Source organism: Erythrobacter sp. JB1-15 (genome assembly GCF_057365035.1).
The window spans coordinates 1,939,000-1,996,670 of sequence record NZ_CP200295.1 but is presented as its reverse complement, the minus strand read 5'-3'; the positions used below and the strand labels follow the sequence as shown (position 1 = coordinate 1,996,670).

The 57,671-nt window shown below is 55.6% G+C and carries 39 protein-coding genes and 1 pseudogene (2 of these 40 only partly in view); 16 read left to right on the top strand and 24 right to left on the bottom strand.

Going from position 1 to position 57,671, the window contains the following annotated elements:
* Window positions 1-539: the 3' end of a DEAD/DEAH box helicase gene (locus AC0V6L_RS09590; RefSeq protein WP_486154047.1), read on the top strand. The gene continues 1,462 nt to the left of window position 1, outside the view; 539 of the gene's 2,001 nt are visible here — the last part of the coding sequence; its start codon lies beyond the left edge, outside the window; the stop codon is at window positions 537-539.
* 8 nt (window positions 540-547) lie between these two features.
* Here AC0V6L_RS09590 and AC0V6L_RS09585 read toward each other — a convergent pair whose 3' ends face one another.
* Genes AC0V6L_RS09585 through AC0V6L_RS09570 form a run of 4 tightly spaced genes read right to left on the bottom strand, consistent with a single transcriptional unit; the run spans window position 548 to window position 6,735 of the window.
* Window positions 548-1,531 carry a DUF2891 domain-containing protein gene (locus tag AC0V6L_RS09585; protein WP_486155097.1) on the bottom strand — a complete coding sequence of 328 codons (984 nt, stop codon included), beginning with the start codon at window positions 1,529-1,531 and terminating at the stop codon, window positions 548-550.
* The gene (locus AC0V6L_RS09580; RefSeq protein WP_486154046.1) at window positions 1,528-2,478 is read right to left on the bottom strand and encodes a DUF979 domain-containing protein; all 951 of its coding nucleotides are present in this window, start codon (window positions 2,476-2,478) and stop codon (window positions 1,528-1,530) included. Before AC0V6L_RS09580 ends, AC0V6L_RS09585 begins: the two co-directional genes overlap by 4 nt.
* The gene (locus tag AC0V6L_RS09575; protein ID WP_486155096.1) at window positions 2,475-3,155 is read right to left on the bottom strand and encodes a DUF969 domain-containing protein; all 681 of its coding nucleotides are present in this window, start codon (window positions 3,153-3,155) and stop codon (window positions 2,475-2,477) included. The genes AC0V6L_RS09580 and AC0V6L_RS09575 overlap by 4 nt, the downstream gene beginning before the upstream one ends.
* Window position 3,156: 1 nt before the next feature.
* Window positions 3,157-6,735, bottom strand: coding sequence for a hydantoinase B/oxoprolinase family protein (locus AC0V6L_RS09570; protein ID WP_486154045.1), 3,579 nt, complete (start codon window positions 6,733-6,735; stop codon window positions 3,157-3,159).
* A 583-nt stretch (window positions 6,736-7,318) separates the two neighbouring features.
* On the opposite strand from AC0V6L_RS09570, the gene AC0V6L_RS09565 reads away from it, so the two are divergent.
* The gene (locus AC0V6L_RS09565) at window positions 7,319-9,019 is read left to right on the top strand and encodes a solute:sodium symporter family transporter (RefSeq protein WP_486154044.1); all 1,701 of its coding nucleotides are present in this window, start codon (window positions 7,319-7,321) and stop codon (window positions 9,017-9,019) included.
* Here AC0V6L_RS09565 and AC0V6L_RS09560 read toward each other — a convergent pair.
* The 3 genes from AC0V6L_RS09560 to AC0V6L_RS09550 are packed head-to-tail and all read right to left on the bottom strand — an operon-like array spanning window position 9,012 to window position 11,990.
* On the bottom strand, window positions 9,012-9,920 hold the full coding sequence (locus tag AC0V6L_RS09560; RefSeq protein ID WP_486154043.1) for a TauD/TfdA family dioxygenase: 909 nt from the start codon (window positions 9,918-9,920) through the stop codon (window positions 9,012-9,014). The genes AC0V6L_RS09565 and AC0V6L_RS09560 overlap by 8 nt on opposite strands.
* A complete protein-coding gene (locus AC0V6L_RS09555) occupies window positions 9,913-10,869 on the bottom strand; it encodes an aldo/keto reductase (protein WP_486154041.1) in 957 nt (318 codons plus the stop codon). Before AC0V6L_RS09555 ends, AC0V6L_RS09560 begins: the two co-directional genes overlap by 8 nt.
* A gap of 5 nt (window positions 10,870-10,874) precedes the next feature.
* Entirely contained in the window at window positions 10,875-11,990 is a 1,116-nt protein-coding gene (locus AC0V6L_RS09550) for a Gfo/Idh/MocA family protein (RefSeq protein ID WP_486154040.1), read from the bottom strand.
* Between the two features lie 119 nt (window positions 11,991-12,109).
* Between AC0V6L_RS09550 and AC0V6L_RS09545 the strand changes: the two genes are divergently transcribed.
* A complete protein-coding gene (locus AC0V6L_RS09545) occupies window positions 12,110-12,739 on the top strand; it encodes an isochorismatase family protein (protein ID WP_486154039.1) in 630 nt (209 codons plus the stop codon).
* Here AC0V6L_RS09545 and AC0V6L_RS09540 read toward each other — a convergent pair.
* Window positions 12,726-14,432, bottom strand: a complete 1,707-nt coding sequence (locus AC0V6L_RS09540) for a glycoside hydrolase family 97 protein (protein WP_486154038.1) — start codon at window positions 14,430-14,432, stop codon at window positions 12,726-12,728. The genes AC0V6L_RS09545 and AC0V6L_RS09540 overlap by 14 nt on opposite strands.
* Window positions 14,429-14,827 carry a glycoside hydrolase family 97 N-terminal domain-containing protein gene (locus AC0V6L_RS09535; protein WP_486154037.1) on the bottom strand — a complete coding sequence of 133 codons (399 nt, stop codon included), beginning with the start codon at window positions 14,825-14,827 and terminating at the stop codon, window positions 14,429-14,431. The genes AC0V6L_RS09540 and AC0V6L_RS09535 overlap by 4 nt, the downstream gene beginning before the upstream one ends.
* A 119-nt stretch (window positions 14,828-14,946) precedes the next feature.
* Between AC0V6L_RS09535 and AC0V6L_RS09530 the strand changes: the two genes are divergently transcribed.
* Window positions 14,947-16,650 (top strand): CRTAC1 family protein, encoded by a 1,704-nt coding sequence (locus AC0V6L_RS09530; protein WP_486154036.1) that lies wholly within the window; start codon window positions 14,947-14,949, stop codon window positions 16,648-16,650.
* Here AC0V6L_RS09530 and AC0V6L_RS09525 read toward each other — a convergent pair.
* Together AC0V6L_RS09525 and AC0V6L_RS09520 are read right to left on the bottom strand one after the other, a co-directional pair.
* On the bottom strand, window positions 16,637-17,866 hold the full coding sequence (locus tag AC0V6L_RS09525) for an alpha-amylase family glycosyl hydrolase (RefSeq protein WP_486154035.1): 1,230 nt from the start codon (window positions 17,864-17,866) through the stop codon (window positions 16,637-16,639). The genes AC0V6L_RS09530 and AC0V6L_RS09525 overlap by 14 nt on opposite strands.
* 140 nt (window positions 17,867-18,006) lie before the next feature.
* On the bottom strand, window positions 18,007-19,632 hold the full coding sequence (locus tag AC0V6L_RS09520) for an MFS transporter (RefSeq protein WP_486154034.1): 1,626 nt from the start codon (window positions 19,630-19,632) through the stop codon (window positions 18,007-18,009).
* Between the two features lie 312 nt (window positions 19,633-19,944).
* Here AC0V6L_RS09520 and AC0V6L_RS09515 point away from each other — a divergent pair, with 312 nt between their 5' ends.
* The 4 genes from AC0V6L_RS09515 to AC0V6L_RS09500 are packed head-to-tail and all read left to right on the top strand — an operon-like array spanning window position 19,945 to window position 26,022.
* On the top strand, window positions 19,945-21,798 hold the full coding sequence (locus tag AC0V6L_RS09515; RefSeq protein WP_486154033.1) for an alpha-amylase family glycosyl hydrolase: 1,854 nt from the start codon (window positions 19,945-19,947) through the stop codon (window positions 21,796-21,798).
* Window positions 21,795-23,468, top strand: a complete 1,674-nt coding sequence (locus tag AC0V6L_RS09510; protein WP_486154031.1) for an alpha-glucosidase — start codon at window positions 21,795-21,797, stop codon at window positions 23,466-23,468. Before AC0V6L_RS09515 ends, AC0V6L_RS09510 begins: the two co-directional genes overlap by 4 nt.
* Window positions 23,469-23,471: 3 nt before the next feature.
* A complete protein-coding gene (locus tag AC0V6L_RS09505) occupies window positions 23,472-24,500 on the top strand; it encodes a LacI family DNA-binding transcriptional regulator (RefSeq protein ID WP_486154030.1) in 1,029 nt (342 codons plus the stop codon).
* Window position 24,501: 1 nt separating this feature from the next.
* On the top strand, window positions 24,502-26,022 hold the full coding sequence (locus AC0V6L_RS09500) for a tryptophan halogenase family protein (RefSeq protein WP_486154029.1): 1,521 nt from the start codon (window positions 24,502-24,504) through the stop codon (window positions 26,020-26,022).
* Window positions 26,023-26,110: 88 nt separating this feature from the next.
* Here AC0V6L_RS09500 and AC0V6L_RS09495 read toward each other — a convergent pair whose 3' ends face one another.
* Window positions 26,111-28,897, bottom strand: a complete 2,787-nt coding sequence (locus AC0V6L_RS09495) for a TonB-dependent receptor (protein WP_486154028.1) — start codon at window positions 28,895-28,897, stop codon at window positions 26,111-26,113.
* Between the two features lie 391 nt (window positions 28,898-29,288).
* Here AC0V6L_RS09495 and AC0V6L_RS09490 point away from each other — a divergent pair, with 391 nt between their 5' ends.
* The 8 genes from AC0V6L_RS09490 to AC0V6L_RS09455 all read left to right on the top strand — a co-directional run bounded on the left by AC0V6L_RS09490 (window position 29,289) and on the right by AC0V6L_RS09455 (window position 41,977).
* Window positions 29,289-30,005: a DUF6445 family protein gene (locus tag AC0V6L_RS09490; protein WP_486154027.1), complete on the top strand. Its 717-nt coding sequence runs from the start codon at window positions 29,289-29,291 to the stop codon at window positions 30,003-30,005.
* On the top strand, window positions 30,002-31,507 hold the full coding sequence (locus AC0V6L_RS09485) for a tryptophan halogenase family protein (protein WP_486154026.1): 1,506 nt from the start codon (window positions 30,002-30,004) through the stop codon (window positions 31,505-31,507). The genes AC0V6L_RS09490 and AC0V6L_RS09485 overlap by 4 nt, the downstream gene beginning before the upstream one ends.
* Window positions 31,508-31,846: 339 nt before the next feature.
* Window positions 31,847-34,045, top strand: coding sequence for an autotransporter assembly complex protein TamA (locus tag AC0V6L_RS09480; RefSeq protein WP_486154025.1), 2,199 nt, complete (start codon window positions 31,847-31,849; stop codon window positions 34,043-34,045).
* Window positions 34,045-38,256 carry a translocation/assembly module TamB domain-containing protein gene (locus AC0V6L_RS09475; protein ID WP_486154024.1) on the top strand — a complete coding sequence of 1,404 codons (4,212 nt, stop codon included), beginning with the start codon at window positions 34,045-34,047 and terminating at the stop codon, window positions 38,254-38,256. The genes AC0V6L_RS09480 and AC0V6L_RS09475 overlap by 1 nt, the downstream gene beginning before the upstream one ends.
* The gene (locus tag AC0V6L_RS09470; RefSeq protein ID WP_486150202.1) at window positions 38,256-38,441 is read left to right on the top strand and encodes a hypothetical protein; all 186 of its coding nucleotides are present in this window, start codon (window positions 38,256-38,258) and stop codon (window positions 38,439-38,441) included. Before AC0V6L_RS09475 ends, AC0V6L_RS09470 begins: the two co-directional genes overlap by 1 nt.
* Window positions 38,442-38,762: 321 nt before the next feature.
* Complete coding sequence (locus AC0V6L_RS09465) at window positions 38,763-39,860, top strand: TonB-dependent receptor plug domain-containing protein (RefSeq protein WP_486154023.1); 1,098 nt, start codon at window positions 38,763-38,765, stop codon at window positions 39,858-39,860.
* Entirely contained in the window at window positions 39,809-40,933 is a 1,125-nt protein-coding gene (locus AC0V6L_RS09460) for a TonB-dependent receptor domain-containing protein (protein ID WP_486154022.1), read from the top strand. Before AC0V6L_RS09465 ends, AC0V6L_RS09460 begins: the two co-directional genes overlap by 52 nt.
* A gap of 21 nt (window positions 40,934-40,954) precedes the next feature.
* Window positions 40,955-41,977: a DUF6607 family protein gene (locus AC0V6L_RS09455; protein WP_486154021.1), complete on the top strand. Its 1,023-nt coding sequence runs from the start codon at window positions 40,955-40,957 to the stop codon at window positions 41,975-41,977.
* Window positions 41,978-42,434: 457 nt separating this feature from the next.
* On the opposite strand, the gene AC0V6L_RS09450 is transcribed toward AC0V6L_RS09455, so the two are convergent.
* The 12 genes and pseudogenes from AC0V6L_RS09450 to AC0V6L_RS09395 form a co-directional block, all read right to left on the bottom strand.
* Entirely contained in the window at window positions 42,435-43,466 is a 1,032-nt protein-coding gene (locus AC0V6L_RS09450) for a PfkB family carbohydrate kinase (RefSeq protein WP_486154020.1), read from the bottom strand.
* A gap of 46 nt (window positions 43,467-43,512) precedes the next feature.
* Window positions 43,513-44,265 carry an SDR family NAD(P)-dependent oxidoreductase gene (locus AC0V6L_RS09445; RefSeq protein ID WP_486154019.1) on the bottom strand — a complete coding sequence of 251 codons (753 nt, stop codon included), beginning with the start codon at window positions 44,263-44,265 and terminating at the stop codon, window positions 43,513-43,515.
* A gap of 39 nt (window positions 44,266-44,304) precedes the next feature.
* Window positions 44,305-45,048: an MFS transporter gene (locus tag AC0V6L_RS09440; RefSeq protein WP_486155095.1), complete on the bottom strand. Its 744-nt coding sequence runs from the start codon at window positions 45,046-45,048 to the stop codon at window positions 44,305-44,307.
* Window positions 45,045-45,602, bottom strand: a pseudogene (locus AC0V6L_RS09435) (MFS transporter); the annotation flags it as partial. The gene AC0V6L_RS09440 and the pseudogene AC0V6L_RS09435, both read right to left, overlap by 4 nt.
* 9 nt (window positions 45,603-45,611) lie before the next feature.
* Window positions 45,612-45,974 carry a cupin domain-containing protein gene (locus tag AC0V6L_RS09430; protein ID WP_486154018.1) on the bottom strand — a complete coding sequence of 121 codons (363 nt, stop codon included), beginning with the start codon at window positions 45,972-45,974 and terminating at the stop codon, window positions 45,612-45,614.
* 2 nt (window positions 45,975-45,976) lie between these two features.
* Entirely contained in the window at window positions 45,977-48,184 is a 2,208-nt protein-coding gene (locus AC0V6L_RS09425) for an alginate lyase family protein (RefSeq protein WP_486154017.1), read from the bottom strand.
* The gene (locus AC0V6L_RS09420) at window positions 48,181-50,442 is read right to left on the bottom strand and encodes a polysaccharide lyase 6 family protein (RefSeq protein WP_486154016.1); all 2,262 of its coding nucleotides are present in this window, start codon (window positions 50,440-50,442) and stop codon (window positions 48,181-48,183) included. The genes AC0V6L_RS09425 and AC0V6L_RS09420 overlap by 4 nt, the downstream gene beginning before the upstream one ends.
* Window positions 50,443-50,548: 106 nt before the next feature.
* On the bottom strand, window positions 50,549-51,262 hold the full coding sequence (locus AC0V6L_RS09415; protein WP_486150192.1) for a FadR/GntR family transcriptional regulator: 714 nt from the start codon (window positions 51,260-51,262) through the stop codon (window positions 50,549-50,551).
* A 174-nt stretch (window positions 51,263-51,436) separates the two neighbouring features.
* Window positions 51,437-53,113 (bottom strand): TonB-dependent receptor domain-containing protein, encoded by a 1,677-nt coding sequence (locus AC0V6L_RS09410; RefSeq protein ID WP_486154015.1) that lies wholly within the window; start codon window positions 53,111-53,113, stop codon window positions 51,437-51,439.
* Window positions 53,064-54,482 (bottom strand): TonB-dependent receptor plug domain-containing protein, encoded by a 1,419-nt coding sequence (locus AC0V6L_RS09405; protein WP_486154014.1) that lies wholly within the window; start codon window positions 54,480-54,482, stop codon window positions 53,064-53,066. Before AC0V6L_RS09405 ends, AC0V6L_RS09410 begins: the two co-directional genes overlap by 50 nt.
* 657 nt (window positions 54,483-55,139) lie before the next feature.
* Window positions 55,140-56,969 (bottom strand): alkyl/aryl-sulfatase, encoded by a 1,830-nt coding sequence (locus AC0V6L_RS09400; RefSeq protein WP_486154013.1) that lies wholly within the window; start codon window positions 56,967-56,969, stop codon window positions 55,140-55,142.
* A gap of 112 nt (window positions 56,970-57,081) precedes the next feature.
* Window positions 57,082-57,671, bottom strand: partial view of a GMC family oxidoreductase gene (locus AC0V6L_RS09395; RefSeq protein WP_486154012.1) — the 3' end only. It continues 1,009 nt past the right edge of the window; the window shows 590 of its 1,599 coding nt (coding positions 1,010-1,599); the start codon falls outside the window, past its right edge; the stop codon is at window positions 57,082-57,084.

Below are 57,671 nucleotides of genomic sequence, written 5' to 3'. Positions count from 1 at the left end.
AAATCGGCGCGATCCGTGTGGGGCCGCAAGAAACGTGGTTTCAGGTGCCGCGCGCCATTGCGGGCAAATTCAGCGAAACCTTGCAGCGCACCGCGTCAACCGATGACGAACAAGATGCGATCGCAATCGAAGAATCCCCCGATGGCCCCCGCATCGAAGCGCGCCACAACCGCAAACATGGCGGCGGTAGCGGTAGCGGGGGCCGAGAGCGCGCGCCAAACCATTCCGTAAAGGCGGCGGTGAACGGGGCGCCAATGAACGGGGCGGAAAGCCGTTTCGCAAAGATGATGACGCAAAACCGCGCGCAGGGGGAAAGCCGTTTAAGAAAAAGCCCTATGCCGGGAAAAGCCCTGAAACAGCTGGCGCAAAAACTGGCGCAAAAGATGGCGCAAAAACTGGCGCGAAAGCTGGCTCCAAATCAGATGGCAGCCGTCCCGTCACGCGCAAGCCCAAAAAGGGAACCAAGAACAAGGATAAGGGAAAGCCGAAACACAAAGGCAAACCGCCGCGCGCAGCAGATTAGGCGGTTAGGCGATTAGGCGCGGCCTTACCCTCGCCCCAGTAGCGCCAAAGTCGCAAAACTCGCCAGCCAATGTTCGCCCATATAATCGCCTGCAATATGCGGCATGGCAGCATCGAGATGGATCTGAGCGCGTTCATCTAACAGCGGCGTTGCAAAGTGATCGCCCAAAGCCGCGCTCATTTGCATCAAGCACCAAGCGCGCGAGAGGTTCAGCCCGTCAAGATGCGCAATTTTGCCATCTGTGCGGTCTGATACTGCGACAGGGGTGCATTCGCGCTCAATCCAGCCATTGCGGACAACCAGCGCGGAAAACCACGACGCAAATTGATCGCGCTCCATCACCCGGCTCATCAGCAAGGCGGCAGTGAGAACGGGAGAGAGAAATTCGTCCCCGCCCGGCTCCCATCCGGCATATCCGCTTCGCCCGGCAAATGCGCGCTGCGCCCAATCATCAATTGTGCCGGACAGCGCCGCATCACGCGCCTGCGCCCATTCGCGCGCCAGCACCAGAGCAAAACTGGTGTTGAAATGCGTGCCCACCGTGATCGGGTAAGTCAGGATGGAAAGGTAATCGCCAAATCGCGCGGCAAAGACGCGGGCGAGCGGTTCCAAGCGGTCGCCCCAATCTTTATCGCTGTGACGCGCCGCCTCGTGATGGAGATAAAGCAGCCAACCCCAGCCATAGGGCCGCTCAAACCCGCGCGATGATGGCCGGTTCAGATAGGCAAGCTCTGCCGCGATTTTTTTGGGCGTGAATGTACTGTCTGCCAATTCCTCAATCGCGCCCGCCTCTGGCAGATCAGGATAGAGGCGCCGAAGTGTGAGCAGCATCCACCAGGAATGGACGCAGGAATGCCAATCGAAACTGCCGAAAAAGCATGGATGTGCCGCCTGCGGCAGGCGCGCATCATTCTCACCATCAAAGACATGATCGTCCTTGTACGGAAACGGCTTTGCCACGTGACCCAGCGCGATTTGCGCGAATTTGGACGCGATTTCGGCGGTCATTTCCACAGCAGAAACGCCCCCACATAGATGATCGCAACATTGCACACCCACAGCGGGATCGCGGTCCACACCTGCTGTTTGATAACGCCGTTCTGGTCTTTGAGTTCAAGCAGCGCGGCAGGCACGATGTTGAAATTGGCGGCCATAGGCGTGAGCAAAGTGCCGCAGAACCCGGCGAGCATTCCAACCGCTCCGATTACGGCCGGATCACCGCCATATCCCTCAACCAGCAGGGGAATACCGATGGCCGCCGCCATCACCGGAAATGCGGCAAAGGCATTGCCCATAATCATCGTGAATATCGCCATGCCCAGCGCGAAGACGACGACGGTGAGGAAGATGCTTCCTTCGGGAATAACGCTCCCCGCTGCCCCGCCGATAATATCGCCCACGCCCGCAAGCGCAAACACCGCGCCAAGCGCCGCGAGCATTTGCGGAAGGATAGCGGCCCAGCCAATGGAATCGAGCAATCGCCGCCCTTCTTCCGCAGGCGCGAGTGCGGGCGGGCGCAGCCAGATGATCGCAGTGATAAGCGCGATGACAACGCCTATGCCGAACAGGTTGAGAGTTTCGCGGTTCGTCTCAAAAAGGCCAATCTCTTTCAGAGGGCTGAAGTTGTAGAGCAACGTGCCCGCTACAGCGGTGACAGGAACGATCAGCGCAGGCACAAACAGGTTGCTGCCAAGGCTGGCCGCACGCTTCTCGCGGCTAGCCTCGCCCGTCGTTTCAGGATTAGAGCGCTTCAAACCTCCTAGCCCCGCTATCGCCACCATAGCGAGCACAAGGCAACCGTTCACAAGATCGGACACGTGGCTTCCAAGAAAGAAACTGGCGGCAAGCAATCCCCAAAACGCGGCGTTGCCCCATAACCGGTCTTTAAGGCTCAGCAGAGCCCAGATCGCGAAAAAGCTGCCTGCGAGGACATAAAGCCACTCATAAGTTATCATCGCCGCGCACTCCTGCCCACGCCAATTCGCCGGTCGAGCGCATTGATCCGCCAACCATGAATAAAGAACGCGCAAAATGCTGTGGGGATAGCCCATAAGCCAAATTGCCATGCAGGGACTGTAATACCGTAGCTTTCAAACACCCCTTGGATCAGCAGGATTGATGCGATGGCGAAGAAGATATCCTCGCCAAAGAACAGCCCGACATTGTCGGTCGCGGCTGACATCGCTTTGACTTCCTCCCGATCGCTTTCGCGAAGGTTGCCATGCGCGGTTTCGGCTGCTGCCTCTGCCATGGGCGCCACCAAAGGCCGCACGGCTTGGGGATGGCCGCCAATATCCTTCATGCCGAGCGCCGCTGTGACCTGCCGGAAAAGCAGGTAAAGGATGAGCAATTTTGAAACCGTCGCCCCGCGTATCCCCTCGATCAGACCGCGCGCGCGTTGTTGCAGGCCGTATCGTTCTAAGAGGCCAATGACAGGCAGGATGATCCACGTGACCGAGATATAGCGGTTATCATTGAAAGCCTTTCCCAAAGCCTCGATCACTGCGACCACATCAAGCCCTGCGAGAACGCCGGTCGCCACCGCCGCGCTGACCACCACCAGCAGCGGATTAAACTTCAGCGCAAAGCCGGCAACGACAATCGCGATCCCTGCAAGCGGCCAGTAATTCATCTCATCCATCACCAAATCCTCCCCCGAAACCGCCGCCACCGGGCGTATGGATCACAAATGTATCCCCCGGTTGCATGTTTGCAGACGCGCTTGCGCTCAAGTCCTCGCGCGATCCATCCTTGCGCTCGACCCAGTTTTTGCCCGGTGCCGCGTCCCCGCCGCCCATAATACCGCGCGGGGGCACAGCCCGCCTGTTTGCGAGCATATTCGCGCGCATTGCCTCAAGGAAAGTCACGCGCCGCTCCACGCCATTGCCGCCCGAATGCGCCCCCTCGCCGCCCGATCCGCGCCGGATCGCAAAGCTATCGAGCCGCACAGGAAGGCGCGTCTCCAAAATCTCAGGATCGGTAAGACGGCTGTTGGTCATATGCGTTTGCACAGCATCTGTGCCATCATGATCCGGCCCTGCGCCCGACCCGCCGCAGATCGTCTCGTAGTATTGGTGGCGCGCATTGCCGAATGTGAAATTGTTCATCGTGCCTTGAGAAGGCGCAAGCTTACCGCAGGCCGCGAACAAAGCATCGGTGATGACCTGGCTCGTCTCGACATTGCCCGCGACCACGGCCGCTCCGGGCCGGGGGTTGAGCATGGACCCTTCGGGCACCACCAGCTTAACCGGGCGCAGGCACCCGTCATTCATCGGGATCGCATCGTCGATTAAAGAGCGAAGGACATAAAGCGAGGCTGCCCGCGTGATCGACCTCGGCGCGTTGAAATTGTCGGGCCGCTCATCAGATGTGCCGGTAAAATCGAACACGGCGCTGCGGCCTGCGCGGTCTATGCGGATCGCGACCTTCACACACGCGCCGCTGTCCATTGTGTAAGCAAATTCGCCCTCGTTGAGCCCGTCAATTAGACGCCGGACGCTTTCCTCTGCATTGGCGAGGACGTGGCCCATATAGGCCTCCACCACCGCCGCTCCTTGATCGGCCACCACGCCGTTGAGCAAATCCGCACCCCGCGTGCAGGCGGCCAATTGCGCGCGCAGGTCCGACAGATTGCGGTCCGGATTGCGCGCAGGGTTTTCGGTGGAGCCAAGCACTGCGCGCACTTCGCCTTCGCAAAAGCGCCCCTCATCCACCATCAGCACATTGTCGATCAGCACCCCTTCATCGTCGATGGTGCGGCTATCAGGCGGCATGGAGCCGGGTGCGATCCCGCCAATATCGGCATGGTGCCCGCGCGCGGCGACGAATGCGTCGGGAGCCTCTCCCGCGTCTGAGTAAAACACGGGCACAATCACGGTAACATCAGGCAGATGCGTGCCGCCGCGATAGGGATCGTTCAAAACATAGGCATCGCCGCGCTTAAACCCTCGCCCATCGCGCGGCATCCCGTTCTCGCTATGGCCCCTCTGCTCGATAACCTGAGCGATGGAATCGCCCATCGATCCCAAATGCACCGGAATATGCGGCGCATTGGCAATCAGCGCGCCTGCCTGGTCAAACAGAGCGCAGGAGAAATCGAGCCGTTCCTTGATATTCACCGATGTCGCCGTGGATTGGAGGACAACGCCCATTTCCTCGGCGATGGCCATGAACAGATTGTTGAATATCTCCAGCCTGATGGGGTCGGCCTCAGTGCCCGCTGCCGCCGCGCGTTTCGCCGCTGCAATGCGCGACAGGATCAGACTGCCCTCATCCGCCAGCTTCGCTTGCCATCCTTCCTCGACCACAATTGTCGATCCCGGATCGATAATCAGCGCGGGTCCATCCACCCTTTGCCCTGCCTGCATCGCGGCGCGCTTCATTGTTTTGAGCGCGCCCAAAGCCTTCCCTTGCGCCATTTCAGGCTGCGCGAGCGCTTCCCCCAGCCCGCCTGACAGGCCGCTTGCTTCAACACTCAACGCCTCAATGATGATTGTTTTGTGAGCATCGGAATACCCAAAACGCAGGCGATGAAGTTCGCGAAATTCGCTGTCCATTTTCCGGGCATCGCCGCATGGGATCATCAACGCGCTGTCGCTTCCTTCGAACCGCAATCGGGCGCGCGGCTCCAGGTTTATCTCAGCGCTCTCAATACCTTGCGCAGCCAGCGCAGCCGATGCCTCTTTTTCAAGCAGTGCCAGTTCTTCGCCAAATCCGTCCGACAATGGCCGGATAAGGCTAACTTCGCGGATCGCTTTTACAGGCGCAATCCCGATCCCATAGGCTGACAGGATGCTCGCGAGCGGGTGGACCAGCACCGTCTCCATACCCAAAGCGTCAGCCACTTTGCACGCATGTTGCCCGCCCGCCCCGCCAAAACACGCCAGCGCGTAACGCGTCACATCATAACCGCGCGCGGTCGATATTTTGCGGATCGCATTGGCCATATTGTCGGTCGCAATATCGAGGAAACCCGCCGCGATTTCTTCGAGCGGTTTGGGATCAGGCAGCGCAGCGGCAATCGCCTCCAGCCGGGCGCGCGAGGCATCGGGGTCAAGCGGCTCATCCCCGCCCGGCCCGAACACCGGAGGAAAAAAGGCTGGATCAATCCGGCCAAGAAACAGATTGCAATCGGTCACCGTCAGCGGGCCGCCCTTGCGATAACACGCAGGTCCAGGATTGGCCCCCGCGCTTTGCGGACCCACACGGAACCGCGCGCCATCAAAGCTGCACACAGAACCGCCGCCCGCCGCCACGGTATGGATCTGCATCATGGGCGAGGCAACGCGCACACCTGCGACCACGCTTTCGCCTGTCAGCTCCAATTCGCCGGCGTAATGCGCGACATCGGTGCTGGTCCCGCCCATATCGAACCCGATCAGCTTTGTGTGGCCAAGCGGCGCGGATGCCGCGACCATGCCGACAACCCCGCCCGCAGGCCCGGACAGGATCGCATCCTTACCCCGAAACGCGCCGACTTCGGCCAATCCCCCGTTCGACTGCATAAATTTGAGCGCGCCTGTTTCAGGTAAGCTCTTTTGCAGACCGTCCGTATAGCGGCGCAAAACGGGCGAGAGATACGCATCCACCGCCGCCGTATCCCCGCGCGGGACGAGTTTGATCAGCGGCGCAACCTCGTGGGAAACGCTCACTTGCGCAAAGCCAAGCTCGCGCGCGATTGTCGCAAGGCGTGCTTCGTGCGCGCGGTATTTCCAGCCATGCATCAGGATGATAGCGATAGCGTCAAAACCGTCTGCCTTTAGCTGCGCAAAATCGGCACGCGCCTTGGCCTCATCAAGCGGGCGCAGCACTTCACCATCCGCGCCAACGCGCTCATCCACTTCGATGACGCGGTCCGGCAATTGCTCTGGCAAAATGATATGGCGCGCAAAGATTTCGGGCCGAGCCTGCGTGCCGATCCGCAAGGCATCAGCAAACCCGCGCGTAATGGCGAGCGCGATGCGTTCCCCCTTGCGCTCAAGCACGGCATTGGTGGCCACAGTCGTTCCAATGCGCACCTCGGCAATGGGCGCCTCGCCATTGCCCCCTGCGTGCCGCGCAAGCAGCCGCCGCACGCCTTCACTCGCCGCGTCATCATACTGGCCGGGATGTTCGGAGAGCAGCTTTTCGGTGACCAAAGAGCCGCCCGGCGTCAGCGCCACCACATCGGTAAAAGTGCCGCCGCGATCGACCGCAAAACGCCAGGCTGTCATGGAAGGTGGGGTGCTCTTCTGGTGGTTGGTGCGAGTGGTTTAAGCGCGAGCGGGGGGCGGTGTCTAGGGCATAGGCACGCAATTTGACACGTCACCCAAATCCGATTTTCCTCCCCCGTTCGTCCTGAGCTTGTCGAAGGACCGCACTTTTCTTCCCACACGGTAACTCAAGTGAAAAACGCACGCTTCGACGGGCTCAGCACGAACGGAATTTGGGTGGGTGCGCTGTGCACCAAGCGCCATTGCCCCGTCCTCTCCTCGTCATTCCCGCGAATGACAGGAAACCAGCTTTTGCAAAATCGCTTGCCGGTCCATGGATCCCAGCCTTCGCGCGGATGACAATGGGAGCGGCGGGGCGCCCGTGCGGCCAAGACCTCGCCATTTTCCTACATGCGCAAACCCTGCTAGCTTCGTTTCGGGTCCTTGTATCCTCATTCAGAGCAGGGCCGGAACAAAGCCCCCTTACCCCTCCACCTAGACCCCCATCCCGCAGTATGTACTTTGCCAACCAGCGCCTGTGCGAATCGCCAATGCACCGCCCGCTTTGACGCGGGGCATCCCTTGCCGCTAACGCGGCACAAGGATGGACGCTTCACTGCTCTTCACACTGGCAAGCTGCGCCGTCGTTATGGCAGTGATCGCCTGGGTCAGCTGGCTCAAAACGCGCGGCACAACAGAAACGCGCGACGGGTATTTCCTTGCAGGAAGAGGGCTGACCGCGGGGTTTATCGCCGGGTCGTTATTGCTCACCAATCTATCGGCGGAACAGCTGATCGGCCTTAACGGTTCGGCCTATGGCCACAATATGTCGAGCATGGCGTGGGAAGTAACCGCCGCCATCGCAACCGTCGCCATGGCGTTCGTTTTCCTGCCGCGATACCTCGCCGGGGCCTTTACCACTCTGCCCGAATTTCTGGCCGAACGGTTCGATCCCACTGTCAGGCGCATGTCGGTGGTGCTGTTTATGCTGGGATACGGCCTCGTGACCATTCCATCGGTGCTGTATTCGGGCAGCCTGGCGGTGATGAAGTTCTTCGATGTGCCGGCGCTGACGGGCCTATCCGCGTTCCCCGCGCTGCTGGTCACATCGATCACAATCGGCCTGATCGGCGCGGCCTATGCGGTGTTTGGCGGGCTGCGCGCAGTCGCCGTTTCGGACACGCTCAACGGGATTGGCCTTTTGATATTCGGATCGCTGATCCCGGTTCTGGGCCTGATCGCGCTGGGCGATGGCAGCTTTGGCGAAGGGCTTGCGCGGCTCACCGCCGATCACCCCGAAAAGCTTAATGCGATAGGTTCAGCCAGCGACCCGACGCCGTTCGGCACGATCTTCACCGGCATGATTTTCGCCAATCTGTTCTACTGGTGCACCAATCAATATGTAATCCAGCGGACATTGGGCGCGGCCTCTTTTGCTGAGGGGCAAAAAGGAGTGCTGGCGTCGGGGTTTTTCAAGATCCTTGTGCCGTTTATGATGATGATCCCCGGTGTGATCGCGTTTCATCTTTACGGCGCAGGGTTTGCCTCGATTGATGAGGCCTACCCCCGGCTCGTCTCCGATCTGCTGCCTGCTTATCTCGCAGGCGTTTTTCTGGCGGTTCTGCTGGGCGCGGTGTTCAGCTCGTTCAACTCGCTGCTCAACAGCGCGGCAACCTTGTTCACGCTCGATATCTACGCGCCATCCTGCAAAGCGCCCACCGATGCGCATTTGGTGAAAACCGCCAAGATCGCGAGCGTGGTGATCGCGCTGTTCTCATTCGTGGCCGCGCCGATGCTCTACTTTGCGCAGGAAGGGCTGTGGCAGATCGTGCGGGTGTTCACCGGGTTCTATAACATCCCCACGGTCGTGATCGTCATCATGGGCCTGTTCACCGCGCGCGTTCCGGCATTGGGAGCCAAGCTTGTGATTGTCTTCCACGTGACCGTTTATGGATTGCTCCGCTTCGTGTTTGACGATGTTGTGACGCTGCATTTCATCCACCAATATGCAATCCTGTTTGTGATTGAGGTGGGGATCATGCTGGCCTGCGGATATTGGGCACCGCGAGCGGAACCTTATCGGCCAGCCGCGCGGCACGAGGTGGATATGACGCCTTGGGCCTACGCCCAGCCAGCGGCGTTCACACTGCTGTCGGGTGTGGCGGCGCTGTATCTGCTGTTTTCGCCATTGGGCGCGGCCAATGCGCAAGGTTTCAGCACGGCATTCTTCGTTTTGATGAGCGCTCTGGGTATTGCCAATATCGCAGCGTGGGTGATGGTAGCGCGCAGACCAGCCCTCAGCTGATCAGGCTAGCCAAAACGCGGCGCTTACCTTTGAAAGGGCGCCGCCCATGCATCACGGTGAAATTATCGACCAGAGCGACATCGCCCGCCTGCCATCGCAGATCATAGGTCAGCTCATCGGCGATTGCGATGGCGGGGGCCATCTCCTCTGCCGTGATCGGTTCGCCGCTGCCAAAAGTGATCGCTTTGCCCGGATCATTGCGGCTGTCTGACCACCCTCGAAACGCAGCGATAAGCTGATTAAAGAAGCTGCGCCTGCCATCACCAATCCCGCGGACCGCCGGCAGAACGGGCGTGGTTGCGCGCAAGGATCCATCTTTTCGCCATTCCCAAGAATAGCCAAGCTGTGCCAACCGCGCCTCAGCCGCTTCGCGAGTTGCACTTTTCAAAGTGCTTTTCCAGGATCGCCCTTGCCCTGAACCCGCATCATTATCACCCGGCATGACATTGGTGTAGCGCACGCCTTCTGCCTCAAGCCGCGCGGCAAAAGCTGGCGCTTCAATCACCAAGCGCTCCCAAACCCTGTCAGACCGGCACAAGGGCGTAGCACCGCCCTCGTCTGGTGCGATTTCACAATAAAAGAACAGCGCCGATGGATAGATCGGCGTTTGCGCCATTTCGTGATGGAGGAAAATCTCGGTATGAGGCGGCGCTTCATTAGCGGTGAAAACACGCGCAGTGATATTGGTGCGCACCGCATTGCTGAGCGAATCCTCGTAAGTAAAGCCGGACTTACCATACGCCTTGACCGCTGCGTCAAAGGCGTGTGCATCGGGCACGCAAAAGCCGCGCAGCAGCACTGCGCCATGCTCAGCCAAACGCGCTTCCACGCCGGCCTGGCCATCGGCAAAGTATTCCACCAGCGAACCTCCACCTGCGATCACATGCGGGAAATCAGTCATAGATTGGGTGAAACGCGCCGAACGCTTCCTCTGCAAAGGTGCCCGGATCGTTAAACCGGCGGTTCTGATTGAGCGACGAGATCGCCGCCATTTCCACCGCTGACAGCTCAAAATAATCGATATCAAGATTTTCGCGCATCCGCTCAGGCTTGGTGGTTTTCGGGATGACCGCCGTGCCGCGTTGCACGCCCCAGCGCAGCAGAACCTGCGCAGGGGTTTTGCCATGCGCCTGTGCTGCGACCATGACGGGTGCCGCACCCAGCAAACTTTCTCCAGCCTCGGCCATATTGAGCTCAAAATAGCTTTGCGCACCCAGAGGCGAAAACGCTGTCACATCCATGCCGTAATTACCCGCGAGCCGGATCAGCCGCTCCTGTGTCAAAAAGGGATGTGCTTCGATCTGGAGCATTGCCGGTTTAACCTCGGCGTAGGTCATCAGATCATGCAGCAAAGCCGAATTGTAATTGCACACGCCAATGCGGTGCGCGGCGGCCTTGTCGACCAATGCTTCCATCGCCATCCACGTCTGATGGAGCGGCACGCGCGCCGGCTTCATCTGCGGCTTGGGCGCATCCGGGTCAAACAGCCATTCGGGCGGATAGCGCGTTTCAATTGGCACATATTCAAGCGCGATGGGAAAGTGGATCAGATAAAGATCGAGGTAATCAAGCTGCAAATCGGCCATTGATTTTCGGCATGCTTCTTCAACATGCTCTGGCGCGTGAAAGGTGTTCCACAGTTTTGAGGTGATCCACAGCTCCTCACGCGCAACCAGACCTTCGGCGATGGCCCGCGTCAAACCTTCGCCGGTTTCAGCCTCATTTCCGTAATCGGCAGCGCTGTCGAAATGGCGATAGCCTGCACGAACCGCTTCAAAAACGGCATCAGCGGTATCCTCGCGCGGGATCTTCCACAGGCCAAAGCCAATGCGGGGGATGGTTTCAGGCACGTCGATCAATCCTCATCTTTAAAATCTATGGTTACAGGCTCGCCCGTGGCGATGCTTTGCTGCGCAGCTGCACCCATCACAACCGAGCGATAGCCGTCTTGCGCAGTGATAAGCGGCGCTGTTCCGCTCACAAGCGCGTCATGAAAATCGCGCTGCTGGAAAAAGGTTGCGCCGTGATGCGATCCGGCGGCAAGAGCGTCTTTGGGCGTCGAGACGGGCTCTACCTCAAAGCCCGGTCGCCCGGGGATGCGCTGGCCGTTACCATCGACTTGCCCCGCTCGCTGTGCCCAGATGATCTCGCTTGCTGGCAACTTAACCTCAAGCTTGCCCCTGTTGCCGACCGCGCTGATCTCTTCCTGCTGCTCTGCCCCTTCTGCGAACATGCACAAATCAAGCATTGCGCGCGCGCCGCTGAGGAAATCAACGGTAACAAAGGCATTGTCGATGATGTCGGGTGTCTCGCCAAGATAGCGTTCATCGAGGTGGTTCACATCCTGCCTGCCGCTTGCAAAAACGCGGCAAGGTTCATCGCGCAGGATATGGCGCATAAGGTCGAAAAAATGGCAGCATTTTTCCACCAGAGTGCCCCCGGTGTTCCGATTGAAGCGGTTCCAGTCGCCCACCTTTTCTAGGAACGGAAAGCGGTGTTCGCGAATGGCGAGCATTTTGACATCACCCGCCTCGCCGGCATGCACGCGCTCGATAAATCGGGTGACAGGCGGCATATACCGATATTCCAGCCCCACCCAGAACAGGTTGGCGTAATCACGAGCGGCTGCGGCCAAAGTGAGTGCATCCGCGACATCTGTACACATTGGCTTTTCAAGCAGAATACCTGCGCCCATTTCCATCACCGGCTGCACAAGGCCAAAATGGGCGTAATTGGGTGCGGCGATAATAACAGCATCGGGGGTAGTATCAGCAAGCATTCGGGCGTTGTCTGCAAACACCGCAACATCTTGCCCAAGCTTGCCCGCTAGAGCTTCAGCAGCTTTGCGCGATCCTGCATCGGGATCAGCGATCGCGACCAGCTGAGCGCCATCGATCAGCGCAAGATTGGCCATATGCTCGCGGCCCATCATGCCGCAGCCGATTATCGCATATCGTCGTTTCTCACTCACCGCTGGCGCTATGCGCGGCGCGGGTCCGACTGGCAAGCCAGCACTTAACTGTCCGACTGCCGGACAGCGCGCATATCACCCCGCTTGAGCTGCACTGTGTTCGGGCATAGGCAATGGGCATGAACGATCTCAATACCAATTACGCAGCCGCCTATGGCCAAAAAGCAGGCTTTGGCAAAAAACCAGCATTGCTTCTCATCGATTTTGTTGAGGGATATTTTGATCCCGAATGCGATCTGTATGCCGATGTTGATGACACTCTGGCATCGGCATTGCGGGTGCGCGAAGTGGCACACGAGGCGGGTATTCCGGTCATCCTAACCAATGTTGTCTATCACCCAAGCGCGGTTGACGGCGGAAGGTTCTATGAAAAAGCCAAACCCTTGCGATACTTTATCAAGGGCTCCCCGATGGGCGCATGGCCCAAAGGATTGGAGCCGGCCGCTCACGAACTTATTATTTCCAAGCAATATCCCAGCGCCTTTTTCGGCACGTCGCTCGCTTCAACTTTAACAGCAATGGGCGTTGATAATGTGATCCTGACGGGCCTTACCACCAGCGGCTGCATCCGCGCATCCTGCGTCGACAGCATGTCGCATGGCTTTATCACAACGGTGGTGCGAGAGGCCGTTGGAGATCGGCACGAAGACCCGCATCAGGCAAACCTGTTTGATATGGAAGCGAAATACGCTGATGTAGTGTGCGAGGCAGAAGTTATCGCTCAGATCAAATCCGTTACCGCTCGATAAAGCGCACGGCCACACCGCCCGAAGCTGCGAGAGTGACATCAAGACTGTGGGTACTGGTCACAGCGATTTCCTCAATCACCAACGCATAGGGATTGGTGTCCCAATGCGCATCATCACCATCGCGGTAGACTTGCGCTGTATAGCTCTTACCCTCATCAAGAAAATCCAAAGGCAATGACATTTCACGCGCCCGGCCATCGGTGACGGCGCCCAAGAACCATTCACCACCAGCGCGGCCTTTGCGTGCAATGGCAACATATTCGCCAACCTCGCCTGCAATCGCAACGGTTTTGTCCCAATCCGCCTCCACATCTTTGATAAACTGAAACGCATCCATGCGCGCTTCGTAGTTTTCGGGCAGATCAGCCGCCATCTGCAACGGCGAATACAAGACCACGTACAATGCCAGCTGTTTGGCCAATGTTGTTTGTGGGCGATTGGAAGGGTCACCGCGCTGCATATCTTCGCGCACAGGGGGGCGTTCATTGGGGCGCAGGTCAAAGATACCCGGTGTGTAATCTGCCGGGCCTGATAGCATTCGGGTGAACGCGATCACCGGGATATGCTCGGTTGGATTGGGCGGTGATCCCCATGCGTTGAATTCCATCCCCCGAACCCCTTCTCGCGTCATCCAATTGGGATAGGTCCGCCGCAATCCCGTGTCTTTGACTGGTTCATGCGCATTGATGGAAATCTTGCGTTTAGCGGCTGCTTTGACCGCTCGCAGGTGATGACCGACCATAAACTGGCTGTCGTGCCATTCATATTGCTTCACGCCTTCGTCATCATAGCGCACAATATCGCCCGCATCCGCGACATAACCCGTCTTAACCTCGCGCACGCCATTGGCGGCGTAAAGATCAAAGGCGGCTTCCATCTGCGCCTCGTAATTGGCAACATTTCCGCTGGTTTCATGGTGACCGATTATGCGCACGCCTTTTTCCGCCGCATATCGGCTGAGCATCGGCAAATCAAAATCTGGATAGCTCTGGGTGAAATCAAACAATTCGCCATTGTTGAACCAATCGCCGTCCCAGCCAATGTTCCAACCTTCAACGAGCACCCCGGAAAAACCGTGCTCAGCTGCAAAGTCGATATAGCGTTTTACATCGCCATTGTTCGCACCGTGAATGCCATCGTTGCCCCAGGTGCGCTCGTTGATGTGCATCGCCCACCAGATGCCGATATATTTGCCCGGCTCAACCCACGAAACATCGCCCAGCACATTGGGTTCATTAAGGTTCAGAATAATGTCTGAATTGATAAGCCCCTTGGCATCGGGCGCAATCTGAATTGTGCGCCACGGGCTTTTGAACGGAGCCGCCGTGTGCACTTTCACCCCGTCTGCACCTTCGCGCAGGCGCGCCTCGAAACTGCCAGGCCTTAGCGCCAAAAGCGACATGGCGGAATAATCCACCAAGGCGGCTTCATGAATTGAGATATGCACGCCTTCTGGCTGGCGAAACGTCACTGGCGTGTGCGCGTCATCCACGATGCCCGCTTTGCCTTTGCGATAGATGTATTCGTATCGATTAAACTGCCTCGCAGGTGTCCACCAGCTGTCTGCTTGCGTCCCGATGTTGAACTGGGTCAGCTCGTCCGAAATACGAATGTCGCCTTGCAAGGCGTCTTGCTCAGGCAGCTCATAGCGGAAACCAATTCCGGTATCGAAAAGACGAAAGCGGACAATCATGCGCCGCTCAGGTCCTTTTGAGACCCGAAAGTTACCGCCACTTCTCGGTGATGATCGCGCACGATGCGGCGCTCACCCCATGGTTGCTCCCATGACTGATCAACCCGGTTCCGCGTATGGCTGGTGATCTTTAGGTCATGTTCAAAGCCATGGTGATCGGCAAACAATAGGCCGAGACGCGCAGGTTCCATCACAACTTCGCCATCAAACGAAACTGTGTAGGTTGCCAGACCGCCTTGGTCAGATATCTCGACTGCAATTCGGCCGTCGGGCGATGTTTCCTGAACAGGTTCTGCGCGCAAAGGCACCGCAGCGGCCATTACCAATACGGCAATCCAGGCCGCCTTTGTCACACGAGCCAGCATCACATTCTCCCAATCGATAGATTTATGCAAATCTTTGCAAGTTTCTCCGGCGTCGCACTCACGATACCAGCAAACTGATGCTTTTCCAGTGTGCATTTTTCTGCAAAAAGTAAGTTAGAAGTGCTATCAATGGCACGGGGAGAGGGATCATGATCGGTAACAGGGGCAATGCGACCAATGTCAGTGCGGTCGCCATATGCGCTTTGCTAATTGCAGGCCTGGCCGGGTGCGGTGGCGGCGATAGTGCGACCACACCTGCGCCGGTCGCGGCAGGTGGAGGCAGCACGCCCACCCCTTCGCCCAGCACCGCCAGTGCAACCCTACCTGCAGGAGGCAATACCAGCTTCTCCAATCGTACAGCCGCCGCCGGGTTCGGCCATAGCTTCGGCTTTTCAAGCGGCATCAATGGCATGGTTAGCCAATTTGCTGGCGGCGCAGCGTCAGGCGATATCGACAATGATGGCGACATCGATGTGTTTGTTGTGCGAGGTGATATTGGCCCCAACTTGCTCTACTTAAATCAGGGCGGCACCTTTGTGGAAAGCGCAGGCGCGGCAGGTTTGGCTTTCACGCTGGAGGGGACCAGCATTAACGGCGCGCATAGCGGCCCCACTTTTGGCGACTTGGATGGAGACGGCGATCTAGATCTGTTGCTTGGCGGGCTGGAAGGCGGGCCAACGAAGCTTTTCATCAATGACGGCACTGGAAGCTTTACAGATGCGACTGCTGGATCAGGATTTGATTTGGCGAGCGCTCAACAAACCATTTCCATGGCTTTGGGTGACTATGACGGGGATGGCGATCTGGACGTTTTGATGGCGCATTGGGGGACACCGCGCGATCCGGCAAATCCAGGCGAAACCGAAACACTTTGGCGCAATGATACGGCGCAAGGTGGCGCAGTCTCTTTCACCCCAGTCAGCGCGACTAGCGGCGTTGCAGGTCTACTGGCATTCGATCTGCCGCAGGGGGTGCTGGGCCCAAATTATGATTACACCTTCGCGCCTGGCTTTGCCGACATTGATGGTGACCGAGATCTGGACATCCTGATGGTGTCCGATTTTCGCGGATCGAAAGTGCTGCTTAACAATGGCGACGGAACTTTCAGCTCAAGCGCTTTTTCCCCGGACGATGAAAACGGAATGGGAGCCGCGATTGGCGATTTCGACAATGATGGTGATTTCGACTGGTTTGTTTCCTCAATCAACGGCAACCGATTGTTCGAAAACAATGGCTCGGGCGATTTCGTTCGCAATGCAGCATCGGGAATTGAGCCAGGCGGCTGGGGGTGGGGATCGTGTTTTGCAGACTTTAACGCGGATGGATGGCTAGACCTTTATCAGACGAACGGCTGGGAAGCTGGGAAAGACCCCAGCGCTTCAAACTATGTGAACGATAAGACCCGTCTTTGGATGAACGGCGGCAACAGAACTTTTGCAGACGCCGCCGAGGCGTCCGCCATTGCTGAGACCGATCAGGGCCGCGGCGTGATTTGCGATGATTTTGACAATGATGGCGATGTGGATGCGCTGTTGTTGACCGCTGAGCCAAGTGGTGCGGTCTATTATTGGGAAAACCAATTGACCGGTGCGAACAGTGTCAAAGTGCGCCTGCGCGGGCGCGGGCCGAACACTTTTGCGATTGGTGCAATCATCGAGCTTACCATCGCCGACACGACTCAAACGCGGATGGTCGCCATCAACAGCAATTTTACCTCGCACAATTCCACCGATCAAATTTTTGGAATGGGCAGCAACACCAGTGCCGGCCTGCGCGTGATCTGGCCCGATGGCTCGGAAACCATCCAGCCCAATGTGTCTGCTGGTGATCTGGTTGAGATCACTCAGCCGTAAAGAGACGGTAACCCCAGGGGCCAAGATCCAGCATGGTTTCTGCTTCAAATCTCACGGTCTCGCCGCCAATCGCATCACTCATTGTGCCGTAGTGACGCTCTAAATCAAAAGTTACGTTTTGTGAGCGCGGTGACAGGTTAAAGACCGCAAAGACGCGGTCATCGCCTTCCCCTCGGATAAAGCTCAACACGTCCTGTTTTGCGCTGTTTGGTACGTCAACAAATGGGGCGCCATGGGCTCCATTGTGCAATGCCCGCTCGCTTGTTTTGAGCGCAATGAGAGAGCGGAATAGAGGATCAAAACGACCTTCATTCCAATCGATCTCATCCTTCTCGAAAAACTCCAACTGCCGATCGAGGTCCGCTTCCTGACCATTATAGATTAGCGGAATACCGGGCCCAGCAAAACTCAAGGCAATCGCCGCTTCATAGGCTGGACCATAGATTTCTGAGGCTACTCCATCCCACGAATTCTGGTCGTGATTATCGGTGTAAACCATGCGCATCGCTGCGTGCGGCCAAGTGGTTTTTTGCGCAAGATAGTATCCGCGCATTTTTCCGGCGCCGCTGCCATCCGTAACAAGTTCCTGCATTGCCTCTTTCCACCCCCACGCATAGGTCGCGTCAAATGCGCGAGCGTGAAGATCGCGGGTTTCCCATTCGGCCAGCATAAAAACAGGTTTGATCGTATCAAGCTGCGCGCGCGCGGTGTCCCAAAAATCAAGCGGCACAAAGCCTGCAACATCGGCGCGGTAGCCATCCACATCGAATTCGCGCACCCAATAGACCAGGCTGCCAGTCATATAGTCGCGCAGACCCGAATTCGAGTAGTCAAAGTCGGCAACGTCCGACCAATCAGTGCCTTCAGGCGGGATTATGTCCCCTTCCAGATTACGGGTGTACCATTCAGGATGCTCGGCAATCAGCGGATTGTCCCATGCTGAATGATTGGCGACCCAATCAAGGATGACTTTCAGGCCCGCTTCATGGGCTGCGTCAACGAAGGCGCGAAACTCTTCTTCCGTGCCCAGATCGGGATTGACCTTGCGATAATCCTGGACCGCATACGGGCTCCCCATTGTCCCTTTACGCTTTTCCTCGCCGATCGGGTGGATCGGCATCAACCAGATGATATCGACCCCCATATCGGCAAGCCTTGGCAAATGACTTTGCGCAGCGGCAAAGGTGCCTTCCTGCGTGAATTGGCGAGTATTCATCTGATAAATTACAGCGTCGGCGGCCCATTCTGGTGTCGCGGTCTGCACATATGGCTGGGGCTCAAACGAAGCTGGCGCAGACGCTGGTTCGCATCCCGCAAGACCAACCGCCGCTAATGCCATCAATGCTGTCTTGCGCATCAGGATGCCCCCGACAATTTGGCCTGTCGCTCTAGAATGGCAGTGGTCCCATCGGTTACAAACAGGGTCGCGATTGCAGCCAGGGCAAAGGATATGGCCGAAATGACCATCGCGTAAATCGGGGCACCATCGAAAAATGTGGTGAGCAAAAAGCCCAGCAACGTCGCCGCGATCAATTGCGGAACAACGATGAAAATGTTGAAGATACCCATATAGATGCCCATTTTCCGCGCAGGGACAGACCCTGCCAAAATGGCATAAGGCAGCGAAACGATCGAAGCCCAGGCGAACCCTACGGCAACCATCGGTATCCATAGCAATGCCGGGTCGCGGATTAACAGCATCGCTGCGAAACCCGCCGCTCCAATCGCCAGATTAAGGGCGTGGAGACGGCGCCTGTCCATCTTTGCTGCGATCACGATAAAAGCCAAAGCCGCCGCCGCTGCAACGCCGTTGCGAACCGATCCAAGCAGGCTCCACCAATCGGCTGCGTCCTGATACCCCTGTGTCACAGGGTCAGGGGACGCAAAGTGAAATTCTGCAACTGCGGGCGTGCCGTAAATCCACATCGAGAACATGGCAAACCAGCTGAAAAACTGGACGACAGCAAGCTGGCGCATGGTCTTGGGCATGGAGAACAGATCATTGACGACTTCCATAAAGCCATTGTCATCTTTGCCGCCGCTGCGCAGCAGTGATGCAATGATCTGAATGGCCCCAAACGCAGCAACCAAACCAGCGAGGACATAAAGTTCTTGCGCGACTTCAACCTCGCCCAGCCACGCAGGCCGGGGTTCACCGCGAGCATACATCACGAAGGCAGCAAACGCTGCGCCGATTGCAATCCAGACCAGACCACCGCGCTGAAATTGCGCAGCGCTGCGCTGCACATTTGCAGCTTCCATAGGCTCAACGCCCAAAGCTTCGTGCCGAGCCGCTTCAAACCCAGCGATCTCATCAGGGCTGTATTCTTTAGTCCGAAAAACCGTCCAGCACACCGCGATGAAGAGAGCCAAGCCTCCAATATAAAAGGCATATTGAACGGTTTGGGGTATCTCACCTTCGCCCGCCACATTAGACAACCCCATCCAATTGGTCATCATCCATGGCAGCGCGCCAGCGATAACGGCACCAACACCGATGAAAAAGCTCTGCATTGCATAGCCTCGCGTTCGCTGGCGATCCGGCAAATTGTCACCAACGAAGGCGCGAAACGGTTCCATCGTGATATTGAGCGAGGCGTCCATGATCCACAACATGCCTGCGGCAACCCATAAGGTTGGTGAATTCGGCATAATGAACAATGCCAAAGTCGCAAATATCGCACCAATAAGGAAATAGGGGCGTCTACGCCCCAGCCTGCCCCATGTGTTGTCGGATAGATGGCCGATAATCGGTTGAATTATCAGGCCCGTCATCGGCGCTGCGATCCATAAGATCGCAAGCTCATTCACCTCGGCGCCAAGCGTCTGGAATATGCGACTTACATTGCCGTTTTGAAGGTCAAAGCCGATCTGGATGCCAAGAAAACCAAAGCTCATATTCCAGATCTGGCCCGCGCTCATCGCTGGTTTTCGCCCCGTGCTGGTGCCCGTGCCCGATCCAAGCGCTTGCGCCTGTGCCATATCCACTTATCCCTCTCGCAGTTTCTGCCATTCTGATATCAGAATGGCAGGCACGCTTCTTGCGCATGTTTCGCTGGCAATGAACGCCAATTATCTGCACTCAATTTCAGCCGCCCCAGTGTGCCGCTTATGCAAATTTTTGCAAGAACCTTTGTGGATCGGCGCTATATGCGAACAGTTTTTCTGATCTTTCTGTCATTAGATCTATGATTTTATGTGAAAAATTTGCACCAATTTCAGTGCTGATGATTTTTCACAAAGAATTGCAAAGTCGATGCAAAAGTGGCAATCAGGTCACGGGAGGACGTGACTATGACGCGACTATGGATGGCAGGCGTGCTTGCCCTGGCAGGCTTTGTTGGCAGCGCATCCGCAATGAACGATGCACCTGCAGAACCAACACCTGAAGAAAGGTCAGCTTATCGCGATAGGCTTCCCGAAGATGAGGTGGTCTACTTTGTTCTGCCCGATCGCTTTGCGAATGGCGATCCCTCCAATGACCGCGGCGGGATAGAAGGCACAGCACTCGATCACGGCTTTGATCCTAAACATAAAGGATTTTATCACGGCGGCGATTTGGCTGGGCTGACGGAGCGGCTTGATTATTTGCAAGGCATGGGGATTACCGCCATTTGGTTCGCACCCATCTTCAAAAACAAGCCGGTGCAAGGCCCAAAAGGAAATGAAAGCGCAGGGTATCACGGCTATTGGGTGACAGATTTCACCAGCATTGATCCACACTTTGGCACCAACGAAGAATTCAAGGCTTTCGTCGATGCAGCCCATGCGCGCGGGATGAAAGTCTATATGGACATCATCACCAATCACACGGCAGATGTAATCCAGTATGCCGATGGCGATGCCTCCAGCTATTCCTATCGCAGCCTTTCAGATTTCCCCTATTCGCGTCGCGGCGGGCTGACTGGAGAGCCGATCAATGACGGTTTCATGGGCGACGAATTGCAAACCCAGGAGAATTTTGCGCGTCTGAGATCCCCAGATTATGCCTACACTCCTGTTGTGCCTGCAGGAGAGCGCAACTCCAAAAAGCCCGAATGGTTAAACGATCCAATCTTCTACCATAATCGCGGCAGCACAACCTTTTCCGGCGAAAGCAGCCGCTATGGAGATTTTGCCGGGCTTGATGACCTTTACACCGAGCATCCACGCGTTCTCTCGGGCATGATCGAAATCTATGCCAGTTGGATCACTCGGTTCGGCATTGATGGCTACCGCATCGATACTGCAAAACACGTAAACCCTGAGTTTTGGCAAAGCTTTGTGCCGGCTATGCTGGAAACGGCGAAAGCGAAGGGCGTTCCCAACTTCCTGATATTCGGAGAAGTGTATTCCTCCAGCCCGGACAGCGGTGTCTTGGCACAGTTTACGCGCCGCGATGGGTTTCCCGCGGTGTTGGACTTCGCGTTTCAATCGGCAGTTCACGAAGCCGTAGGCAAAGGAACCCCGCCTTCTGTCCTGGTTGATATGTTCGATGGCGATGTGAATTACGAAGGCGGGCCCGACGCGGCCAGAACGATGCCGACTTTCCTTGGCAATCACGACATGGGCCGCTTTTCGACTCTGGTAAGAGATGACAATCCAGACATTTCAAACGAAGAACTTTTGAGCCGGGTCAAGCTTGGTCATGCTATGTTGATGACCCTGCGCGGCAACCCCGTCATTTACTATGGCGATGAGCAAGGCTTCGTCGGGGATGGCAACGATCAAGCAGCGCGCGAAGATGTGTTTGCAAGCCTTACCGACAGTTACAATGACAATATTCTGATCGGAACAGAAGCAACCACTCGCGAAGAGAACTTCGACACCGCCCATCCACTCTATGGGCTGATTGCCGAGCTTGCTAAACTTAGGGCGCGGCATCCCGCATTGCGCCGGGGCAAACAAACCGCGCGCACCTATGATGAAGAAGCGCCTGGTCTCGTCAGTTTTTCTCGCTTCGATCCTGAGACGGATGAAGAATACCTATTGGCTTTCAACACTTCGTCTGCGCCAATCAGTGTTACATCGAGAGTGGGTTACGCAGCGCGCTCATTGGAAGCATTAAACGGCCAATGCCCAGGCGCCGTTGCCGCGCCAGGTAGCGTAGCAATGGAACTGCCCGCCTTTGGCTGGTGCATCGCGCGATTACACGGGAACAAGAAATGACCAAACCGCTTGAAAAAGCAAAGTCCCAGCCGCTCACGATGGTTCAGGAATGGTGGCGCGGTGCGGTGATCTATCAGATCTATCCGCGCAGCTTCAAGGACACCAATGCTGATGGCATAGGTGATCTAAGAGGCGTGGCAGAAGGCCTTGATTACATTGCATCACTTGGCGTTGACGGCATTTGGATTTCGCCGTTTTTTACATCGCCCATGGAAGATTTCGGGTACGATGTTTCCGACTATTGCGGGATTGATCCGACTTTCGGGTCATTCGATGATTTTGATGCGATCATCAAACGCTCGCACGATCTCGGCCTGAAAGTGATCATCGACCAAGTCTATTCGCACACTTCCGATCAGCATGCATGGTTTCAGGAGAGCCGGCGCGATCAAACCAATGCCAAGGCCGATTGGTATGTCTGGGCCGATCCAAAACCGGATGGCTCCCCTCCGTCCAACTGGCAATCGGTGTTTGGCGGATCGTCTTGGCAATGGGATGGGCCGCGCAGGCAATACTACCTTCATAACTTTCTGGCCAGCCAACCTGATTTGAATGTCCATAATCCCGAAGTTCAAGAAGCGCTGCTGAATGTCGCGCGGTTCTGGCTTGATCGGGGCGTCGATGGGTTTCGTTTGGATGCTCTCAATTTTTCGATGCACGATCCGCAATTGCGCGACAATCCACCTTCAGGCGCGCCAATGAATGAGGTTACACGTCCGTTCGATATGCAGATCAAACGGTTCAATCAATCGCATGAAGATATACCGGCGTTTCTTGAACGCATCCGCGCGACGATCAATGAATATCCAGACCGGTTCACCGTTGCAGAAGTTGGCGGCCCCAATCCCTTGGCGGAAATGAAAGCGTTCACGGCAAATGGCAAACGGCTGGATTCAGCCTACAATTTCGATTTTCTCTATGCGCCGAACCTTACCGCCCAGAAAGTCAAACATTCGCTTTCAAACTGGAACGGTTCGCCGGGTGAAGGGTGGCCATCATGGGCGTTTTCCAATCACGATGCACCGCGCGCAACCACGCGCTGGGCCAGCGATGAGGGCGCTGGAGAGACTGGGATTGAACAAACCGCGCGGCTTTCAATGCTGCTGCTGTTATCGCTGCGCGGAAATCCAATCATCTATCAAGGTGAGGAATTGGGTCTGCCACAGGGCCATGTCGCGTTTGCCGATCTGCAAGATCCTGAAGCGATTCTCAATTGGCCTCACACATTGGGCCGTGACGGGGCGCGCACGCCGATACCTTGGAAATCCCAAGCACCACAGGCAGGCTTTTCCAATGCCAACCAGACCTGGTTGAAAGTGGATCCTGCACACACCTCACTTGCGATTGATCTGCAATCAGGCGAACCGAGCTCTATGGTGAATTATACGCGGCAATTGCTGGCGTTGCGGCGAACGCTTGATGCATTGATCGCGGGTGACAGCGAGTTGCTGGATACACCGGCAGACATCGTCGCTTTCATTCGCCGCAGCCATACAAGCGAGGTGCTATGCGCTTTCAATTTAGGCACCCAGAGCATTGAGTGGGATGTGCCGCCTGCCTTTCAAGCAGCCAAAGTAATCGCAAATGAGAGACTGGCGCAAACCGCACAAAACGTGCAATCCATTCTCGCGCCGCGCACCGGGTTCTGGGCGGCATTGGGGGAAAGATAAAGCATGGATGCTGCGGGATTGAGGTCGAAGAAAAACGCACGGCTGGAAGATATCGCGCGGCAGGCGGGCGTATCGATATCCACCGTATCAAGAGCCCTCAATGACAGCCCTGCTGTGAAACGCCGTACTAAGCAGGAAATCTGGCGCATTGCCCGAGCGCATGACTACGATTTTCGCAGCCATATGCCTAACGGGCCAGTAGGTGCAGAGGCCACAATTGCGGTAATTGTGCCTGCCCCTCAAGCACGAGAAACTCGCGTCGCCGATCCTTTCTTCCTCGAGCTGTTGGCAGGCATTGCCGAAGCTGCGCGGGACCGTAAAGTCGATCTTGTCATCAGTCATGTCTTTCCGCGCTCGGCTGAAGATTTGCGGTTCGCGATGACGACAAGCCGCGCCACCGGCATGATATTCATTGGGCAAAGCTCCTTACATGATGCGTTTAACAGCCTTGCCGATGGGGAAGACAATTTCGTCGTTTGGGGGGCGGATTTCAATGACTCGGCCTATTGCAGCGTCGGCTCTGACAATGTCGCGGGTGGACGCCGAGCCACATCCCATCTGCTTAGGCTTGGGCGCAAACGCGTGCTATTTTTAGGGGATACTGAAGCGCCCGAGGCGGAACAACGTTATCGCGGCTACAAAATAGCCCTGGAAGAGGCTGGTATTGCTCAGGATGACAGTCTGGCGCTGCCTGCGCATTTCGATGTGCAATCAGGCGAAGCCACAACCCGCTCGGCGATTGAAAGTGGAACGGGGTTTGACGCGATCTTTGCTGCCAGTGATTTGATTGCCATTGGCGCCATTCACGCACTAATAAAATCGGGTCGCTCTGTTCCGCAGGACGTATCGGTTGTTGGATATGACAACATCCCCGCATCGCGACTGGTCACTCCTCGCCTGACGACTATCGACCAAGACGCAAATCTGGCTGGCCGGATGCTTGTATCAAAACTGATCGACACTCACGGCGGCAAAGCCATTTCAGAGCGGATGGAAACCAGCCTGCTTATCCGCGAAAGCTGCGGTGGCTGATATGGTAGAGAAGTCCGCTCCGCTGAAACGCATTGTAATTGTGGGCGGCGGCAGCGCAGGCTGGATGACAGCCGCCGCTTTGTCCGACACTTTGGGCCGCGAATGCTCAATAACCCTCGTAGAATCCGAAGCCATCGGCACAGTGGGCGTCGGCGAGGCAACGATCCCGCCAATCCGAACATTCAATCAGCGCATCGGTATTGATGAAACAACATTCGTCAAGGAAACCGCTGGCTCATTCAAACTTGGCATTCAATTCGTTGATTGGGCGCGCCAGGGACATTCGTATTTCCACCCCTTCGGCCGCTACGGCGCTGAATTCGATAAAGTGCCATTCTACCATTACTGGATGAGAGAGAACCTTGCCGGCAGCATCGAGGGTCCGATTGACGACTTCTCAATGTGTTGGGCCATGGCCAAGGCGGGCCGGTTCGCCCATCCTGAAAGCGATCGACGCAAAATCCAGTCTACGTTCGATTACGCCTACCACTTCGATGCTGGCCTATACGCAGCGTTCTTGCGAAAGCTCTCCGAAGCTCGCGGCGTGTCGCGCATTGAAGGGCGTGTCACCGATGTGAATTTGCGCGGTGAAGATGGCTTCATCGAAAGTGTCACTTTGGACAATGGCTCAACCTTGTCAGGCGAATTGTTCATTGATTGCAGCGGGTTTCGCGGGCTTTTGATCGAAGGCGCTTTGCATGCAGGCTATGAAGATTGGCGGCATTGGCTGCCATGTGATCGTGCAGTGGCCGTACCTTGCAAGAAGCAAGCAGATATCGCGCCATACACCCGGTCAACCGCTAAGGCGGCTGGTTGGCAATGGCGCATTCCTCTGCAACACCGCACGGGCAACGGATACGTCCACTGCAGCGAATTTATCAGCGAGGATGAAGCAACTGAAACGCTACTGAAGTCGCTTGACGGAAAACCGCAGGCGGACCCGCGAACCTTGCGATTTACAACTGGCCGCCGCCGCAAATTTTGGGACAAGAACTGCGTTGCTATCGGGCTGTCGGCTGGATTTATGGAACCGCTGGAATCGACAAGCCTTCACCTGATCCAATATGGCATATTGCGATTGCTAGCGCTGCTGCCCGATACAGAGATGTCGCCCTTACTTGCGCGCGAATACAACGCGCAGACGGCTCGCGAATATGAACGTATCCGCGACTTTCTCATCTTGCATTACACCGCGACCGAGCGTGATGACGCAGAGCTTTGGCGCTATTGCTCAGCGATGGCGATACCAGACAGCCTGCAATACAAGATTGACCATTTCCGTAACCATGGAATGATTGTTGCAGATGAACGGGAGCTATTTGCCAATCCAAGCTGGATCGCGGTTTATCTTGGTCAAGGTATCACCCCGCAAAAAGCCCCAGCGATCACGCAAATGCGTGCCGATGTACCCGTTGCGCAGCGGATGCGCATGATAGCCGAAGCTATGCAAAGCGCTGTTAGCGACATGCCCATGCACGCTGACTTTCTGGCACGACACTGCCCGTCGCCTTTAGCCGCTTAAGACCATTTCGAGCTTACTTGCGACACAAAAGAAAAGGGCCCGCCATCGCTGACGAGCCCCTTTCACGAGAGAGATGCGACCCTCAGGTTCAAAAGTTTTTGCGGAGCGTAAAGTTGAACGTCCGGCCATAAACTTCATGACGGCTAGGGAATGTACCAATCACATCACCACCTACGCCAAGCAGGTCGTTCTGAGTAACAAACGGTTCATTCGTGAGGTTGAACACTTCGATCAAGAGTCCCAGGCCCGATAGAGGACCGCTTTCATCCTGGAAGGTGTAGCCAATTTGCGCATCAAGGATGGTTTCGCTCTGAGCATCGGCACCATCAAGTCCGCCGGCGAAGTTTTGGACCTCTGAAAGGAACCCGCTACGATACCTTGCTGCCAGCTTTGCTCTAAACCCGCTTTTCTCGTAGAAAAGATCAGCAGACCACGTTGTGTCTGAATAGCCAGGGATCGGAATTGAGTCCCCGTTCTGGTTTTCGACCGATGCATCGGCATAAGTGATGCTGACGAAGCCGCCAAATCCATCAAGTGCATTGGTGACATCGCCAAAATCAACGCGAACCGTGCCTTCAACACCGGTGATTGTGCCGTCCGAAAAGTTCACCGGTCCGCTGAACACACCGTTGGCCAATTCCGGATTGGCTGTCACCAGACCATTGCCATCGAAATTGCCCAGATTGATTTCGCGCGTCAGGTCTCGCAATTCATTGAAATCAATGATCCAATTCGAGAGATCCTTGTGGAAACCCGCCACGATAATCGCAGTGCCTGGGGAGAAGTACTTTTCGAATGAGACATCGAATGATGTCGACTCAAATGGCTCCAATAGAGGGTTTCCGCCGCCCAAATTGAAGCAAACCACAGCCGGCGGATTAAACGCCAGCAGAGTATCTGGGATTTGGTCACCGTCAGTATCAGAACAGCTCAAATTGTTGAACGTGATGTTCTGGTTTGCCGCCAACTGATCGAGCCGTGAACGGGTGATCGTCTCAGCTGCTGCAAGGCGGATGAAAGTGTCTGGAGCCACTTCAAAGCTGAGGTTGGCGCTGGGAAGCCAATCGCCATAGGTAGTGCCGACTGTGTTCACCAATCCGCCGCTGATAGTGCCTGTCGATGACTGGTCGGTATAGGCATAGCGCAACCCGATATTGCCGCGCACAGGAATGCTGCCCAGATCACCATCGATATTGGCCTGCACATAGAAATTGTGAACGGTTTCGTTGACTTCCCATTCGGTGTCATCGGTCGCCCGTTCGAGCAGATATGTGCCATTGGTCAACAAATCAGCTGGGTCATAGGCGATGATATTCTGACCAAGGTCACCGGTATCGGTCGCGCCTACGATCAGATCGCCCGGAATGGCTGCTGACCCGTTCACAAAACCAGCACCTTGCCGGAGGAACGTGCCGTTATTGTCAAAATCTTTGGTGCGATCAGTGAACAACCAGCCCACGATCATGCTGTCGAGAAAGCCGCCGTCAAATTCCCACCCAAGTTCGGCGCGAAGTTGATGCAATTGATCATTGATGACGGGCTCACGCAGAAAGCCAACCTGGCCCCAACCACCTGGATCGGTCAGCAGAACATTGGCTGGATCGGTGTAGTCAATCAAACCGTCAATGCTGTATGTCCCGTCGCTTGGGAATGTGAAATTCAACGTATCCTGAGCGCCCGACCGTGCAGGGCCGGTGCCAGCATAGGATTCGTAATCGATATCCTCGCGGTCCAGGGTTGAGAAACCATAATCCAGAATGAAACTGAGATTGTCAGTCACATTGAAATCAAGATTGGCGCCAAGCGCGAAAATTTCAGTTTCATTGCCTTCAGTATCGGTCCGCAGGATTGGCACCACGGCGGAATAACTCGCACTGTCAGCAAATGGGCCCGCCCCTGTTGCACCTTCAAACTGCGCACCACTCCATGATGCAATTGGAGTTTCCGTCCCTCGGAAAATACCAGCATCGGTGGTTTCGGTGTAAAACGCGTCGAACATCAGTGAGAAGTCTTCGCTTGGCTCAAACTGCAAAGAACCAGCAACTGACGTCCGCTCAAATTCACGGCTCACCGCGCCCTGGCGTGGGTTGTCCGCAGGGTAAATGACACCATTTGCATCCCGCGCAACTTGGAATTGGTTGGTCTTCAATTCCCGTGAGATAAAATGCGTTGGGTTAGATTGGATCGTGGCGCCAATGGACCAGCCGACAGTACCGGCCTCGTTTTGATCGATGTAAGACCCAAAGAAACGGTAACCATCCTCGGGAAAGTCAGGATTGCGCGAACCGCTGTCGTTATAGACGTAAGTACCCGAAACACTCAGCTGAGTGTCGTTGAAATCGAGTGGACGAACCGTGCGCAGATCAACCGCCCCGGCAATACCAATAGCAGCCAGCTGCGCATCGCCAGTTTTGTAGACGACGCCCTGGCTGATGAGCTCAGAGGGGAATTGGTCGAATTCGATCCCGCGGTTATTGCCCGCTGAGACAATTTCACGGCCATTCAAGAGAGCAAGTGAGAAATCAGGGCCAAGGCCGCGAATGGAAACCTGTTGCGAACGGCCACGCACGCGCTGCGCGGTGACACCGGGCAAACGTGCCAAGGAATCGGCGATTGACAGATCGGGCAATTGGCCAAGATCTTCAGCTGAGATGACCTCAACGATTGACGTTGCATCCCGCTTTGTCTCGAGCGAATTTTGAATAGCACTGCGGATACCAGTGACAACAATCTGGTTGCCATCATCAGCCGCCTGCGGTGCGTTATCTGACTGCTCATCTTGAGCCACAGCAGGCGAAGCGCCCGCTACGAGCACAAGCCCAGTAGCAGCACTGCAAAGCAGGCGCGCATTGGCAGTGTGAAGCTTAAATCCCATTTCAAATCCTCCCCAAGGGCATCACGATCTTAGCGTGTTTGCATGTTTTTGCATAACGCATCAAACTTGATCCGTAAATCGGAAACTGCATTTGCACCAAAGATGAGTGAGAGATCATTTTTATGTTATTAATCAGCACTTTCAAATAAATCAGGTCCGGCTTTTGCGAAAACAATCCCCAACACCCTCAAAGATGTGGCCGCACTGCCACACTTTCCAGTTCAGCGTGGCAATTCTCGCGCGGCAAACCATCTGCAACACGGCACTATAAACTCTGAAATCCGACATTATTCATATATTTCAAATTCCTAGGCCTAACTGCTTTGCGCTTCAGTTCTGGTTTGTTAGGCTGCGTGGGCGGCGAACTCACAGGAAGGTCCAACATCTAAGAATGCAAAACTGGTCAATCTCGCTCGCGACTCTTCGGTCCGATTTGTTTCCTTCGAAAAATCATGATTTTATCGAAGTGCATGACCTCCTTGCCAATCCTGATGCCGTTGTTGATATCGCATCTTTGCAAAATTTTGCAGAGATCACGCCGCAATATCCTGGTCTCCGGTCGCAGCTTGACGAAATGGCGAGCACTGCATTGCTCAACCAACTCGCGCCGATGCTCGATGCGCAATTCGGAAAAGCAGCCCATGGGTGGGAGATGCAGGCTTGGTTTTCGCTGGTCACAACGCCCCCCTCAAGGCTTGTTCCCATGCAGTGCTTTCCGCACGTCGACGGCACTGATCCCCATCAAATCGCCATGATGCTTTACCTTGGTCGAACCGATCATGGCGGGACCGGGTTTTATCGCCACCTACCTACTGGTTTTGAAGCGCTAACAGCGGATAATTTCCCGCAATACAAAGCGACTTTGGAGAACGATGTCCGCGCCACCGGATTGCCGCCGCCAGCTTATGTCACCGACGGGGCCCCGCATTTTGAGCGAATTTATGCCAGTGATGGTGCATTCAATCAGGCAGTGTTCTATCGCGGTAACATGCTCCATTCCGGCCTTATCAATGAAAAAGCACCTCTTTCACCGGACCCCGTCGAAGGTCGCCTGACCATCAATGCATTTTTTCGGCCAAAGTCCGATCTCATCGTATCTAGGCCATGAAGAAACCTCTTGAAAAACTTGTCATTGTGGGCGGCGGCACTGCTGGGTGGATCGCCGCGGCAGCCTTTTCTCGCCTGCTTGGCAAGACACTTTCGATCGAATTGGTTGAATCCGACACGATCGGCACGGTTGGTGTGGGTGAAGCAACCATCCCGCAGATCATCCGGCTCAACACTATCCTTGGCCTAGATGAACATGATTTCGTGCGCCGCACCAATGGCACTTTCAAATTGGGCATTGAGTTTGTCGACTGGGGAAGCCTCGGATCGCGCTATCTGCACACCTTTGGCGACGCGGGCATGAGCCTCGCGAATGTCTCTTTCCATCATCATTGGAAACGCGGCAAACAGCTCGGTATTACCCAGGATCTATGGCACTATTCGCTCCATCAATGTGCGGCTGATAAGGCTAAATTTGGAAAGCTGGACCGTGTCGGTAATACCGCCATGACGGGCTTGGCCTATGCCTATCATTTCGACGCAAGCCTATATGCAACCTATCTGCGTGAATATTGCGAAAACCGCGGCGTCAAACGAACCGAAGGGATCGTACAGTCTATATCGCGCGACGGGGAAGACGGGGATCTGACCGCCATCACGCTCAGCAATGGCGATCGGATCGACGGCGATTTCTTTATCGATTGCACCGGGTTTCGCGCATTGCTGATCGGGCAGGAACTGGGTGTGGCATATCAAGACTGGTCGCATTGGCTCCCATGCAACCGCGCCCAAGCTGTTCCAAGCGAGCGGCTAGAAACATTAGTGCCCTACACTCGCGCCACTGCGAAATCTGCGGGATGGCAATGGCGCATTCCGCTGCAACATCGCACAGGCAATGGCCACGTATATTGCGCCGACTTTTTATCTGATGATGAGGCGAGTGAAACTCTTATCGCGGGTCTTGATACCAAGGCTCTGGCTGACCCCCGCCCTATTCGTTTTACCACAGGGCGCCGGTCGCAGTTTTGGTCGCACAATTGCGCTGCTATCGGATTATCGAGCGGGTTTCTGGAACCGTTGGAATCGACCAGCATTCACCTCATCCAATCTCAGATCAACCGCCTTATACAACTGTTTCCAAGCAGTCAGAACGCCGAGCGGGAACGCGCGGAATACAATCGCAGGTGCGCCCAAGAATTTGAGCAGATCCGCGATTTTCTCATTCTTCATTATAAGCAGACCACTCGTGAGGACACTGAATTTTGGCGTTATTGCAAGCATATGGATGTGCCAGAGAGCCTGACCCAGAAACAAGAATTGTTTGCATCATCTGGCCGGGTTGGCCGCGATGCTGATGACTTGTTCCGCGAAGCGAGCTGGGTGCAGGTAATGTTGGGGCAAGGCGTTACCCCGAAAGCTCACGATCCCATGGCGAACGGCCTGTCAGATGCGCAATTGCAGGAATTTTTGGACAGTGTACGTTCTTTGGTCGAACGCGCGACCAACGGCCTCCCCACTCACGAGGACTATCTGAAGACGCATTGCGCCGCTTCGGAGGCTTAGCGATGGTTCATAAAGGGCTCGCAGGAGTGCTTCTAAGTGACCGGCGATATAACGGGCTGATGTAACTGGTCGGCGCGCAAACCCGTCGGTCCATCGGTTTGACCGGAGTGATGCTGGAACACTTTCCCGCTCAAGTGTTTAATCATACAGGCACCGGTAGAGGAGCCCGCAAGCAATGGCGGGAACCTTTCGCTCTTTGGATCATGTGGAGTGATGTAACGCCTGGCCCGCAACGCAAGGCGTATTGATTAAAGCAAAATGGTATTTCGAGCGCAGCAATCTTTGGTTCTGTCGGGACATTCGCTCGTCTGGCTTGCACTTGGTGTGGCCTGGGCGCCATTGGCAGCACAAGATACGCAAATTGATGCTGAGATTGAGCCTGCTCCACCCACAGGCTCAGCTCTTCCCTCAATCGAACCCGTCATATCTGATGATGAATTTGCATCCGCGATCCCTGAACTCGATCTTGATGATCCCGCGCTTGATCAGGAGTTGGAATCGCTGGAGGATTTTGAGCGCCGCTTTGTCGCTGACGAGGCGGAAGACGGTCCTATCGACGAAACAGCGGCAACCGTTATCCTGCCCGAACTGGCAGATGGTGACCGCACAGAAGTGATCGCCGATGCGCCCATTCGCGATGCTGACCTAACCCGCCCGCTCACACCGCTCGATCAGTTTGAACTGGTGGAGGTTGAACTGGCCGACGCACCAAGAAGCGACACAGAACCCGCGCCAGAGCTCGCCTATACCTCGGCAATAACTGGCCTCGCGCAAGCCGATGAAGAGACCGAATTTGACCTGCGGGGCGAATTCGATCGGCTTTCCGCACTGGAAGACGGGGATGGCAAAGCTGCCAACCTCGCCATGATTAGAGCGCGGCTGACCGAGGATGGGGAATTGGTTCAGCGTCTGTTGAGGTCCGAGGGCTGGTATCAAAGCGAAGTCGCAACGCGGATCGAAAACACAACTGAAAGCGGCGAAACTGGAATTGTCGCAGCGCTCGACATTACGCCAGGCAAACGATTTACGCTGGCATCGATCAAGATTGAGGCTGAACCTACGGTCCCGGCCGGTTTGATTGCGAATAATTCTGCGCTTGAATTGGGCGAACCGATTATTGCATCGCGCATTCTGGCAAATGAAGCTCTAATCGCGACTGCTCTGCCTGAAAACGGTTATCCCTTTGCCGAACTGGGCCAGCGCGATGTGCTGCTCGATCCGATCACGGCAACCGGCGATTACACATTGCCAGTTGATATCGGACCACGCGCCAGAATTGGCGGTTTTGTCGCGCGCGGCGACACCGCTTTTGATGCTGATCATGTCGCGACCATTGCGCGGTTTGAACGCGGCGAATTGTTTGACAGCCGCGGTCTCGATGATCTGCGCAAAGCATTGGTTGCAACCGGCCTTTTTAACACCGTCGGTGTCGTGCCCGAACGCACGGGCGAGGATGCTGGCGATGGCACGGAGTATGTGACCATCGCCGTCGATCAGAATGCAGGACCACCGCGCACGCTGGCCGGCAGCTTTGGGTTTGGAACTGGTCAGGGTTTTCGCCTTGAAGGAAGCTGGACCCATCGCAATTTGTTCCCGCCCGAAGGCGCGCTGTCAGCCTCGGCTGTTGCAGGCACAAATGAGCAAGGCGCAGGGCTGAACTTTCGCCGCGCCAATGCAGGGCAGCGTGACCGGACCTTTGAAGTGGGCCTTAACGCGCTGCGCTCAGATTTTGATGCGTTCGAGGCGTTCACCGGGCGCATTGGTCTGCTTTATTCCTACGTCTCCACTCCGATCTGGCAGAAACGCTTTACCTATGCATTTGGCGCAGAAGCCATCGGAAGCGTCGAAGAGGCGTTTGATGCCGATCTGGGCGATATCGTGGATCAGACCTATTTTATCGGATCGATAACCGGGCAGGTCGGGTTTGACACATCCGATGATCTTTTAAACCCAACCAAAGGTTTCAGGGTCAGCGCATTGCTCCAACCTGAGGCATCTTTTGACAACGAATTCGTGCCCTATGTGCGCACCGTGATCGACAGCACCGCGTATTATCCGATCAATGAGAATTTCGTTCTTGCAGGCAGAGCGAAATTTGGCAGCATTACCGGTGCAGATCGCTCCGACATTGCTCCATCACGCAGGCTTTATGCAGGCGGCGGGGGATCGGTGCGCGGGTTCGGTTTCCAGCAATTGGGGCCAAATGTGCTGGTGCCCAATGACAATTTTGACCCCACTGATCCTGATGAAACCGCCGATGAATTCACCATCACTCCGATTGGCGGGCGCAGCGTGATCGAAGCCGCTGCCGAAGTGCGATATCGCTTTGGCGATTATGGAATTGTTGCCTTTGTCGATGCGGGTCAGGTTTACACAGACACTCTGCCGACATTTTCCGACATCCGTTTCGGCGCAGGAATTGGCGGCCGGTTCTATACCAATTTTGGTCCCTTGCGGCTGGATGTCGCAACTCCGATCAATCGGCGCGAGGGTGAAAGCCTGATCAATGTCTATGTCTCTATTGGGCAGGCATTTTGATGTCCGAGAGCGAGACAAAACAGAGCTGGTCATGGCTCAAACGCGTTATGGTTGGGGCAATCGCGGTGATCGCTGCGGTGATCCTGATCGCAGGCATCGCACTGATTGCGCTCAATTCGTCACCGGGACGCGATTTTGTCAAGGACCAGATTGAAGCGCTGGAATTTGAAAACGGTCTTGAGATCGGGATTGGCTCGCTCGAAGGCTCGCTTTACAGCGAACTCACCATTCGCGATCTGACCCTGTCCGATCCGCAGGGCGTGTTTGCCTCCGCCCCTGAAATCGCGCTCGATTGGAACCCCTTTGCCTTTATCGCAGGGCATATCGACATCACGGAGCTATCAGGTGAAACCGCCGTTCTCGCACGGCTCCCCGAATTTGCCGAGACACCGCCGAGTGATGCACCGCTGCTGCCCGATTACGACATCGATGTGGGACGGTTCGCAATTGATCAACTGACGGTTGAACGCGGTGTGACCGGCACCCAGCGGGTCGCTCAGCTATCAGGCAATGCGCATATCGAAGATGGGCACGCCGTGGTCAATTTTGACGCGGCCAGCATGGCCAGCGGCGATAGCGATGCGGCAGGTGACAGTCTTACTCTGGTGCTGGACGCAGTGCCCGAAGACAACATTTTGGACCTCGCTCTGTCAGTCAACGCCCCTGAAGACGGGGTGATCGCGGCTTTGGCGGGTTTGCCTGGCCCTTTGCAAGCAACACTGAAAGGCCAAGGCGATTGGACCAAATGGGAAGGTGATTTTTCGGCAGTGTTGGACGGGACCGATATCGCCGATATCGACCTCACAGCCCGCAATGGCACAGTTGGAGCACGCGGCGATATGCGATTGTCCGCATTTGCGCCTGAAGCGATGGCGCAATTGCTGGGAGATGCCACCAATCTCGATATTGAGGCAGCCTTGGATGAGCGCACTGCAAAAGTTGATGGGCGCGTATTCAGCGACGCGTTCAACCTTGCTGCCATCGGTCTCGTTGATCTGTCGCAAAATACTTTTGAGGATTTCCGGACGAACTTCGCGCTGCTGCAACCCGGCACAATCGCGCCCGACATTCGCGGATCAGGCCTGCGCGCGCAGCTAACGCTGGATGGGGAATTTTCGGCGCCTGCGGTGCAGTATGACATTGATGCAAACCGCATTGCGGCAAGCGGCATCGGGATTGAGGGGCTGAATGCAAGCGGCGCGGCAAACGTTGACGTCGCAAATATGACTATCCCGGTTTCCGCGCGCGTGACACGGATCACTGGCCTGGATACAGCCGCTGGAGGAACGTTAAGCGATATCGCTTTGACGGGCGATATCTTGATCGCATGGCCGCGGATTCTTTCTGACAATTTGCGACTGCAATCGAGCCGGATTGACGCGCAGGTCACCTTGCTGGCCGATGCCGAGGCGGGCCGATATGCAGGCGCGCTGGATGGCAAGATCGACAATTATCGGCTTGAAAGCGTAGGCTTGTTCGACATCACAAGCGATGTAGATCTTGAAGCGCGCAATACGGGCGAATACGCACTCGCAGGCTCTGTCAAAGCGCGATCGACACAGCTGACGAATGAAAGCGTTCGCGATTTTCTTGGCGGCAATCTGCGCGCATCCAGTGACGTGTCCTATGGCAGCGATGGCACCGCGCGTTTTTCCAATTTGCGGCTGACCGCGCCTTCCTTTGCCTTGCGCGATGGGCGCGGCAGTTATTCAACAGACGGCCAGATCAATCTCGTAGCAAGCGGGCTTTCCGATGATTACGGCCCGCTTGGCGTTCAATTGGCAGGGACTGTTACTCGCCCCACAGCGACAATCAAGGCGGCCCGGCCCGGACTTGGGATCGGCCTTGCTGACCTGACAGCCAAAATTCGCGGCAATAATGGCCGCTATGCAATCCTTGCGGATGCGGCCACCGATTACGGCCCGCTGCGCGCTGATATGATCGCCGATCTCAGCCGCGGTCCGATTACGTTTGCCATCAATGAAGGTGATTTGAGCGGCATCGGCTTCTCAGGCGAAATACGCCAAAGCGCAGCGGGGCCCTTCACCGGCGAACTGAACGCCAATGGGCGCGGCCTCGCGGGTCTGGTGCAATTGGGGGGCGAAGGCAAATTCCAGACCGCTGCGATTGCGCTGCGCTCTTCGGGCACCACTTTGCCCGGCCCTGCTCAATTGACCATTGGCCGCGGCATTATTGATGCCGATGTGGTGCTGTATGATCAGCCCCAAGTGGTCGCAGATATCCAGCTTGCCAATGCGAATTACTTTGGCACCACCATCGATAAGGTGCGCGCTCAGGTGAATTACAAGCAAGGAACGGGCACAGCCCAATTGCTAGCCTCTGGCGATAATGGCGCGCCGTTTCGCATTGCTGCCAACGCGCAGCTGGCCCCTGATCTGTGGCGCGCCGCCATGGATGGCAATGTGCGCGGCATTCCCTTCAAAACCGCCACCCCTGCCCGCATAATCCCGCGCACAAACAGCTATGATCTGCTGCCTACGCGGCTTAATATTGGCGCAGGCAGCGCGCAGATTGCAGGCGAATTTGGCGATACTGTCAAACTGCAAAGCCGGCTGAAGGATGTAGAGCTCAAGCTGCTCAATTCGATGTCGCCCGATCTCGGAATCGGCGGCAAGGCATCAGGCAGCCTCGATTTCGTTCAGGCAAGCGTGACCAGTTTCCCGCGCGCCGATGCACGGCTGCGGATCAGAGGGCTGACCCGGTCCACCGCGACATCGGTCAGTGAGCCCTTAAATGTGAATTTTGTCGGGCAATTGCAGGCAAGCGGCGGGGCGGGCCGCGCGGTCATTCGTCAGCGCGGGGCAGTGATTGGACGGCTGAATGCCAGCCTCACTCCCCTTCCCCCCGGTACAGGTTCATGGGTTGACCGATTGCTGGGCGCGCCCCTTGGTGGGGGCATTCGCTATAATGGCCCTGCCCAAGCGGTGTTCTCGCTCGCCGGACAGGACGATCAGGATTTAACTGGAGCGCTTGGCATAGCTGCTGATTTTTCCGGTCAGGTAGGCAAGCCTGCGCTCACAGGTATTATCCGCGGCAAAGGGCTCACCTATGAAAATCTTGTCTATGGCACTCGCTTGGCAGATATGACGTTTGCAGGGCGGTTTGATAGTGATGAATTGCTGATCGAACAGCTCGAAGCGGCCGCTGGCGATGGGACGGTGTCCGCTTCAGGGACCGTCAGCCTGGCTTCGGATCGCGGGTTTCCGATGGATATTGATGTCAAGCTGAACAATGCGCGTCTTGCCCGCAGCGATGCTCTGTCAGCCACTGCGACGGGTGATTTAACCTTCACGAAGCGCCAGGATGAAATGCCGATTTTGGCAGGAACGATCCGCCTACCCGAAGCGCGCTACACACTCGCCTATCCAGGATCTGCCGAAGTGCCCGAGCTAAGCGGCGTGCGCTTCAAACCACCGCCCGAAGATGGGAGCCCAAACGGAACACAGTCGCAGGTTGAGCTTGCAAACCTGCTCACCGAAATCCGGCTCAATCTGGAACTGGTGGCAGACGAAAAATTGTATGTGTCGGGCATGGGCCTAGAAAGCGAATGGAGCGCGAACCTGCGCATAACCGGAACTAATGGCGATCCGCGTATGGCTGGTGAAGTGGATCTGGTTCGAGGGACGCTGGGCTTTGCTGGCCGCTCTTTTGAACTCAATCAGGGAAGCATTCGTTTCAATGGCGGGCGCGAGGTTAACCCCACAATCGCGATGAATGCGAGCGAGCAGGTCGAAGAAGTCACGGTGAGTGTGGATGTATCGGGCCGGGCCTATTCTCCCCAAATCGCCTTCTCCAGCACGCCGGGACTTCCTCAGGATGAAATCATTTCGCGCATCCTATTTGGCAGCAGCGTTGCCAATCTGTCGGCCTTGCAGGCCGTTCAGCTGGCTGGATCGCTCAACGCGCTTCGCGGGGGAAGCGGCGGATTGAACCCGCTAGGCAAATTGCGCTCTGCCACGGGCGTGGACCGGCTGCGCATTCTTGGCTCTGACGAGGCGACGGGCCGCGGGACGGCGGTTGCTGCCGGGCAATACATCACTGATGATGTCTATATCGAGGTCATCACGGATGCGCGCGGATTTACCGCCACGCAGCTCGAAATCAGCCTCACGCCCGCTTTGTCCGTCCTCAGCCAAGCGGGCGGAACCATCGGCACCAATGTCAATCTGCGCTACAGGCGCGATTATTGATGCGGCCCGCCATTGTCCTTGGATGCCTGACCCTTGCAGCGCTGGCAGCGATCATATTTGGTGATGGCCCTCAAGGCTCGTTCGAGGACCGCTTCGCCAAGGCCGAGCGCGATATCGAAGCGATGGCCAAAAGCATCGAAGACGATTTGCCCCCGGAACCCCGGAATGCGCCGGCCGGTAAATAAGGCCTGACATTCTTTTCAGCTGAATTGTGAGTTGGCGCCTGCGCTCAGGCAATGCGCGCGGCGATTTGCTGTACGGTTGGCGGGGCGATTAGCGAGGCTATTGGTCGGGGCAATCAGCGATGCAGCCCACCCCTTGCCCTACAAGAATTGCGCAACGTTTTACCAAACCGGTTGACAAGAACCCCGCACCTCTCGATGCTAATGAGAGTGACTCGCATTTGCGATTCAACATGTAGGGGTTTTTTCTTGTTCATTCTCAAAAATCGAGCCGCGAGATTGTCGGCTTGTTCCTGTCTTGCGCTCAGTCTCACCAATCCTGCCGTGGCAGCAGAGAATGCTGAGGAAAATGAGCAGGACACCAAAACGATCACAGTGACCGCGACGCGCGCACCCGTGACAATTGCCGATGCTCCCGCAACGGTAACGGTTATCGATGCTGAACAAATCGCTGACGAGCTGGCGACAGACATCCGCGATGTCGTGCGATTTGAACCGGGCGTTACCGTGCGCCGGGCCCCTGCACGATTTGGCGCAGCGCTTGGATCAACGGGCCGTGCTGGCAATGAAGATTTCAATATTCGCGGCATTGGCGGCAATCGCGTGCTCATCCAGGTCGATGGCATTCGCACGCCGCAAGGTTTCAGCTTTGGCGCGCAAAGCGTGGGCCGCGACAGCTCAACCGACATCGGTCTGGTCAAATCGATCGAGATCCTGCGCGGGCCCGCATCTGCCTTTTACGGCAGCGATGGACTGGCAGGGGCCGTCAGTTTCACCACATCTGATCCAGTAGACCTGCTGGACGGCGCAGCATTTGGCGGTTTTGCACGTGCGCAATACAGCTCTGCCGATCAGGAGTTTGCCGAAACAATCGCTGTGGCTGGCTCTACCGGTCAGTTTTCCGCCATGCTGGCCTATTCGCGGCGTGATTTCGAAGAATTGGACAATCAGGGCACCAATGACGTCACAGGCCCGGATCGCACCACTCCCAATCCGCAGAATGGCAGCTCCAACGCCTTTCTTGGAAAGCTCGTGTGGGACAACGGCAATCACCGCCTGCGCCTGACCGGCGAATATCAGGAACGTGAGGTTTTTTCCGAAGTGCTAAGCGGCATTGGCCCTGTCTTTTTCGGCCCGTTTCCAGCCTGGAATGTCGACAATCTCACCGCGCTTGATTCAATTGAACGCACTCGGGTGTCTGGCGACTGGACTTGGGCGGCGGATAAGGCTGGCGCCGGCTTTCTCGACTACGCTCATCTTGCCGGGTATTGGCAAGATGGCAATGACCGGCAATTCGCCGATGAAGACCGCTCCCCCTATCGCCAACACCGCGCCCTGATCGCGAACGGATCAACACATTTGACAACCGCGTGTATGGGGCGGTTGCCGATTTCAGGTCCAGCTTCACCACAGGCAGTGTAAAACACACTGTTTCTTATGGCGCTGATATCAGTTTCACTCGCCAAGAAGGATTGCGCGACGGGGTCGTCCCGCCCTTTGGCGAAGTATTCCCCACGCGCGCCTTTCCAGCCACTGATTTCACGCTTGGAGGCGCATTTATCGGCAGCGCAATAGAATTCGCTAGCGGCGCATTCACGCTGTATCCTGCGGTTCGTTTCGACTTTTATGATCTCGACCCAACTGATGATCCGCTGTTGCCTACATTTGATGCGACAGGCCAAGACGGATCGCGCATTTCGCCCAAGGTCGGCGCAGTTGTGAAACTGGGCGGCGAAGTTCGGTTGTTCGCCAATTACGCGCAAGGGTTTCGCGCACCCACACCCAGCCAGGTGAACAATTTCTTCGAAAACCTCGCCTTTGGCTACACATCCGCGCCCAGTCCCGATCTGGAGCCTGAAACCAGCGGGAGCTTTGAAGCAGGCATCCGCTACAATGATGACAATGTCGATCTGTCGCTGACAGGCTTTATCGCTGGCTATGACAATTTTATCTCGCAAGAAGTGGTTGGCGGGACAGGGACTCCGTTTGATCCGAGCATCTTCCAATTCATCAATCTGGACGCGGTTGATGTCACAGGTGTCGAGGCGAAGGCAGACTATCAATCAGACAGCGGTTTTCGTGCGCGCTTCGCGATCGCCTATGCCGATGGCGAAGTTTCATCACCCAATCTTGCCGATGCCTCGCTTTCCACTATTGATCCTTTGAACGCGGTTATCGGCATCGGGTACCGCCATCCAGATCGCACATTCGGCGGCGAGTTGATCGGCACCTACAACGCTCAAAAGCCAGCCAATGAAACTCTCGGCGTATGCCAGGGCGATTGCTTCCGCCCGGATGAATTCTTCATTTTGGATGCCACCGCTTTTTACCGGGTGGGCGATACGATCACCCTGCGTGCAGGTCTCTTCAACATTTTGGGCAAAAGCTACAGCTATTGGAACGATGTGCGCGGCCTGACCACAGCGTCCACCATCACCGATGCTTTCACACAGCCGGGACGCAATTTCAGCGTCTCTCTAACCGCGAATTTCTAAGTAAGAATGGGACGATACGACATGATGAAACACGCACTGATTGGCGGCGCACTGGCTGTTCTTGCTATGGCAGGCACACCTGCTTTGGCTGATGATCCGGTGGGCGAACGCTCAGCTGAAATGGAGCAAGCATCGTTTGAGGCTGACCGCGCGGATATTCTGGCGATGGCGGGCAATTTCAAAGTCACTTTCGACATGAAAGAGACCACACCCTGGCGCGCCGATTACACCCCGCTTGAACCCAAAATGTCCGGCGGGCACGAAAGCGTGCGAGTGGTTGAGGATACGGGGCGCAAGATCGTCCTTCAACACTTGCTGGTTGTAGGTCCGGATGAAAGCCCCTTTGTCGTGAAACACTGGCGACAAGACTGGGAATATGAACCCGAGCAAATTCTGGCGTACACAGCGCCCGGCACATGGGAATTGCAGGACGTACCCGAAGCTTTACGCAAAGGGCGCTGGGCGCAGACGGTGTACCAGGTAGATGATAGCCCGCGCTATGCCGCGTGGGGACAATGGCAAACCACCAACGGTGTGCGCCGCTGGCGTTCGAGCTGGACTGTGCGCCCGCTCGCCCGCCGCGATGCGACGCGCAATCCGGTTTATGATCATTACATGTCGATCAACCGGCACCAGCCCATGCCGGGCGGCTGGATCCATTGGCAGGACAACACCAAAATGAAATGGGTCAATGGCGAGGCTGTGCCCTATGTGCAGGAAAGCGTTCTTAACACCTATAGGAAGTTCGACGGCTACCCGGTGAGCGCGGCGGATGAATATTGGGAAGCGACCGGCGCATATTGGAACGCCGTGCGCGCGGCATGGGATGCTTCGCTTTTGCGCGCTGGCGGCATCACGGTGGAAGAAGAAGCCTCCGCTGGTACTGTGATTAGTATGGAATTGCTCGAAATGGGCACAGCCGTTCACACAGGCAAAATGGATGAAGCCGCTGCTATCGCCAAGGCGCAGACATTGATCAGCACTGCCACATCCGCACCGCAAACCGCCCGCGCACAAGCGCCCGCCAGAGAGGCTGGCTATTGAGAAGGCGAAGCTAAACCGGTGAGAGAATCGCAAGGCGTGCTGACACGGCACCTATAGGGCATGCAAATGGCAGAAGAAAAAAGCGATGCTCGAAAGAAATTCCCGCATAGACGGGGGCACTGCACAAGCGGCTTACTTCGTGCTTCTCCGAACCACCCCAATCACGCCTCGCAGGAAGTCGGGCCGTCAATAGTAATTTCAGTTGGCACGCCATGCCATTTCAGTGCTGACCGCTGAAAGCGTGGCGCCGCCGTCTTATCCCTGGTCTTCCTTATGCAATTCTCAAGGCTTTCGCTGTCCTTGCCACCTTCAAGCCAAAGGATCTGCGGTGATGAAATGAAATAGCGAAACGAGCCGGCTGGTCCACAGGGCTTAGCCCTTGTCCTACCCGATCAGGCGCATTTCGCCAGCAGCACATATGGTCTGGCAGTGCCCTTGCGAACCAGCGTTGATAAATTCAGCGTTGGACCCGGCCTGATCCATCGCCGCTCATCAGCTTTTCCACCTCAGACACATTCACACGATTGAAATCGCCGCTAATCGTATGCTTGAGAGCGGAAGCGGCCACGGCAAATTCCAGGCTTTGCTGGCGGTCTTCATAAGCGTTCAGGCCATAGATGAGCGCTGAGGCAAAGCTGTCTCCGCCGCCGACCCGATCAACAATATCAGTAAGCGCGTATTTCTTTGACAACATAAAGCCGTGATCGCGAGTGCGCAAACAGGCGGACCAGTTGTTGCGATCCGCAGAAAGGCTTTCGCGCAGTGTGATCGCAATGGTGTGCATATCGGGATAGGTATCGAGCACTTTCTGGCCTAGCGCTTCGTATTTGGCAGTATCCAGTTCACCGCTTTCCACATCGACATCCACGCTGATATCAAGCGATTTCTGGCAGTCTTCCTCGTTCGCGATGCCGACATCGACATATTTGACGAGTTCGCGCATCACTTCAGGCGCGCTTTTGCCGTACTTCCATAGCTTGCCCCGGAAGTTAAAATCGCAGCTTACCGTAAGCCCTGCTTGTTTGGCCGCTTTCACACAGGCCATCGACAAGTCTGCCGCCGACTGGCTAAGCGCGGGTGTGATCCCGGTGATGTGCAGCCATTTTGCGCCTTTGAAGATTGCCGGCCAATCAAACTCATCCATGCCGGCATTGCAGATCGAGCTGTTTGCCCGATCATAAACAACTTTGGAGGGGCGCTGGTTGGAGCCTGTCTCGAGGAAATAAATGCCAACCCGGTCACCTGAGCGGCTGATATGCGCTGTATCCACGCCAAATTTGCGCAGCTCCATGATGGCGTTGTCGCCAATGTCATTATCCGGCAGCGCACTGACAAAGCCTGCATCAAGCCCGTAATTGGACAAGGCCACAGCGACATTCGCCTCGCCCCCGCCAAAGGTCGCCTCAAACGCAGGGGATTGGAAAAACCGTTCATGACCCGGCGTTTTGAGCCGCAGCATGATTTCGCCAAAAGAAAGGAATTCAGCCATGGGGAGAAGCTCTCATAGTCTTAAAAAAAGGGGGAAAGGTAAAGCGTTATGAGAACGCCAGACCGCCATTGATGTCAACATTAGCGCCAGTAATGAACGAAGCTTCATCCGAGGCGAGGTATGAGACAAGCTCAGCGGTTTCCTCTGCTTTGCCCTGACGTTTCAGCGGTGTTGAATTGGCAACATTTTCGCGGGCTGCATCGGGAGTAAAGTCATCGTGGAACTTGGTTGCTATCATGCCGGGGCAAATCGCGTTTACACGGATGCCTTTTGGTCCAAGTTCTTTGGCAAGGCCGCGCGTCATCGTCATAACCGCGCCTTTTGAAGTAGCGTAGGCAATCGCACCGCCACCGCCGCCATCGCGGCCAGCAAGCGATGCGAGATTCACGATGGATGCACCTTCGCTCATATGCGCAACTGCCGCTTTGCACGCCAGGAAAGTCGAAGTCGTGTTCAATTGCATAACGAAGTTGAAAAATTCTTCGTCCATTTCAGCCAAAGTCTTGCGAGCGACCAGACCGCCTGCATTGTTGACCAGGATGTGGATCGCATCACCAAAAGTATCGGTAGCCTTTGCGACAAGTGCAGCGACATCGGCTTGCTTGGTCACATCAGCTTTCACTTTGATCGCTTTGCCACCTGCCGCTTCTACCGCTGCCACAGTCGCATCGGCGTCCGCTTCATTGCTGTTGTAATTGACAACCACATTGGCGCCCTCGCTGCCAAGTTTTACGCACACCGCGCGGCCAATGTCCCGGCTGCCGCCCGTTACGATGGCTGTTTTGCCTGAAAATTTCATATCGTGTCCCGTCCCTAAAGGTGAATTTCAAAATCTGGATTATGCGGTTTGTGGTTTGAGCGGTTTGATGGTCCCGCAAAGTAACCAAACGCTGGCAATTGCTGTCAACGCGAGAGCTGCGCCAAGAACAAACACCGAATAATAATTGGCGCCCGCGGTCATGATCGGAACAATTGCGGTCAAAGCTGCCGCGCTCAGTTTCGCGGCCATACCCGCAACGCCCGCCAGTGTACCCACAGTGCCTTTGCCATAAAGATCGCTGGGCAGTGTCTGGACATTTCCAATTGCAACCTGGAAGCCAAACAGAATTGCAAACATCAACCACAATGCGGCCCACGGGGATGATGCAACTGACAGCGCCAGCAATGCAGGCAACATGATCAGGCAGCCCAGTGTGATGACGAATTTGCGGGTTTTATCAACGCTCCATCCAGAATTCAGACGATTGCCAGCAAGCCATCCGCCAACCCACGCACCGACCATCGCGCCCACATACGGGAGCCAAGCAGAAGCGGCGACGTCTTTGATGGCAAAGTCATGAACTTCGAGGAAGTAAGTTGGGATCCAGATGATGAAAAGCCACCAGATGGGATCAATAGCGGCTGATGCGATAATGACGCCCCAGCTTTCCTTGCGTGATAGCAGTTCGCCTGTCGATGGATTGTATTCTTCGCTGGCTTCGTCCGGATCAGAAGTTTCCGGCTTTTGCCCGGTAAGAATGTATTCGCGCTCATCATCGGAAAGCCAATCGTGGCTTTGCGGGGGCCTTTTACGATAAACCACCACGGCACCAGCCACAAAAGGCCGACCAAACCGACGATGATGAAGATCAATTTCCAGTCGAGAATTACCGCAAGAAAGCCGATTAGCGGGATCGATATAATGCCGCCAATAGCGGCGCCTGAATTGAATATACCCTGAGCAAGTGCGCGTTCCTTTGTCGGGAACCATTCCGCGTTTGCCTTGGTCGCACCGGGCCAGTTTCCAGCCTCTGCAATTCCGAGAATAGCGCGGAAAATGCTAAAGCTTACAACGCCTTTTGCCAGCGCATGAGCAGCCGTTGCCAGCGACCAAACGCCAATCGAAAGGACAAACCCCATCCGGGTGCCCAACCAATCGAAGATCTTGCCGAAAATCGCCTGCCCTGCCGCATATGAGAAAATGAACACGACACTGATGATGCCGAGAATTTCCTTATGCCCGTCGGCATCCATGTCCGGGAACAAGTCTGGCGCAATATGTTCTGGCCAAAGGACATTGATTGTTTGGCGATCTATGTAATTGATAATCGTCGCAATCGCGACAAGGCTAACAACCCACCAGCGAAGTCCGCTCATCTTCATCGTTCAGCCCTCCAGCCCAAGAAAATCTTCGCGAACAGGGCTGAACGTATCGATCAGCACACCTGCTTCCAGACACACTGCGCCGTGATCCAAATTGGGAGCAATGTAAAAGCAATCGCCTGCGCCCAGAATGCGCTTTTCACCATCGATGAAGACTTCAAAATTGCCGCTTTCGACGTAGCTGGATTGGCTATGAGGGTGCGCATGCACCTGACCCACAGCGCCTTTTTCAAACCAAACGCGGACAATCATTATCTCCGGCCCAAACCCAAGGATCTGACGCGATATGCCATCGCCCAGATCTTCTTTGGGTGTGTCCTTCGCGACCACGAAGGGCGGGCTTTGTGCCTCTGCGATTGTTGCCATTGTCAGTTATCCCCTCCGGAAAGCGCGATTACACTCGCAAACCCTTCCCATTGCAGGCTGTCGCCATTGATCGTCACACTGTGTGCGGACGAGGGGTCAGGATTATGGGAGACCGCTATCGCAAAGCGCTGTCCTGATTTCAGAGTCAAGCGCACGATATCCGTGCCTTCAATCTGCTGATGGTCGAGGTCTTCAACAAGGCTGCGGCTGTCGATTGTTTGTTCGGTCGCGCCGTCATACAGCCCATGCGCTTCCAAAAGGCTGGCAAAGCTTGCCTCGCCTTCCCGTTGGGCGCGCAGGATCAGCACGGGTTCGCGCCGCAGGTTAAATTCAGGATCGTTTGCGCCGCTTTCGCCAAGGATCGCGGTCACGGGTCCATTGGCTGCAAAACGATAGGTGTAGAAGCGTCCATCCAATATCCATGTGAGCGCGCCTTTCCCACTTTGCTGCGCGGCCTCTGCATCAACCCAAATATGCTGATAGCCATTGTCTGTCCCCAAAACGGGACGAGCAGCGACATTGGTCTTCGCAGCAAAATCGTATTCCATGATGTGCCCCGAATAGTGCAGCGGCAAATCGTATTGATGCGCCTCATTGCTTTGCGCATTGACCAAATCAATCACGACAGGCACATCGAGACCAGGGATTTGCGGCATCACCAATGTCCGGCGCATCGTTACGCCGGGATAAGCGCTTGCGATCACTCCGCTGGAAACTTGCAAGCCATCCGCATCAGAGAAATAGAGCTGCGTGGGCCAGAACGTGTCCGCTAGCTTTGCATCACCACCGAAATGGCTTTGCTCATCGACAACCAGAGTGTTGTGCGCAATTGAACTTTTCGCCCAAGTTTCGTTTTCAGGCAGGTAACGCCCGCCGCGCTTCGCCTCGATATTGAGAAAGCGCGCTGCGCCGTAATCGCGCACGACTTCATTGCCATTATCGTAAAGCTGCCATGCAAGTTTATCGAAGTGGCCATGGCCCATGCCTTGCGAGCTGTTTTTCGCAATCAAAGCAGTCGCTGGCTCGCCTTCGCGATTGACCGGACCCTGCCGCAAAATCGCAACCGCGCCTTCATCTCCATCGGGCCCATCACTCAAAAGCAGAGACTGGAAAGGAAAAGGTTTAGCCTTGCCCGCTGCAAGATCGCGCGCGACCAAGGCGCCATTGGGCGTGAGAACTGTGCGTCCCTGAAAATCAGCAATTGAAAGCAGGGCTGGATCGCGCGTTTGCCCGTAAGCGATTGCGATACCTTCATAAAGCTCAGCCGTGCGAAGGCTTTTATCGCGGATCGCATCATTGAAAGGGAAAAAGTAACCGCGATAGCTTTGCTGTACGGTTGTACGCAGCGCTTTCAGCAGAATGCCATCGCGATGTTTGAAAATTGCGCGCTCTGGCTCGTTGCGCTCAATCGCATTGGCAAAAACCAGGAAGGGAAGGAGCGCAAAACGCTGATAGTAAGGGCCTTCCGTGTAATATCCGTCGGGTGAAAACAGCAATTCGGTTTGCCGGATAAAGCCGGTTTCGCCGCTTTTGTCAGACCCAAGCAGAGCGCGCTCAACCATGTCATCATCGCCAAGCAGATAACCGGTCATGCCAACCCCGGCAGTGGCCCATGTGGCGTGGTTGTGAATGCGATTAAACGTCCGCTCAGAATCCACAGACAGGAAATGCGCCGCGGGCCGGAAGACATTGTCATCAATCAGCCGGCGTTCCTCGGCGCTTAAGGTATCGCGGATATCACCATATCCCTGCACGGCATGAACGAGCCACATGGCATCGTTGAGAACTTGCCAGAACAGACGCCCGACATTCTGGTTTGCCTTTGCGGGATGATCGCCAAGTGCCGGGTAAAGATCGGCATATTCGAGCAGCATGTCACGCACAAACACCCGGTACTTTTCATCGCCGGTGATCCGGTAAAGCTGCCCGCCCTGATAAAGGGCGCGAAAATTGCGTTTATGTTGTTCGTGGGTGTAGCCGCCGCCGGGGTCTTTGGGGACGGGAACGACAATTCCATCCTTCATCATACCATCAATAAATGCGCTCGCACGGGCCATTTCTGCCCCGAACAACGGCGCATGAGCCAAGACCGCCTCGCCTGAATCGATCCGCGTATCAGACGAGACGGTCACTGGTTTTGCAGCAGCCTGGAGAGGAGAATGCGTTGCAAGCATTGCTAGCGCTGCTGCGAAAAGAACGGAGCGGCTCATTCTGCATCCCCATTCTCAAAAGTGTTGCCCATGGTGTTCGCCCGGTGATCTCCGCTGAAATTTAATTCTTCAAGGATCAGATCAGCGGTGCCAGCGAAAGCATTGCCCGTTATGGATGTTTTTGGCGTGCCAACAGTGTGAACCACACGAAACGGAGCAGAGCCGCGCACCATATTGTCCGTAAGCGCCGCGATCTGAACGCCATGAAGGTTGATCGAGCCGCCAGAACCATTCGTCGCGGCCAGCCCAACCTCGTGAAGCGAATTCTGCGCAAAAGTGACGTTTGGCCCGAAAGTGCTCTCATCGCGGCCGCCGCGATAAATGTCCGCGATAGGCCCGCCAACGCGCGCAAAGTCATTCTCAGTTATGTCGAGATATTCGACATTGTATTGTCCGTAATCATCCGTTTCTGCTGCGGCGGAAACGATTGCGCCGGTGATGTCGGAAAAGCTGCTGCGCTTTATTGAAACGCGATCTGCTAAAGTGTTCTTGCCCAAAGTGAGCACATTGAACGACTTGTTGACGGTAAGATTGCGAACAGCCACCCGATCCAGCGCAATCCGCATATTGGACTGGATCGGAAAGATGGTGGTCCTTAAAACCGAATTGCCCACCGAATCCGGTGCAAGCGATCCGTCGATTGCGACACTTTCAAGAGAAATCTCTCCGCCTTCGCGCAGCTCAAACAGCGATGGGCGAGTGAACAGAACTGAGGTTTCCTCAGAGCCAGCGCCTTTGATCGCGATAGCGGCAGAAACCGGAATGGAGCGATCAACGATGTATTTGCCAGCGCTGAGCATCAGAACATCGCCATCTTGCGCCGCGATCACCGCGTCTGCAAGCGCGTCATGCCCGGGCGCCACTTCGATTGTCCGGCCCGATGAGCCAAACGCAATGCGCTCGGCTGGCTTGGGATACCAACTTACTCCAACCTGACTCAATGCCACCACAGGCAGATCGCGCGCAGCACCGACATGGGCAAGCTCTGGATCGGTAGGGTAAAGCAAACCATTGGCCGCCCGCTCCATCGCGGCAGGTGCCTGCGTCAATGCGCCAAGCTTTTCCGTCACGCCGCCTTGGCTAACACGGTTGCCGCTGAACTTAATGCCGGACACATCGCCGTAAGCTTCAATGAAGGACACACCTTCGAGCCCGCTCATCAGATTGTTTTGGAATGTGCTGCCATTGGGCGCTGCGGAACGCTCTTCGTCTGCGCCAACATTGAATGCGACCCGGCGACTATCGACAATGGTGTTGTTTTCAATGCGCGCATTTGCCACCTCGACATAGCGATTGACGGGCGAATTGGGCACGCCGTTCATGATCGCGAGCGCGCTGGAGAATGCTTCACCGCGCAGGCCCTCCATGTAATTGCCGAGCACATGCTGGCCGCGATTGATGACGCGGATACCGCCTGTGTAATCCTCTCCGCCGCCAAGAAAGACATTGCCTTCGACCACGTTATTGTCGCCGTGACGCAGAGTCAGTGTGCCGCGCGCCTTCAGGAAAACATTGCCGCGAAAGACATTCCCGCCGGATTTTGACGATATGATCTCCACTTCGCCGCCGGTTCGGTCGAATATGTTATAGGCAACCAGCGAATTGGAATTGAACATCGAATATCGGCTGGTACCGATGCGCAGGGTTTCGCCGCCATTTGACCCAAGCACCGCGCGCGGACCGAAATAATTGTAAGCAATCTGGTGATCGTTTTCGCGGCTTTCTTCTGAATCGAGCCGAACGGCCAGCGTCACGCCCTTATTGGTTTTTCCCGACAAATGATTGTAATCAAATCGGTTGCGGTTGCCATAAATACCAACCCAATAATCGCTCTCATACCGATCAGGTTTGCTAAAGCCATCGACTACGACTTGCGTGACGCGGCTATTGCTGGCCTGATTTTCTTTGGAAACGCGAAAGGCAATCACTTCCCCGCGCGGGCTGTAACCATCGCGAAACACCAGCCCAGAGACCACGATGTATTCGCCGCCGATGCGTAGGCTGGATTGACCTGTAAGGATCGTTTCGCCTGGATTTTGCGCCATGACAGTGATCGGCGCATCCGCACGCCCTTCACCCGTGATCACAAGCTCGAAATCACCCCATTCGCCGGGAGCAAGCACAATCGTATCACCCGCTGTAACACGGGCAGCAGCAGCTTCGTATTCGGATTGGTTGGAAACCAGAACGCGTTCGGCCAATGCTGAGCTTGAAGCCGCGCACACCATCGCCGACACAAGGCCGAACCTCGCTACCATCCCCTCAGTCCTCTCCACATTCAGATTGTAAGGACTATACGGCGAGTCGATTGATTGTCAATCAATCTGGCATGTTCTAATTATATAATTTGTAATACCAATCGGTCTAACCGATTTTGGCAGAGGCCAGAAAGCGTTCGCGACTTTCGGTTGCCTGCTGCTGCACTTGCTCCAGCGCCTTGCGCTCGGTCGCCTCAAGCATGTTTTCCAGCAAACGGTGGAAATGCTCCCGCATTGCCGCGCGCGCGCCAGCAGGATCGCGCGCTTTCAAGGCATCAAACACAGCCCGGTGTTCCGCGGTGCGCGTTTCCGCATCATGAACGCAAACAGCCTGATAGGTGGCCTTTACGTCAGGGATATCTTCGCGCATCCGCCACATTGATTTGATCATATGGACCATTGCGGCATTGTTGGAAGCCTCGGCAATGGTGGCATGAAATTTCTCATCAGCCTCATCCGCCTGTTCCGGCGTCCCGATACGCATTATCTCAACCAGTTTTTCAAGCTTCAGAACCGCATCATCAGATATGTTGTGCGCAGCAAGAGCAGCCGCTTCGGATTCAACCAGCAAGCGAGCTTCGGTCACTTCAAATGCGCTCGCATTGGGAAGCGCCTCACCAACTAAGGGCTTGCTATCGCTTACATAAACGCCTGACCCAGTCTTAATTTCCAGGCGTCCGATAGCCTGCAATGCAATTTCAGCCTCGCGGATTGTCACCCGGCTTACGCCCAGCTTTTCAGCGAGCTCCCGCTCACCCGGTAACCTCGTGCCAGGCGGGTAGGCACCTTCATCGATCAACTGGGCAATCTGCTCAGCCACTGATTGAAAAAGTCGCTTGCTACTCATCTGCAAAAAGGCTCCAGCTCAAGGTAATCGTAAGGCCTATACCAATTTTCCTAGACAATTGAACTGTTCAATCTGTGGTAAGGCCAGCCGCTGATTGCGCACCAAAAATGGGCAATAGCGGCTGGCGATACTTTTAACGATTGAACCTTAGAAACGCACCGTCGCGCCGAATGTGATCCGGCGATCAGGCAATCCTTGGAAGCACAGCAGCGCCCCGTCATTAACGCAGAATTGCTCAATCCGGGATTTCGTCAGGTTCACACCTTCAACGCCAAGGGCGATATTGTCGGTGAGCTCATAAACGATCGAACCGTTCAACTGACCGCGAGCGGAAGTCACAGTCGGAAAGCCCAGCGTCGAATTGAGCGAAGCACCAGCCGCCGTGTCAAGCGTGCGGAACGCATCGCGCCAAGTGTAACGTGCACGCGCCGACAATCCGTATTTCTCGTAATACAACGTCAGGTTGTAAGCGTTTTCTGAGAAATCGAGCAGCCCTTGGACCGCCTCAACTGGATCAGGAACGCTAGCATTGATCGCTTCAAAGATGTCCTGACCGCGGCCCGAGGCGGTCTGTGTCGCCTCGCCGCCGCTGAAGTCCTGATAGGTGTAGTTTGCAATGACACCAAAGCCCGATGCAAAACCAAGCGTGTCTTCAAATTGCGACAGGTCATACTGGAACGCGATCTCAATACCTGTTTGCGATGTGGTCGCGGTATCGTTCACGATGGTTTGCAGCGGGACACACAGGCCGTTGCCCGGTGTTGGCGACAGAACGTTACGGTCTGGCACGGGGTTGAAGATACCGCCGCCCTCACATGGATCTGTAATGTCGCGGAAGCCGTTGGCATCCTCAACAGCATCTTCGAGCTGAGTGACAAACAGGTTCGTGCGATCCTTGTGGAAGAACCCAATGCTCAACAGCGATGACGGCGCAAAGTACCACGAAAGCGAGGCATCGTAAGACCGCACCGTTTCTGGCGCAAGATTGGGGTTGCCCAGCGACACAGCGTTGTTTGGCCCCGTCGGGAACGACACAGACAGCGACAGATCGTCGAAGTCAGGACGATTGATATCTTCGGTGTAGCTGGCCCGGAAAAGCAGATTGTCGGCAACATCTGCGATCAGGTTTACACGCGGCAGGAACTCGCTGTAGCCGCCGCTCGAAGTCAGAGGTGAGGCGACCCCATTGGCGACTGCATTGCCGAATGAATCGATGCTTGTATCAACCCAGCGCGCACCAATGTTGCCGCGGATTGGGCCAGTTTCGAAATTGACCTGACCGTATAGAGCATGGGTTTGCTCCTCAACGCGGAATGACGCGCTCAGATTGCCCGATGCATTTGGATCAAGGTCATTGAGCAAACGGCCACCGCCAGCAATCGCTGCCATGCCACCCGGCGTTGCGTCCAATGCGGCCTGCAACTGCGCAAACACTTCGTCGCGGTTGGAGAAAGCCTGATTTGGATCGATCACGACGAAGTTACGGAACGCAAGTTCGCGGCCATCAAAAGCACCAAAATTGTCTGGCCCTTGAACAATCAGACCGCCCAGATCAGCACCGCTGGGGCTGTTCGCAATTGCGCCTGTACCAAAGGTGGAGCGCAGCTGATTAAATTCAGTTGAGCTGTCATTGTAGCGGTAACCGACATCAACAGATGTAATGAAATCAAAGGTATCTTCCAGATCAAGCGAGGTGTCGATCCGGAAAGCGTCTTCTTTGTTCTCAGTGGTGTTGTTGCTGTTCGTCACCGCATCCAGCACCGTGTTTGCCGGGTTAAGCAAATCGGCAACGGTGGGCGCAAAAGGCAGAATCGAAATCAACACCGAAAGTCAGCGAGCCGCCCGTCAGATCATAAATAAACGGCACGCTGTTATCATTGCTGGACCCATCCAGCGGAGTAAGCGGGTTCGGGTTGATAAAGTTGAGCGTGGTGCTGAGGTTCGGGTTGGATGTGTCCGAAGTGGAACGTGACAGCTCAACGCGAGTGGTTAGCTTTCCTGTTTCGAACTCGGTGCCCAAACGATACACTTCGCTAGTGGTTAGCCGCGCGCCAGTATCGCTGGAAAAACGAAGGTTTGGATCATCATCATCCTGAGCAAGGTTGGGCTGAATCGTCCCGGTCAGCGCCGCTTCGATGCTTCCCAATGCCAACCCATCAAGCGAGCCAAAGTTGACGGTTTCAAACGTGTCAGGAACATTAACCCGGTCGACCGCGCTGACGCCTGAACCCTGAATGCGTGAGCTGTCCTGACGACGTTCTTGGTCGTTGTAGATCACATCGAGGAAGAACATCAGGCTGTCGCTGGGCGCCCATTCCAAAGACCCCGCAAGGTTGATTGTGTCGTATTCGAAATTCTCGCGTTCCTGGTTGAGGAACTGGATATTTAGAAACGGATTGGCAGGGCCTGGGAGACCAGCTGCCGTCACTGAATCGTTGGCGTTAATCAGGTTATCGCGGTCAACACGCGGGCGGAAACTGGTTGCCTCTTGCTCGGTGTAGCTACCACTGACCACAAGACCAATTTCGCCGCCGCCAGTTTGCCAAACATTGCCGAAACTGGCGGAAATGCGCGGCTTCACGCTTTCAGACAGCTCGCTATACTCACCCTGCACACGCACAGCGATAATGGGGTCAGTGATATCAAGCGGACGAATTGTGCGAAGATTAACGGTACCGCCAACCGATCCCTCAAGTGTGGCGGCAGTTGGAGCCTTGATAACTTCTACCGAACCAATGATGGCAGGGTTAATGTCTTCGAAGCTGATGCCGCCGCGACCGGTGCCTGCCGACACGGTTTTAACGCCATTGATAAGCACTTGGTTGTCATTCGTACCACGGATTTGAACCCCAGTACCAACGCCAGCGGTTCTGGTGATCTGCACGCCTGTGACGTTCTCAAGCACCTCGGCAAGGTTCTGGTCAGGCAACTTACCAATGTCTTCTGCCTGAATAACTTCAATCAGGCTGTCTGCGTTACGCTGTTCGTTCAGAGCGCTTTGCAAAGAACTGCGAATGCCGGTGACGATGATCGTATTGTCTTCATCGCCGCCATCAACAGAGGCTCCCGATTGCTCATCCTGAGCAAATGCCGCGCCCGGTATCAGGGCAATGGCTGAACCAACCAACATTCCAGTGATAATACGGTGTTTGCGCGAATACCCCCGCGACGGCGTAAGCCGATTGCCCATCATTCCTCTCCCATGTGATTCTGTAATTATTGTTTGATGGGATAGATTGGCATTATTTTTTGTCAACCCAATTTGTAGACCTATCGAGATAAGTCTGTAATACCAATTTGGCATGCGAGGTTGAGGTTGTGGCTTTTGAGCCCGGTGGTGCCGTCAGAAAAAAGCAAAAAGGGGTGCTGTCAGTCAGAATCGCAACAAACGTCTCGCTCGCGCAAGTTTCCCTTCCTCGCCTCGTATTAAGGCCATGAGTTTTGTCACCTAACCTATGCGGCTTAGCGGATGGCCTTTTACGATTTTCTATCGGTCCGTTGGCGGTCAGAATTGAAGTGATTGTGGACGTTGGCGTGGGCTGAGGCGAAGCTCTGCCGCGACTACATCTGTCAAAGCCTGAGCCTCGACCGCTCTCTTCTTCGGAACAGTAAGTGCGAGGCCTCCGCCCGATCGTTCTTGCAGCGCACCGGACTAACCACCTGCCTCAACTCCCAATTTCGTCCATCGGCCGATGGCGCAAACTGTAATGTAAGTTGACGGTCTGCATTTGCTTGGCTCGCTTTTGGAATCGGACGTTTAGCTCGCGGCACAAAGGCAGGTCGGCCCCCGACCACACACATGCGTCGATGCGCTTCATTCATAGACAGCTCTGGACGAATGAAGAAAAATCTATGGCCGAACAATTTCAAACCAGAATTCCGGCTCCTCAATCAGCCGGAAGAAGCCGAAAACCGTCGCAGCGTCACCAGTGACAGATGCGCTGCCTTCGCCAAGGAGCGCGGGAAGTGTTTTCTGCTTAGTGTTGAGCGCAACCAAGGCCTCGCTTGTGATCTGCAAAGTCGGCGCGTCAGCGTCACTGTGTCCCATCCGGTAATGCAAAGTCCCATTGCTTACGAACAGCAGCGCATGCTCACCTGTATCCCCGACACGAAAGTTGAAAGTCCGATCCTGCTTTGCAGCCTCAGGCCCATTCAGTCGCACGCCAAGGAACTCAAAAAACAGATCCAGTGGCAAAGCACGGATCGTGTCGGCCGAGGCGGTGGTTGTTGCTGGTAGATCCGCAACTCCATCGCGCAGCTCTTTGGCACCCGTCAGATAGAAATTGCGCCATGGCCCGCTTTCTGCCTGGTAGGCGAGCTGCGTGTAGACTTCCGCTAAGAGCTCGGCGGCCTCTGTATTATCGGGCTCTGCAAAAACCAGATGATTGAGAGCCGTTGCAGTGTAACGCAATTCACCATTGGCAAAGTCGGCGCGCGCCTTGGCAATTACAGCTGCAGCCCCGCCCGCATATTCCACAAATTTACGTCCAGCCTCAGCAGGCGGCACCGGATCAAGATTGGCTGGATTGCCGTCAAAATAGCCGAGATAGAGCTGGTATTGCGCCTTTACGTTGTGACTGACCGAACCGTAATAGCCGCGATTGGGAAACTGGCTCGCCAGACCTTCGGGGAGGCTTAGCATTTCCGGAATTTCGTGGATCGTGTGCCCCTGATTGGCAAGGCGCAGCGTTTGATCATGAATATAGCGGTAAAGATCGCGCTGGCCTGACCAGAATTCTAAGATCTCTTCATTCCCCCAAGTGGGCCAATGGTGGGAGCCAAATGAAATGTCGGTTTTATCGCCATAAGTGTAGACTACTTGGTCGATATATTTGCTCCAACTCAGCCCATCGCGCACTTTTGCACCCCTCGGAGTGTAGAGGTTGTGCAAAGTGCGATTGATGATTTCCGCCTGACAAAATGCTTTGAATTGAGGGAGGTAGAACATAAACTCGGTTGGCGCTTCTGCGCCGCGAGTAAGCATGAACTCAAACTCGATGCCATCGATTTCCATCGTCTGGACAGATTGATCGATAATGTGGGTAGGCGCGATCATACCCGCAGAACCTCTGGAGATACCGGGGCCAAGACCAACGCCGATCTGCGCCTGTGCTGAACGAGGAAGAAGCGAGCCGAACATATAGGATGCACGCCGCGCCATTGCGTTACCGGCAAGAATATTCTCGCTGACAGTTTCCCGCACAAACCCTTCAGGCGCAATGACTTTTACGCCATTGGCAACATCATCATCGCTAATAATCCCGCGAACGCCGCCATAATGATCAATGTGAGAATGAGTAAAAAGAACCGCGACGATCGGGTGCTTGCCAAGCTCTTGCTCGACCAATGCGAGAGCGCGTGCGGCCGTTTCCTTTGTGATCAGCGGGTCAACCACAATCCAACCGGTTTCCCCGCGGATGAACGTGACATTGGCCAGATCATATCCGCGCACCTGGTAAATGCCTTCAGTAACTTCAAACAGGCCATGAATAGCATTAAGCTGCCCCTGCCTCCAAAGCAGCGGATTGGCTGTGCCGGGAGCCTCTCCCTGCATGAAATCATAGGCTGCGTAGTCATAGACCACGCTGCCATCTTCGGCGGTGATTTTGCCTTCGGGAAATGTCGCGATGAAACCGCGTTGAGCGGCTTCAAAATCGGCTCGATCCGTAAAATCAGGCATAGACTGAGATTGCTGAGAGGCGGTCTCTTGAGCAAAGGTCGGTGCGATTAGGCTGGCGGAGCAAGCGAAAGCCAATGTCAAACTTCTAAGGCGCATATTTTATTCCTCTCGTTCAGCCAGCGGCTTTATTGTCTTCTTTGATCATATCGGCAGCTTTCTCTGCGATCATGATAGCCGGAGCATTGGTGTTGCCTGAAATCAGATTGGGCATGATTGAGGCATCAACCACGCGCAGTCCCTCAATCCCATGGACCTTAAGGCGGGGGTCGACCACGGCCATGGGATCGCGGCCCATTTTGCATGTGCCCACCGGGTGATACTGTGTATCAGCGCGGGCTCTGATATCGGCACGCAGCTCTGCTTCATCTTCCTTATCACTGGCATAGAAGGGCTTACCCCGAACGTCATCAAACGCCTTGGATTGCACAATCTGCTGAGCGAGCTTCGCGCCCTTCACCAGCTTTTCCATATCACGCTCATCTTCGAGGAACGCAGGGTCAATCGCCGGCGGAGAAGCGGGGTCGGCATCATTTAGCCATAGCGAGCCACGACTTTTGGGACGAATGACTGTGATATGGAGGCTAAATCCGTGCCCCATATGCAGCTTGCGGCCATGGTCATCCACCACCGCGCGGACCAATACAAATTGGATGTCAGGCGATGGTTCTGTGCGGTCTACATATACAAAACCGCCGCCTTCTG

Coding starts and splice junctions, on each gene's coding strand:
- AC0V6L_RS09450 (WP_486154020.1), bottom strand. CDS start 43,466: ATGGCTGAATTCCTTTCTTTTGGCGAAATCATGCTGCGGCTCAAAACG.
- AC0V6L_RS09560 (WP_486154043.1), bottom strand. CDS start 9,920: ATGACTGATTTCCCGCATGTGATCGCAGGTGGAGGTTCGCTGGTGGAA.
- AC0V6L_RS09515 (WP_486154033.1), top strand. CDS start 19,945: ATGACGCGACTATGGATGGCAGGCGTGCTTGCCCTGGCAGGCTTTGTT.
- AC0V6L_RS09485 (WP_486154026.1), top strand. CDS start 30,002: ATGAAGAAACCTCTTGAAAAACTTGTCATTGTGGGCGGCGGCACTGCT.
- AC0V6L_RS09575 (WP_486155096.1), bottom strand. CDS start 3,155: ATGAATTACTGGCCGCTTGCAGGGATCGCGATTGTCGTTGCCGGCTTT.
- AC0V6L_RS09585 (WP_486155097.1), bottom strand. CDS start 1,531: ATGACCGCCGAAATCGCGTCCAAATTCGCGCAAATCGCGCTGGGTCAC.
- AC0V6L_RS09580 (WP_486154046.1), bottom strand. CDS start 2,478: ATGATAACTTATGAGTGGCTTTATGTCCTCGCAGGCAGCTTTTTCGCG.
- AC0V6L_RS09545 (WP_486154039.1), top strand. CDS start 12,110: ATGAACGATCTCAATACCAATTACGCAGCCGCCTATGGCCAAAAAGCA.
- AC0V6L_RS09525 (WP_486154035.1), bottom strand. CDS start 17,866: ATGAATACTCGCCAATTCACGCAGGAAGGCACCTTTGCCGCTGCGCAA.
- AC0V6L_RS09520 (WP_486154034.1), bottom strand. CDS start 19,632: ATGGCACAGGCGCAAGCGCTTGGATCGGGCACGGGCACCAGCACGGGG.
- AC0V6L_RS09495 (WP_486154028.1), bottom strand. CDS start 28,897: ATGGGATTTAAGCTTCACACTGCCAATGCGCGCCTGCTTTGCAGTGCT.
- AC0V6L_RS09570 (WP_486154045.1), bottom strand. CDS start 6,735: ATGACAGCCTGGCGTTTTGCGGTCGATCGCGGCGGCACTTTTACCGAT.
- AC0V6L_RS09470 (WP_486150202.1), top strand. CDS start 38,256: ATGCGGCCCGCCATTGTCCTTGGATGCCTGACCCTTGCAGCGCTGGCA.
- AC0V6L_RS09530 (WP_486154036.1), top strand. CDS start 14,947: ATGATCGGTAACAGGGGCAATGCGACCAATGTCAGTGCGGTCGCCATA.
- AC0V6L_RS09500 (WP_486154029.1), top strand. CDS start 24,502: ATGGTAGAGAAGTCCGCTCCGCTGAAACGCATTGTAATTGTGGGCGGC.
- AC0V6L_RS09505 (WP_486154030.1), top strand. CDS start 23,472: ATGGATGCTGCGGGATTGAGGTCGAAGAAAAACGCACGGCTGGAAGAT.
- AC0V6L_RS09420 (WP_486154016.1), bottom strand. CDS start 50,442: ATGGTAGCGAGGTTCGGCCTTGTGTCGGCGATGGTGTGCGCGGCTTCA.
- AC0V6L_RS09430 (WP_486154018.1), bottom strand. CDS start 45,974: ATGGCAACAATCGCAGAGGCACAAAGCCCGCCCTTCGTGGTCGCGAAG.
- AC0V6L_RS09445 (WP_486154019.1), bottom strand. CDS start 44,265: ATGAAATTTTCAGGCAAAACAGCCATCGTAACGGGCGGCAGCCGGGAC.
- AC0V6L_RS09540 (WP_486154038.1), bottom strand. CDS start 14,432: ATGATTGTCCGCTTTCGTCTTTTCGATACCGGAATTGGTTTCCGCTAT.
- AC0V6L_RS09405 (WP_486154014.1), bottom strand. CDS start 54,482: ATGATGGGCAATCGGCTTACGCCGTCGCGGGGGTATTCGCGCAAACAC.
- AC0V6L_RS09510 (WP_486154031.1), top strand. CDS start 21,795: ATGACCAAACCGCTTGAAAAAGCAAAGTCCCAGCCGCTCACGATGGTT.
- AC0V6L_RS09455 (WP_486154021.1), top strand. CDS start 40,955: ATGATGAAACACGCACTGATTGGCGGCGCACTGGCTGTTCTTGCTATG.
- AC0V6L_RS09400 (WP_486154013.1), bottom strand. CDS start 56,969: ATGCCTGATTTTACGGATCGAGCCGATTTTGAAGCCGCTCAACGCGGT.
- AC0V6L_RS09490 (WP_486154027.1), top strand. CDS start 29,289: ATGCAAAACTGGTCAATCTCGCTCGCGACTCTTCGGTCCGATTTGTTT.
- AC0V6L_RS09425 (WP_486154017.1), bottom strand. CDS start 48,184: ATGAGCCGCTCCGTTCTTTTCGCAGCAGCGCTAGCAATGCTTGCAACG.
- AC0V6L_RS09565 (WP_486154044.1), top strand. CDS start 7,319: ATGGACGCTTCACTGCTCTTCACACTGGCAAGCTGCGCCGTCGTTATG.
- AC0V6L_RS09475 (WP_486154024.1), top strand. CDS start 34,045: ATGTCCGAGAGCGAGACAAAACAGAGCTGGTCATGGCTCAAACGCGTT.